Origin of the sequence: Amycolatopsis sp. NPDC051372 (genome assembly GCF_040682095.1) — a bacterium.
Classification (GTDB): Bacteria; Actinomycetota; Actinomycetes; order Mycobacteriales; family Pseudonocardiaceae; genus Amycolatopsis.
Genome location: NZ_JBFBAF010000016.1, coordinates 165,015 through 210,669, shown reverse-complemented (window position 1 = coordinate 210,669; position 45,655 = coordinate 165,015). Strand labels below are relative to the sequence as shown.

Sequence of the window (45,655 nt, the reverse complement as noted above, 5' to 3'; positions counted from 1 at the left end):
GCGGGGGGCGGGCCGCGCCGGCGGGCTGCGTCGCCGGGGGGTGCCGGGGCGCCCCGGCCGGCCGGCCCGGGCCCGGGGGCCCCCGGCCCCCCCCCCCCGCGACCCGGATCAGGCACGCGGTGTGGGGTCTGGCGGCCGTACTGACCACCGCGTCCTGCACCGGCGCGCCCGTCCACTCCCCTGGGGCGGGCGCGCCGGCGAACCCGCCCTCGGCCGCACCGGTCGTCCCGCCTTCGGCCCCCTCGGCCTACCCCTGGCACACGAACATCGTGGCGACCACGTTCTGGGTCGGCGAGATCTTCGACCCGAACGCAGAGGACGGCAGCCAAGTGGAGTCCGCCTACGACGACCGGTGGCTCGACCACTTCGGCGGCTGCGACGGAGTGGTCACGCGCGGGAAGTGCGAGACCGAACCGCGCACGGCGGCCAACGGATTCTTTCCCACGCGCATGACACCGCGGGAGAATCCGTTCTATCTCGACCTCCCTTACGACGATGTGGGAGACGAGGTGGCAAATCGCCAACGCGCCGCAGTGGTTCCGTGGGCATCTGACGAACGCTATTCCGCACGGGTTTCCGATCCAGGCTTCAGCCTCTTGAAAAATCGCTGGGTACGCATCCGCCACGCGGGCAAGGTCTGTTACGGACAGATCCAGGACGCGGGCCCGGGCCGGTACGACGACGCGAAGTACGTGTTCGGCACCGACGATGCCCGGCCGGCGAATGATCGTTTCAACGGGGCCGGAATGGACGTCTCACCTGCGTTGAACGGATGCCTCGGATTCGCCGAGCTCGACGGGGAGAACGATCGGATCGACTGGCAGTTCGTCGACGACGCAGCAGTGCCACGGGGACCCTGGAAGATCATCGTCACCACGAGCGGTGTCACGCACGAGAGCTGATTCCCGCCTATTCACCGACGCCTGGGTTATGCGCCAGTAACGTCCCCAAGATCGCGGACGACTCCCTTCGGTCGGGGAAAAGGTAAAGGCGAGGGAAAAAGCCATGGAAACCGTGCCGGAACGCCGGGCGGCCACCGGGCGCCGCAGCGAGGATCGGACCGTTCAAGCTCTGTGGGGAGTGCTGCACGATCTCGGCCACGAGATCACGACGTTGACCTACCTGGTCGAGTCGGAACTGAAAGACGTGGCCGGCGTGGAGCTGATCGGTGAGCAGGTCTCGCAGTTGCGCACGCTGGTCTCCCACGCGCTGGCAGCCGAGACGCACGAGGAGATCGTGCCGCTGCGGCCGTTGCTGACGCAGCTGGTGAAGCTGGCCGATCGGGTCAGTGAGCCTTCGGTGGTACTCGAGGACGGAGCGGCCGCTGCCGTCCGCGGGGACGGCACGGTGCTGTGGCGAATCCTGGCCAACGTGCTGGGCAACGCGGTACGCGCCGCGGGGCCCGACGGTCATGTACGCGTGGAACTCACGGCGAACTCGCCGGTCACCGTGTCGATCACGGACGACGGGCCCGGGTTCGGGCGCATCCCGCCGGGTACGGCGTCGCTCGGCCTGGTCACGGTCGCGCACCTCGCCGAGGCGTCGGGTGCGCAGGCCCTGGTCGGTCCGGGTGAACCGGAGGGCACGTGCGTGCGGATCGTCTTCCCCAGCCACCTGAGTGAAGGGGAGCACGAATGACGAGCATCGTCCTGGGTGACGACCACAAGGTTTTTCTCGAAGCACTGGCCGGGCTGCTGGAACGGCACGGGATGCGGGTGGTGGGCACCGCCCTCACGCTCGCGGAAGTGGTGGACACCGTGCGCGAGACGCGTCCGGACGTCTGCCTGCTCGACCGCAACTTCGGGGCCGGCCCTGTGGAAGACGGCGTCGCGGCGACGCTCGCGGCGAGCCCGGGCACCAAGGTCATCATGCTCACGGCCAGCCCCGGCAACGGCGCGGTCGCCGACGCCCTGCGCTCCGGCGCGGCCGGCTACGTGCACAAGACGTGCGGCGTGGAGCACCTCATCAACGCCATCGACCGCGTGATCGCCGGCGAAACCCTCGTCGACGTCCCGGTGCGCACCTCGGCGCCCACCGCGGACCGCTCGCGCGAGGTCGACCTGCGCGAACGCTTCCTCACCAGCCGCGAACGCCAGTGCCTCGCGATGCTCATCGACGGCGACACGACGCAGACGATGGCGCGCCGCCTCGGCGTGTCCACGGCGACGGTGCGCAGCCACGTGCAGGGGGTGCTGGTGAAGCTCGGGGTCCACTCGCGGCTGGAGGCCGCGGCGCTGGCGGTGCGGCACGCGCTGGTGCCGGCCGCGTCGGCGACTTCCGGGTTCGAGGCGCGGCTCGGGTAAGTCCTTTGTGGACTCAGCCGGGCAGCTGGCTCCGGAGCCGGTCGAGCCACCGGTCGACGGTGAGCTCGTACCGCCCGGGGTCGTTCGACGGCGCGGCCTCGGCGACGGCGGCGTTCACGTGGTCGCGCACCGTGTCTGCCCACTCCGGCAGCACCCACACGGTCTGGAAGTAGTCGGCGCGCATCCGCACGGCGGCGACTTCCTGGTACCCGGCGGTGACCTCGCGGTTGCGCACCCCGTAACGGGATTCGGGAATCTGCGGCGCGCCCGACGTGATGATCAAGACGGTCGGGCGCGCCTTCAGGATGACCTCGGTCGGATCGGCTCCGCGGGAGATCTGCGCGTCGTTGAGGCCGATGTAGTCGATCGCCTGCCAGCCGCTGTAGTACGGGATGGCGCCGGCGTCGCCGACGGCCAGCGTGCGCTGGCGCTCCGGCACGTCGGCCGCGCCGAGTCCCTTGCCGATCGCCACGTGCGCGCGCTGCAGGTCGGGCCCGTAGTTCGCGATCGTGCCCAGGTCGGGTGCCGTCGCGCCGGCCACGGCCGACCAGCCGACGGCGACGACCCCGGTCAGTGCCGTCAGCCACCGCCCGCCCAGCGCGGCCGCACCGAGACCCGCGCCCAGGCACAGCACGGGTACGCCGTGGTCCGCGAAGCGGTCGAGGTAGTCCATGGTCGGCCCGGACACTGCGTAGGTCACGTACGTCAGCACGACGGTGGCCACCAGTAGTCCGCCGGCTGCGCGGGTGGCGCGGCGCAGCAGCAGCGACAACGTCAGCACGAGCAGGGGGAGCAGGAGCCAGAAGGTGTGCTCCGTCCACTTCCGGCCGGACGCGAGGTCGCCGAACTTGACGTAAAAGGTGTTCGGCAGGAATTGCCCGTAGTACTGCCAGCGCCACCCGAAATACCCGGCGCCGACCACGGCAGCGCCTGCCGTCCACCACCACGTCGCCCGGCTGCGCCGCGTCGTCCACAGCCAGACGGCCACCGTCGGCAGCGCGGCCAGCACGCCGTCCGGCCGCAGCGTGCCGAGCACGAGCAGCAGCAACGGCGGTTCCCACGGGTGCACGCGCTCACCGTCGAGCGCGCGCAGGCCCAGCACCGCCGCGCGCAGGAGCACGGCCGCGAACACGGCCGTTTCGAGGCCGCTCGTGATGTGGAAGTACGTCGGCAGGAAGACCACGTACGCGCCGCCCGACACGAGAGCGCCGGCGAGTCCGCCCCGGAGGTGGCCGGTCGTCACCAGCATCAGCAGCGTGAGCACCCCGAAGACCAGCGACGTCATCTTCGTGAACAGCGGCAGCGCGAGCCCCAGCCACGAGCCGAGCCCCGACCACAGCACCCAGGAGAAGTCGGTGAAGCCCTCCACGCGCGGTCCGGTCACGTTCCACACCGGGCCGTGGCCCGCGGCGAGGTTGGCGGCGTAGCGGAAGCTGATGAACGCGTCGTCGATGGTGAAGAACCACGCCGACCAGGCGCCGGCGAGGAACAGCACGAGCAGGCCGACGCCGGTGAGCACCAGGGCGCGGCGGCGCGGTCTGGCGGTTTCGACGCCGCCGGCTGCTTCGGACGTGGATGTGATGGTCATGACGAACCCTGTGGCTGGACGAACCTGTGACCCCGACGGAGCGGCAACTTTAGCCGAGTTGTCCGGATAGTCCCACGATCAGCCCCCGTGTCGGGCTCGTCTTACCCGTCCGGATCCGTGCGGAGCCCCCGTCGTCAGCCGGCGGCTTCGGTATTCCGGATCTTACGATGATCTTTCACGCACTGCGCACAACTTGATTGCGTGCAATTAAGTTGTAGTATTCAGGGCAAGCGAAGCCCGAACTTCCCGAGGAGCAAGAAATGCGCACACGTACTCGCCTGGCCCGGATCGCCGCCGCGACCGCCGCGTTGGCCGCGGCCGCCGTGTTCGTGGCGGTGCCGTCGTCGGCGGCGCCGCAGCAGGCCGACCACCACGCGCCGGCGAAGGCGAAGCCGACGATCGTGCTCGTGCACGGTGCGTTCGCCGACACGTCGAGCTGGAACGGCGAGGTCACGCGGCTCGAGCAGCGCGGCTACAAGGTGGTCGCCGCCGCCAACCCGCTGCGCGGGGTCGCGTCCGACGGTGCCTACATCAAGGCGTTGGTCGACAGCGTCGACGGACCGGTCGTGCTGGTCGGACACTCCTACGGCGGCTCGGTGATCACCAGCGCCGCGCTGAATGACCCCAAGGTGCAGGCGCTCGTCTACATCGCGGGCTTCATCCCGGACCAGGGCGAGTCCGCGCTCGATCTGACCAACAAGTTCCCGGGCAGCACGCTCGGCGACACGCTGCAGCAGGTCACCCTCCCCGGCGGGGAGACCGACCTCTACGTGAAGCAGGACCTCTTCCCGAAGCAGTTCGCCGCCGACGTCCCGCTGTCGCAGGCCCGCCAGATGGCCGCCGGCCAGCGCCCGGTCGCCGCGTCCGCGCTGAGCGAGGCGTCGGGTGCGCCCGCGTGGAAGAACATCCCGGTGTGGGACTTGATCCCGACCGGTGACAAGAACATCCCGCCGGCCGCGCAGAAGTGGATGGCCGAGCGCGCCCACGCCCACACCGTCGTCGTGCCGAGTGCCTCGCACGCCGTGCTGGTCTCGCGCCCCGACAAGGTCACCGACATCATCGTGAGTGCCGCGAACGCGACCACCAAGTGACTCATCGCTGAAACCCTGAAAACACAGCCTCGGCCACCTCGGCCGGGGCTGTGTTCATCGTCCGATCAGCCGCTCGACAAGTGCGGTGTATTGCGCCACGATCGCGTCGCGCGTCAGGCGGCCGGCAGGGGCGAACCACTCGCGCACGCCGTTGAGCATGTCGAGCACGGCCATCGTGGTCACGGTGACGTCGTCGATCCGGAACTCGCCGGCGGCGACGCCCTCGGTGAGGACATCGCGGAAAGCGTCGTGGTACGCGGTCTGCAGCTTGATCCCCTCGGCCTGCTGGGCGGGGTCGAGCGCGTACCGGATGGGGTTGCCGACCAGCAACTCCGGGCGCCGGTCGTCGCTCAGCTCGAGGTGCAGGCGCACGACCCGCCGCACGCGTTCGCCGGGCGAAAGGGACTCGTCGCGCAGCACGGGCACGGTCGCGTCCACGAAGTCGGTCATGAACCGCGAGACGATCGCGTGCAGCACCGCCTGTTTGTTCGTGAAGTGGTGGTACATCGTCGAGGACGAGATGCCCACCGCGTCGGCCAGGTCGCGGATCGACGTGGCGCTGTAGCCGCGCTCGTGAAACAGCTCACTCGCGCGTTCGAGGATCAGGACCCGGAGATCGGGCCCCTCGTCGAGTGACTTCTTCCTGGCCAAGGCCCTCCTTCCGGTGAAGAGGTGGGGGTACGAACGTGCCGATCGTACGATCGACACGTTGACGAGGCGAACTCCACCTGATTAGCCTGGGTGTCGATCAATCGATCGACACGGGACAAGGATCTCATGACCGAACACGACTGGTCGCCCCTGCCGCGGCCGGGCAGCCGCGTGGTGGTCACCGGCGCCGCCGGCGGTCTCGGCCGGGCGCTCGTCGCCGCGTTGACGCAGGTCGACGCCCGCGTGGTCGGTATCGACCGCGTTGCCGCCGAACCCGAGCACCTCATCGCCGACCTCACCGACGAAACCGCCGCCGCGCAGGCCGTCGCCGAAGCGGTCGAACGGCTCGGCGGCCTCGACGCCGTGATCGGCGCCGCCGGGATCGTCGACACCGTCCATCGCGCGAGCAGGTTCCCGCTCGACGCGTTCCGGTCCGATGTGGACGCCAACCTCGTCGCGCAGTTCGTGCTCGCCCGCGCGGCCTACCCGGCGTTGAAGGAATCTGCCGGCTCGATCGTGTTCCTCTCGTCCGTCGCGGCGGAAGACGGCCTGCCCGGCCAAGCGGCGTACGCGGCGGCCAAGGCCGGCGTGCTCGGCCTGACGCGCTCGCTCGCCGCGGAGTGGGGCGGCGACGGCGTGCGCGTGAACGCCGTCGAGCCTGGTCTCTTCGCGACGCCCAAGGTGCTCGCGATGCCCGAATCGGCCCGTGAGCGGCTGCTCGCCGGCGTGCCGATGGGCCGCGTCGCGACGCTGGGTGAAGTCGTCGGCTCGGTCCTCTACCTACTGTCCCCGGCCGCGGGCTACACCACTGGTCAGGCGCTGCGCCTCGACGGCGGCTCCGGGCTCACCCGCGGCGGCTTCTACCGCTGAGACCCCGTCACCGCTGAGCATCCAGTACCGCTGAGCACCCAGGAGATCCCCGTGCCCGCCAGAACCTTGCCCGCCATGCTGCTCGACGTCGCCGGAAGACACGGCCCGGGCGAAGCCCTCGTCGACGGCGAGACCCGCATCTCGCACGCCGACATGGTGCGCCGCTCCGCCGTCGTCGCCACGCGGCTGCGCGAGCTCGGCGTGGAGCCCGGCGACCGCGTCGCGATCCTGCTGCCCAACGGCTGGCAGTACGCCGTGAGCTACTTCGGCGTGCAGCTCGCCGGCGCCATCGGCGTGCTCGTGAACACGCGCTTCGCCCAGCCCGAGATCGAGCACGTCCTCACCGATTCCGGCGCGAAGCTCGTGATCACCGACCGCGACCTGCCCGGCGCTGTCGACGCGGCCGTGCTCACGGCCGACACCGGCGAAACCGCCGACCCGGCCGCGCAGCCGGGTCAGCGGAGTGAGCCCGGCGACGTCGCGCACCTGCTCTACACGTCCGGCACCACCGGCCGCCCCAAAGGCGCGATGCAGACGCACGCCAACCTGATGTTCAACGCCGGCACCGTGCGCGAACGCCTCGGCGCCGGTCCCGGCGAACGCACGCTCGTGGCCGCGCCGATGTTCCACGCCACCGCGATCGTGTCGCAGTTCATCGGCTTCCTCGCCAACGGCGCGTGCTGCGTGTTCACGCCTGCGTTCAAGGCGGAGACGACGGTGGCGCTCATGGCGTCGGAGCGCATCACGTTCTTCGCGGGTGTCGCCGCCATGCTGCGGCTGATCCTGTTGAAGGCTGAAGACGCGGGCGCGGACCTGTCGTCGCTGCGGCTGTTCGTGATGGGCGGCTCGCCGGTGCCGGAGTCGTTCCCCGCGCAGGTGAAGGAGCAGCTGCCGGATCTGGTGCTGGGCAACGTCTGGGGCCTCACGGAAGGCACGTCGATCGTCACGTTCACCGCCGGCGCGGAGTACCTGAGCCACGCGTGGAGCGTCGGCCCAGTGGTCGAGGGCGTGGAGGTCGCGATCGCCCTGCCCGGCGAGCCGCCGCGCGACCTGCGCGACACGGTCGGCGAGCTGTGCGTGCGCGGACCCGTGGTGGCCGCGGGGTACTGGGGCAACCCGGAGGCCACCGCGTCGACCTTTGTGGACGGTTGGCTGCACACGGGTGACGTCGGCTCGATCGACGGCGAAGGGTTCATCCGCGTGCTCGACCGGCTCAAGGACATGATCATCCGCGGCGGCGAGAACATCTACAGCCTCGAGGTGGAGAGCGCGCTCGCGCAGCATCCCGACGTGGCCGAGGTCGCCGTGGTCGGCGTGCCCGACCCGATCTTCGACGAGCGGGTGCGGGCGGTGGTCGTGCCGCGGCCCGGGCGCACGCCGAGCGAGGAAAGCCTGCGCGAGCACGCGGTGAAGCTGCTGGCCGACTTCAAGGTGCCTGTGGAGTGGCGGTTCGTGACGGAGTTGCCGCGCAACCCGTCGGGCAAGGTCCTCAAGCGGGAGCTCTCGGATGCCGGCTGACCACGTCGATGTCGTCGTGATCGGCGCGGGCTTCAGCGGCCTCGGCATCGCGGCGCGGCTGGACAAGGCCGGGTTCCGCTCCTTCCGCGTCCTCGAAGCAGCCGACGACCTCGGTGGCACCTGGCGCGACAACACCTATCCGGGCTGTGGCTGCGACATCCCTTCGCCGCTGTACTCGTACTCGTTCGCGCAGAAATCCGACTGGAGCCGGTTGTTCGCCGGTCAGCCGGAGATCCTGGAGTACCTGCACGACGTCGCGCGCCGGCGCGGGCTGCTCGATCGGCTGTGCTTCGGGCAACGCGTCACGCGTGCCGCGTGGGACGAGGACGCCGGGCGCTGGGACGTGACCACGGCGACGGGGGAGACCTACCGCGCGCGGTTCGTGGTGTCGGCCGTCGGTCCGCTGCACCACCCGTCTTTCCCGGAACTTCCTGGTGTGGAGTCGTTCCGCGGCGAGGTGTTCCACTCCGCGCAGTGGCGCCACGATGTGGACCTGAAGGGCAAGCGCGTGGCGGTGATCGGCACGGGGGCGAGCGCGATCCAGTTCGTGCCGGCGATCGTCGACCAGGTCGCCGCGCTGACGGTATTCCAGCGGACGCCGCCCTGGATCGTGCCGAAGGCCGACCGCGCGTTCGACGCCCGGCACAAGTTCTGGGCGCGCTGGTTCCCGCCGTTCCGCTGGTACGTGCGCGACCGGCTGTACTGGATCCACGAACGCCGCGCGGTCGGGTTCGTCGCCGACCCGGCCGCGATGGAGCAGACCGCCAGTCTTGCGAAGCGGCTGCTGCGCAAGCAGGTGCCCGACGAGGATCTACGTGCGCGGCTCACACCCGACTACACCATCGGCTGCAAACGCCTGCTCATCTCCAGCACGTGGTACCCGGCGCTGACGAAGCCGCACGTCGACGTCCGCTCCGGCGGCGTCGCGTCCGTGCGGCCGGGCGCAGTGGTCGCCGCCGACGGGGTGGCGGTGCCCGCCGACGTGATCATCTACGGCACCGGGTTCGACACGCAGCAGACCATCCGGTTCGAGGTCGAGGGCCGCGACGGCCGCACGCTCGCCGACGCCTGGAGCAAGGGCAACGAGGCCTACCTCGGCACGACCGTCGCCGGGTTCCCCAACCTGTTCCTCATGGTCGGACCGAACACCGGGCTGGGCCACAACTCCCAGGTGTTCATGATCGAGGCGCAAGCGTCCTATGTGGTCGCCGCGCTGCGCCGGCTGCGCCGCGCCAAGGCGTTCGAGGTGCGAGCCGAGGTTCAGGACGCGTTCAACGACTGGCTCGACTCGCGGATGGCCGCCACCGTCTGGCAGACCGGCGGGTGCCGCAGCTGGTACCAGGACCCGAAGTCCGGCCGCAACACCGTGCTGTGGCCGGCCGGCACCGTGGAGTTCTGGCGACGGACCCGGCACTTCCGCGCGTCGGACTACGCCGTGACCTGAGCGTTGGGCCGAACGGAGCAATTCGGAACGGCGGTGGAACCTCCGCCGGCTCCTTCACGTAGGTGAACACAGTGGACACTCCCCTCAGAAGTCCGCGCGGTAGGCGGTGATCGTCTCGGCGACGGTGCTGCCACCGGCGTCGGCGGCGGTGACGCGCAAGGCCACGGCCGTTCCCCAGCGGACGTCTGCACGTGAGCGAAGGTGACATCGAGCGACTGCGGAGCAAAGTCTTCACCGCCGCGGTGATCGTGGGGGCGGCGCTCACCGCCGCCACCGGCACGGCGGGTGGCGCGACCGCTCGGGCTGCCACCGTGCACTTCGGACACCGGCTGCTTCCGCAAGGTGAACCAGCGCGGCGACGCGGCTCCGTTGCCCGGCTCGAGCTTCGGCTGGAATCTGGAGTCCACACTGGACGTGTCGGTGGTTTCGGCGGCGTGCCCGTCGTGCCGGATCCTCGTGGTGGAGGGTGACAGTCCGCTATTGCCGGATCTGGCTGCCACGGAGGATACCGCCGTGCGGCTGGGTGCGAAGATCGTGACCAACAGCTACGGCGGGCGGGAGAACGGGTACTCGCTTTCCTTCGCGAGCAGCTACCAGCACTCCGGCGTGACCACCGTCGTGTCCTCGGGTGACGACGGGTTCACCGCCGCCGGCTGTCCGGCGGTGCTGCCGGACGCGGTGGCCGTCGGTGGCACGACGCTGAGCCGTGACCCGTCCGACCGCGCCTTCGCGGAGTCGGCGTGGCTCTCCGGAGGCAGCGGCTGCTCGGCGTACGTCGCGAAACCGGCGTGGCAGCGGGATCCGCACTGCCGCAATCGGACAGTTGCCGATGTCTCGGCGGTCGCCGAGCAGTTGTCGATCTACTTCACCGATGCGGGTGGCTGGGCGACGGCGAACGGCACGAGTGGCTCCGCACCGTTTATCGCCGGTCTGATCGCGCGGGCCGGGCACGCGGGCACCACGACGGCCGCCACCCTGTACACCGGTGCGGGGCACTTTTTCGATGTCACCGACGGTTCCGACGACCAGGTCTCGGGCGGGGCCAAGTGCGGCGGTGACTACCTGTGCGTCGCCGCCGCCGGGTACGACGCGCCCACGGGCGTCGGCACGCCGGACGGGCTCGCCGGCCTGTAGCGCGAAAACGATTTGCCCAGCGGACGCCGGGGCCGGTAGCTTGCTCCCGACCGCGATTCGGCTCGAGGAGGTGGGACCCATGTTCAGTGGATCGATGTGGGTGCTCCCCCTCAGTTTCGTGGTCGGGCGGTAGATGTCGCCGGGAGCGCCGAGAGCACTTCCGAAAGGCGGCATGCCATGTACTTCACTTCCGAAACCTCGGCGGACGGTCTCGTCGAACGCGAGTTCATCGTCGGCGATGTCCCCGGCGTTCTCTGGACCCCCACGGCGGGCCCCGGCCCACTCGTGCTCCTCGGGCACGGCGGTGGTAACCACAAGAAGCACCCGGCCATGACCGGTCGGGGCGGGCTGCTCATCGCCGCCGGGTTCTCCGTCGCCGTGCTCGACGCGCCCGGGCACGGCGACCGGCCCCGCTCGGCGGAGGACGACCGCGAGGTCGACCTGATGCAGGAGGCGATGGCGACGGGCAAGCCCGTGGGCCCGATCGTCGAGCGCTACAACGGTGCCCTCGCAGCGCGTGCCGTGCCCGAATGGCAGGCGGCGCTCGACGCGTTGCAGGACGAGGTGCCCGGCCCCGTCGGCTACTGGGGCATCAACATGGGCACGGCGATCGGTGTTCCGCTGATCGCGGTCGAACCCCGCATCAAGGCCGCGGCGCTGGGCCAGTTCTGGCCGTCGACGTTGGTCGACCTGGCGAAGCGGATCACCATCCCGATCGAGTTCGCCGTGCAGTGGGACGACGAGCACATCCCGCGGGAAGACGCGCTCGCGCTGTTCGACGCCTTCGCCTCACCGGAGAAGACGTTGCACGCCAACGCGGGAAAGCACAAGCAGCTCCCACGGTTCGAGGCGGCCAGCGCCGTCCGCTTCTTCAGCCGGCACCTCGGCACGCCGTGACGAGCCACGCGCGGGAGCCGAGCCACACGCCGTCGGCGCTTTGGTGGGTGGCCATGACCTCGCGCAGCCGGTCGAGCGCACGCTCGGTCTCGGCGTCGTCGAGCTGAGCGAGCACGTCGCCGACCAGGCGCAACGGCTTCACCGCGGCGACGGCGGTGCCGGGATCCGGGCCGTACCACAGGGGTTCGGCGACGTCGGTGAGGCTCAGATCAGTGAACCCCGCCGTGGTCAGCACTTCGCTGACCACGGCGGGGTCGCCGAGCGAGAACGGGCTGTCGTCGGGCACGGGGGGATTCCCGACGGCCCGGCTGATTTCGGACAGCCACTCCTGCTGATCGCCGCGCTGCCACACGAGCTGCACCAGCCGCGCGCCCGGCCGCAGCGCGCGTCGGAGATTGGTGAACGCGGCGACCGGATCGGCGAAGAACATCGTCCCGAAGCGGCTGAACGCCAGGGTGAACTCGGTGGGCGGGAACTCGTGCACCTGCGCGTCGGCCTGTTCGAACCGCACATTGGCGACATCCCCGGCGAGCCGGCGCGCAATCTCCAGCCGAGCCGCCGAGACGTCGATGCCCAGGGCGCTTCCCCGGATCGCCAGCCGCGCTGCTTCGCACGTCGTCGTGCCGGCGCCGCACCCGATGTCGAGGACTGTGTCCTCCGGGCCCACGGCCACGGCTGCGCGCAGCCAAGGCTGGTAACGGCACAGCTCGGCGTCGTAGTCGAAAGCGGGCGCGGTCATGGCGCCCATCATGCCCGTCACCGAGATGCGGCAGCGAAAAGTCGCAGGTAGATTGCGGTTCGTGATCTTGCGGGAAGTCGCTCATGCGTGAGGACGAGGTCCTCGCCCAGCTGACCACGCCCCTGGCCGCGCCGGCTTTTCCGCGCGGGCCCTACCGGTTCACCGACCGCGAATACCTGAACATCACCTACCGGACGGATCCGGTGGCGCTACGGGCGCTGGTGCCGGAGCCGCTGGTCGTCGACGAGCCGCTGGTGCGGTTCGAGGTGATGCGCATGCCCGACGTGACCGGCCTCGGCGACTACACGGAGTCCGGCCAGGTCGCGATGGTGCGCCACGGCGACGAGGCCGGTGAGTTCACCCTCGGCATGTACGTGGACAGCCTGCCCGCCATCGCGAGCGGCCGCGAGGTCGCCGCGTACCCGAAGAAACTCGGCAAACCCAGGCTGTACACGGATTCCGACACCCTCGTCGGTTCGCTCGCCTACGGCTCGATCCAGGTCGCGCTCGCCACGATGGGGTACAAGCACCGCACACTCGACGAAGCCCAGGCACGCGCGGAGCTGACCGCACCCACGTTCATGCTCAAGATCGTGCCCGGCTACGACGGCCGGCCGCGCATCTGCGAGCTCGCGCGCAGCCGGATCAGCGACGTGACGATCAAGGGCGCGTGGACCGGCCCGGCGCGGCTGCACCTCGTGGCCCACGCGCTCGCGCCGCTGGCCGACCTGCCGGTGCTGGAGATCGTGTCGGCCAGCCACCTTCTGACCGATCTCACGCTCGGCCGGCTGGCGGTCGTGCACGACTACCTGGCTTGAGGGGAAACCATGAAGGCGACCATCGTCGGCGGCGGGGTCATCGGTGTGTCGTGGGCCGGACTGATGGCCTCGCGCGGCCTGGACGTGACGGTCAGCGACCCGGCGCCGGGCATCGAGGACACCGTGCGCGCCGGGCTGGCGGAGCTGGAGCCGGCGTTGCGGGAGCTCGGCTTGCCCGCTCGTGACTTGGCGGTGAGCTTCGAGCCGGACCTCGCGACGGCCGTCGCCGAGGCGGACGTGGTGCAGGAGAACGGCCCCGAACGGCTCGACCTGAAGCACCGGATCTTCGGCACCATCGAGGCCCACGCTCCAGCGCACGCGTTGCTGCTCACGTCCACGTCGGGCATTCCCGCCACCGACATCGCCACGGCCATGAAGCAGCCGGAACGGCTTGTGGTGGGGCACCCGTTCAACCCGCCGCACCTGATTCCGCTGGTCGAGGTCGTGGCGGGGGAGAAGACCTCGGCGGAGAACGTGGCGCGTGCCGTCGCGTTCTACAAAAGCCTGGGCAAGAAGCCGATCGTGCTGGCGAAGGAGGTGCCAGGGTTCGTCGCGAACCGGCTGCAGGCCGCGATCTTCCGCGAGTGCGTGCACCTCGTCGCCGAGGGTGTGGTGACCGAGCAGCAACTCGACGAAGTGGTCACCTCCTCGCTCGGGCAGCGGTGGGCGGTGAGCGGGCCGTTCCTGAGCTTCCACCTCGGCGGCGGGGCCGGCGGGCTGCCGCACTTCCTCGAACACCTGGGTCCGGGCCTGCGGAAACGCTGGGGCCAGCTGGGTACGCCGGACCTCGACGAACCGACCGTCGCGCTGCTGAGCGCGCAGTCGGAGGACTTCGGCGGCACGATCGACGAGCTGGCTCACGCTCGGGACGAGAAGCAGATCGCCGTGATGAGGGCGCTGGGGACCACGCCGGGACAGGAGCAGCGATGACCGTCACCGACCGGATCCGCGAAGCGCTCGCCAACCCCATTCGCTCCGAAGCGGACGACCGGTTCGACATCCACGCCGCGCTGGCCGAAGTGCTCGCCGACGCCGGACTGTCCGAAAAGGACTGTGGGGGCAGTGTCGAGTTCCTCGGCGCGGACCCGATCGTGCCGAGCGCGGTGCGGCTGGGCGCGGCGCCGGCGATCGGGCTCGTCGCCAAGTCCGTGGCGCTGGCCGCGTTGTGGCGCCACCGCGGTGGGCCGGGGCAGGACATCAGCATGGACGTGCGCACGGCGCCGCACCGGCTGTGCCCGTTCTACGACAAGAAGTGGGAGTTGATCAACGGCCTGCCGCCCGCCAACACGGCCGACCCGGGCAGCCCGTTCACGCTCAAGTTCTACCGGGCCGGCGACGGCCGCTGGGTGATGCCGCTCAACATCTACCCCAAGCTGAAGTCCGCCGCGCTCAAGCTTCTTCGCACCTACGACGACGAGACCGCCGTGGCCAACGCCGTCGCCCGCTGGAGCGCGCTCGACCTGGAGGAGGCCGGCGCCGACGCGGGGCTTGTGATGCCGATGGTGCGCAGCACGGAAGAGTTCCTCGAGACACGCCAATACCGCGACGTGCTGGCCGGTCTGCCGCTCATCGAGATCGAGAAGATCGGCGATTCCGATCCGGAGCCGCTGCCCGAAGGTGCTCGCCAGCCGCTCGACGGCGTTCGCGCGCTCGGGATGGGACACGTGATCGCCGGCGCCGCCATCGGGCGCGCGCTGGCGCAGCACGGAGCCGACGCGCTGAACCTCTGGCGCCCGACCGAGTGGGAAAACCCGGTGACGTACTCGACGGCGAACGTCGGCGTCCGATCGGCCACAGTGGACTACCTGCGCGACAAGACCGCGCTGGCGAAGGTCCACGAGCTCATGCGGGGCGCGGATGTGTTCTACGCCAACCGCCGGCCGGGTCTCGTCGCCGGGCTCGGGCTGTCCGCCCAGCGTGCCGCGCAGCTGCGACCCGGGATCATCCACACCACCGTGTCGCTGCACGGCGAACGTGGACCGTGGGCGCAGCGCGTGGGCTTCGACCAGACGGCGGGGTGCGTCGCCGGGATGATGACGCTGGAGGGCTCGCCGGACCAGCCCGTGCTGCCGCACATCGGCGTGGTCAACGACTACCTCGTGCCGTGGCTCGCCACGACCGGGATCTGCGCGGCGTTGATGCGCCGGGCGACCGAAGGCGGCAGCTACCGCGTGCACATCTCGCTGACGCGCATCGCGTTGTGGATCATCAGCCTGGGTGTGTTCGACAAGGAGTACGCGCGCACGGTCGCGGGCACCGGTGAACAGCACGCGTACATCGACCCGGAGACGTTCACGGCCGAGACGCCGCTGGGGCTCTACCAGGGCGTGACCGACCAGGTGCGCATGTCGGAGACGCCGGGTGAGTTCTCGACGATCCTCGTGCCGCGCGGGTCCGGACGCGCCGAGTGGCTGCCGCGGTTAGGGTCGTGATCATGATCCCGGACGTGGTTTCCCGCCTGCGCAAGTCTTTCGCCGCCGGTCGCACCAAGCCGCTGTCGTGGCGGCGCGAGCAGCTCGGCGCGCTGAAGCGCATGCTGCTGGAGCAGGAGGACGATTTCCTCGCCGCCCTGCACACCGACCTCGCGAAGAACGCCACCGAGGCACGCCGCACCGAGCTGATGTTCATCGTCAACGAGGTCGACGACACGCTGGAGCACCTCGACGAGTGGCTCGCGCCACAGCCCGCGGGCTTGCCGGAACGCTTGCTGCCCGCTGAGGGCCGCGTGGTGCGCGAGCCGCTGGGTGTCGCGCTGATCATCGGGCCGTGGAACTACCCGCTGCACCTCGCGCTGGCACCGTTGGTAGGGGTGCTGGCCGCGGGCAACGCCGCCGTCGTGAAGCCGAGCGAGCTTTCGCCGACGGTGTCGGCCGCCATCGCGCGCCACGTGCCGGCGTACCTCGACCCCGAGGCGGTGGCCGTGGTGGAGGGCGCCATTCCGGAGACGACGGAGCTGCTGGAGCAGCACTTCGACCACATCTTCTACACGGGCAACGGTGTCGTCGGGCGGATCGTGATGACGGCCGCGGCGAAGCACCTCACGCCCGTGGCGCTGGAGCTGGGCGGGAAGAGCCCGGTGATCGTGGACACGGACGTCGATCTTCAGGTGGTCGCGCAGCGGATCGTGGACACGAAGTTCATGAACGCCGGCCAGACGTGCGTCGCGCCCGACTACGTGCTCGCCATCGGCGACACAGCGGCCCGCCTCGAACCGCTGCTGACCGAGGCGCTGCAGGCGAAGTTCGGCGACGACCCGGCTTCGAGCCCCGACTACGGGCGCATCGTGAACACCCGGCACTTCGATCGCCTGTCTCACCTTCTGGCCAGTGGCCGCGTGGTCACCGGCGGCCGGACCGACCGCGACGCCAAGTTCATCGCGCCGACCGTGCTCGCCGAGGTCGCGCCGGACGCGCCCGTGATGGGCGAGGAGATCTTCGGGCCGATCCTGCCGGTGCTGCCCGTCTCGTCGTTGGACGACGCCATCTCCTTCATCACGGGCCGCGACAAACCGTTGGCGCTGTACGCGTTCACAGGGTCCGAAGAGGTCAAACAGCGCATCCTCACCGAAACCTCCTCGGGCGCGGTGACGTTCGGCATGCCGGTGCTGCACCTCGTCGCGCCCGAACTCCCGTTCGGCGGCGTCGGCGAGAGCGGCATGGGGCGCTACCACGGGAAGTACTCCATCGACACGTTCAGCAACCTCAAGGCGGTGCTCGACAAGCCACTGTCCTGAGCGCTCGGTGGAATCCCCTGGGTGCGGCTACGATCCTGGATCATGAGTCACCCAGGGGGTCAGCAACCGCAGGGTCATCTGCAAGGTCAGCCGGGGTATCCGGCGGGGTATCCGCAGCAGCCGGGGTATCCCGCGCCGGGTCAGCCGGGTTTTGCCGAGCAGGGGGAGCCGCAGCCGGGGTTTCCCGAGGGCGGCCAGGCGCAGCAAGGTTTCGGCCAGGCCGGTCAGCTGCAGCCGGGTTACCCGCAGCAGCAGGCCCAACCGGGATACCCGCATCCGGCGGGACAACCGGGTTACGCGCAGCCGCAAGGGCAGCCGGGTCAGCCCGGATATCCGCAACAGCAAGGGCAACCGGCTCCGTCGGGCTATCCGCAACAGGGTCAGCCGGGCCAGGCCGGGTACCCCCAACAGGCCGGTGAGACCGGGTACCCGCAGCCCGGTTACCAGCAACCCCTCCCGCAGTACGGACAGCCGCAGCAGAGGGGCGCCCCGCAGCAGCAGTTCTCCCAGCCGCCGCAGGGCTTCCCGTCGCAGCCGGGCCCAGCAGGCGGCCCGCTGACCCTGCCCGGCCTCGGCGCGATCCCGGCGGTGTTCGGTGTGGTGCTGGAGCTCGTGGCCCTTTTCGGCGTTTCGTGGATCACCTTCACCAACGGCACCCAGTCGGTGACGATGTCCTTCCTCGACCTCGTCAAGGCGGCCAGCGACAACGCGGCCTCCTCCGGCTTCGCGGCGACCTACGTGCAGTTCCTCGCCTTCATCATCACCGCCGCGACGGCCGGTTCGGTGCTGCCCTGGACTCTCGGCGCCCTCAGGGCCAAGCGCTCGGCGTTCCTGCTGTCGGGCATCCGCAGCCGCGAACTCACCCGCTCTGGCTTTTGGTGGTACCGCACGGTCTTCAGCGGCCGCGCGGCCGTCATGCTGATCCTCCACGCCGCTGGCATCGCGACCCTCTACTGGGGCAACTTCCCCTCCCTGGGCCTCGGCCCGATCCTCCTCCTGGTCGGCGCCGCCCTGGTCATCGCCGGCGCGGCCATGGGCCCGCGCCAGGCCGCGGCCATGCCCTGACCCTCCACAAGGGATCCTCGCGCAGACCAGCGCAACGGCGAATGCGCCCGGGTGATCACCGCCCCGGGCGCACTCGGCTTTGCGGGCCCTGCTTCGCGTGGCCGGAGGGCCCAACCGAGTGGCCCAACCCGCAGGATCCGCGCGGTGACCGGCCGCTTCGGGTGAGCGACCAGGCAACCACCGCGGCGCACTCACGAACCGAATTGATTCGCCGCCGCCGACGCCGTGGCGGGCGCGATCGGCGTCGTGGTGCCGGTCGCCAGCTGGCTGGTGGCCGGCGCCGTGCGCGCCGCCGCGGCAGAGACCGCGCGCTCGGTCTCCCGAGAGCGCGACGCCAGCCGTCGGCCGGTGCCGCTCAGCACGGCAAGCCGAGCCGTCAGGCCGGCGCCAGCACCAACGTCGTGTGCTGCCCGCTCAGCCCCTCGTTCATCACGAGCGCGCACGCCACCACGGTGCCCAGCCAGACAGCCGACACGGCGAGGTCCGATCGGGGGACCACCGGGTAGAGCACGGGGGTGAACGTGTTCCCGCCGTTGCCGCCCGTGGACGCGTGGACGTGGTTCATGTACCGGATCCCGGTGGTGCGGTCGAACAGCATCGGGTGCCGGAAGGCCTCGCTCACGTCGAACCCGCGGCGCTTCTTCTCCGGGCGGGTGTCGGCGAACTCGGTCACCTCGACGACGTGGCCCACCGGGATCGGCGCGGGGTAGTTCACCGCGATCGTGCGATTCACACCGGCACCCTAGCAACCACCGGCCGTTCCGCTGACGGAAAAAATGACACTCCATAGTGGACGCATCCTACGTCTGATTCCACCGATTAGTCCGGAAATCGAGTTGCGCACGTCACTGCGCCACGGCGAGTTCGGCCGAAGTTCAGCCGCTGCTCATCAACTCCTGGGCGAATGGCTCACCGCGGCAGACGAGTGTTCCCCGTGGCTCCCACCCCGAAAGGACCTCGATGACCGAGAACACCGACCAGGGCAACGGTTTCACGCGCCGACGCCTCCTGGGTTCCGCGGCCGCCGCGGGCGGTCTCGCCGCCGCCGCGATGGCGCTGCCGGCGAACGTCCGCAAGGCGATCGCTTCGCCCGCGCCGAAGAACGGCCGGATCTCCGACCTCAAGCACGTCGTCATGCTGATGCAGGAGAACCGCAGCTTCGACCACTACTACGGCACGCTGTCCGGCGTCCGCGGCTTCGGCGACCCTCACGCCGCCCGCCAGTCGGACGGCAGTTCGGTCTTCTACCAGAAGGACGCGAAGAACCCCAAGGGTTACCTGCTGCCCTACCACCTGGACACGAAGTCGACCGCCGCGCAGGCGATCCCGTCGACGAGCCACGAGTGGGCCGTGCAGCACGCGGCCTGGAACGGCGGCAAGAACGACCAGTGGCTGCCTGCTCACCGCGCCGCCGACGGCGAGACCAACGGTCAGTACACCATGGGTTACTTCACCCGTGAGGACATCCCGTTCCAGTACGCGCTGGCCGACGCGTTCACGATCCTCGACTCCTACCACTGCTCGGTGCTCGGCCCCACAGGCCCGAACCGCCACATGTGGATGGCGGGCACGATCGACGCCGCGGGCGACTTCGGTGGCCCGTCGCTGACCACGAGCGCGCCCAACGGCCAGTACTCGTTCAAGACCTACCCCGAGCGCCTCACCGAGGCCGGCGTGAGCTGGAAGATCTACCACTCGCCGGGCGGGACGACCGGGCTCGCCTCGCTCGCCCACATCGCCCAGTACTTCAACGCGAAGCCGGGCGACGACCTGTTCGAGAAGGGCATGAACCCGCAGCCGCTCGGCCAGTTCGAGTACGACGCGGCCCACGACCAGCTGCCCACCGTGAGCTGGATCCTGCCGCCCTCGGGCTTCGACGAGCACCCGGCCGGCCTGCCCGCGGCGGGCGCGACCTTCGTCGCCGGCAAGATCGACGCCATCGCGGCCAACCCCGACGTGTGGGCCAAGACGGCGTTCATCCTGTCCTACGACGAGAACGACGGCCTGTTCGACCACGTCGTGCCGCCCACCCCGAAGCCCGGCACCCCGGGTGAGTTCGTGTTCAAGAAGTCGGTGACCGGCGTCGACGGCGCCGGCCTGCCCACCGGCCTCGGCTTCCGCGTGCCGTGCATCATCGTGTCGCCGTGGACCGTGGGTGGCTGGGTGTGTTCGGAGCTGTCCGACCACACGTCGCAGCTGCGGCTGCTGGAACACGTGACCGGCGTGCGCGAAACCAACATCACCGACTGGCGCCGCCACACCGTGGGCGACCTCACCTCGGCGTTCCGCTTCCACGACGCCACCAAGCACGCGCCGACGCTGCCCGACACCACGGGCCAGTACAACCTCGCGCAGTACGAGGTCAGCCAGTTCACCCTGCCGCCCATCCCGACCACGCAGCAGAGCTTCCCCCACCAGGAGCCCGGCCACCGGCCGAAGACCTCCTGACCTCGGCATTCGTCACCCGTCCGTCCATTCACGACGGACGGGTGACGGCACCGGCGAGCGGGGTTTCAGCGGCGCGTCGACCGCGCGGCTGATAAGGTCGTGGTGCTTGTGAACGCGAGGGACCAGGGAGTTGACCACCACCATGGTGGCTGAGGACGACATCTCCGGGTGAATCCGGCGACGACAGCGGTGCGCTCGGTGCTTTTACCACCGCAGCGACACCGCATCTTGTCGTTTCCTGAAACCCTGCCCTGTCGTTCTCCGGGCGGCTCACGCACGCCCGCTCCACCCTGAGAGTCCTGCCATGTCCAAGACCTCCGTCGTCTGTTCCGGCCTGTCCTTTTCCTGGACCGACGGCACCCCCGTCTTCGAAGACCTGTCTTTCACGCTCGGGCCGGGTCGCACCGGCCTCGTCGCGCCCAACGGCGCCGGCAAGAGCACCCTGCTCAAGCTCATTGCCGGCGAGCTCCACCCGCTCGCCGGGTCGGTGACCACCGACGGCGTGCTCGGCTACCTGCCGCAGACGCTGCCGCTCGCCGGAGAACCGACCGTGGCCGAGGTCCTGGAGATCGCGCCGATCGTGCGCGCGCTCGCGGCCATCGAAGGTGGTGACGCGAGCGAAGAGCACTTCGCGAAAGTCGGCAGCGACTGGGACATCGAAGAACGCGCCCGCGCGGAGCTCGACCGGCTCGGGCTCGGCGACATCGCGCTCGACCGCCGCCTCGACACCCTCAGCGGTGGCCAGATCGTGTCGCTCGGCCTGGCCGCGCAGCTGCTCAAACAGCCCGACGTGCTGCTGCTCGACGAGCCCACCAACAACCTGGATCGCGACTCCCGCCGCCGGCTGCATACCGTGCTCGGTGACTGGAAGGGCACGCTGCTGCTGGTCAGCCACGACCGTGACCTGCTCGACCGCATGGACCGGGTCGCGGAGCTGGACCACGGTTCGCTGCGGCTGTTCGGCGGCAGCTTCACCGAGTACGAGGCCGCGAAGAAGGCCGCGCGCGAGGTCGCGGAGAAGAACGTGCGCTCGGCCGAGCAGGAGGTCAAGCGCGAGAAACGCGAGCTGCAGCAGGCCCGCGAACGCGCGGCTCGGCGGGCGTCCACCGGCGCCCGTACCGGCTCCGACATCCCGCGTATCGCGCTCGGCAACATCAAGCGCCGCGCGGAGTCGTCGGCCGGCAAGGCCAACGACATGCACTCGCAGCGCCTCGGCGTCGCCAAGGCCAGGCTCGACGAGGCCGACCGCGCCGCGCGCGAGGACGACACGATCGTGCTGGAGCTGCCCGACACCGCCGTGCCCGCCGGGCGCACGGTGTTCCACGGCGAGCGCCTGCGCGTGCGGGAGCTGTTCGCCGGCGAAGGCGCGACGCTGGCGATCCGCGGGCCGGAGCGGATCGCGTTGATCGGCGCCAACGGAGTCGGCAAGTCGACATTGATGCGGCTCGTCGCCGGCCTGCTCGAACCCGACAGTGGGCTGCTGACCAGGGCCGACGGCCGCGTCGCGTATCTCTCGCAGCGCCTCGACCTGCTCGACGACGACCGCACCGTGGCGGAGAACCTGCGCGCGGCCGCGCCGCAGCTGCCCGAGGCCGATCTGATGAACCTGCTCGCGCGCTTCCTGTTCCGCGGGCCGCGGGCGCACCTGCCGGTCCGGGTGCTCTCGGGTGGCGAACGGCTGCGGGCGACGCTGGTGTGCGTGCTGTGCGCGGAGCCGGCGCCGCAGCTGCTCCTGCTCGACGAGCCCACGAACAACCTCGACCTCGCGAGCGTGGAGCAGCTCACGGGCGCGCTCAACGCGTACCAGGGCGCGTTCGTGGTCGTGGGCCACGACGACCGCTTCCTCTCCGAGCTGGGCATCGGCCGCTGGCTCACGCTGGCCGAGGGCAAGCTGACGGAAACGGGGCCGCCGTCGGATTCCTGACAAATGTCATGGGCGGTTGATGCGCCGGCTCACTGCTGCGAGCCGGCGCACTCGCCCAGCATGAGTGGAGAACAAGGCGCGACCTCCACTCAGTCCGGAAAGGACAATCATGAACGCCAGATCCGCCGCCGTGTCCCACGAAAACCTCAACCACCCGCGCAGCCTCTCGGCCTTCCGCACCACGAGACTGCTCGTCATCGCCTACCTCACGCTCAGCGTGCTCACCGTCGGAGCGGTGGTCCTGCTGCGGAACAACTCCGCGATGGTCACCGACGCGGTTTGGGTGCGGACGGTGATCGTCGTGGCCAGCGCCCTGCTCACGCTGTCCTTCACCCTCCGGACGAGCAAGGGCTCGCGCCGCGCCTACCTGCGGCTGCGGTTTGTCACCGCGATCATGCTGGTGGCCCTGGTCGTCATTGCGGCGCTGCCCGGCGCGTTCCCGGTGTGGCTGCGAGCCGAACAAGGCGTGTGCGCGCTGCTCCTGCTGGGCGTGGTGCTGATCGTCAACGGGCGGCACGTCCGCTCGTTGTTCGCCCGGGCCTGACCACGGCCCCGGTAGCGTGCCGCACGTGGACGACAACGCCGATCGCTGGGTGCTCGGGCGGCGCCGGTTCGTGCTCGACGCCGGCATGCTCGTGTACCCGGCGGTGACCGTGGCCGGCCTGGTGCCGCGCGGCGGCACCACCGCGGTGGTGGGCTGCGTGCTCGTGGGCTTGTTCAGCTGCTGCTACGTGGTGGCCACGATCGCCGCGGACCGCGTGGCCCCGCGGGTGTTCTGGTGGTCACTGGGCGCGCAGGCGGTGCTGTTCCTCGCCCTGTTGCCCTTCGCGCAGGCCGACGCGTTCTTCCTGGCCGCGGTCGTCGTGGCGTTTCTGATGCGGCAGTTGCGCGGCAGAGCGGCGGTGGCGGTGCTCCTGGGGGCCGGGCTGGCGGCGATCGTCGTGCCGCCGGCTGTGCGGCCGTGGCACTCCGGGCCGGCGTGGGCGCAGGCCATCGCGCTCGTGTTCACCGCGTTGATGGTCTACGCCTTCTCCGAGGCGGTCCGTACCAACCGCGCGCTGGTCGAGGCTCGCGCGGAGGTCGAGCGGCTCGCGGCCGAAGCCGAGCGCACCCGCATCGCCCGCGACCTGCACGACCTGCTCGGCCACTCGCTCACCGCGATCACGGTGAAGAGCAATCTCGCCCGCCGGCTCGGGGAGACGGACGCGGAACGCGCGTTCGAGGAGATCGGCGAGGTCGAACGCCTCTCCCGGCAGGCACTCGCCGACGTGCGCGCGGCCGTCTCGGGCAGCCGCGACGTGACGCTGGCCGGGGAGCTGGCGCGCGGCCGGGAGCTGCTGCGCGCCTCCGGGGTCACGGCCGACCTGCCCACCGCGACGGACGTGGTCGACGGCGCCCACCAGGAGCTGTTCGGCTGGGTCGTGCGGGAGGGGCTGACCAACGTCGCGCGCCATGCTCGTGCGACGAGCTGCACCGTCCGGCTTTCGGCTTCGGAGGTGGAAGTGCGCGACGACGGGGTGGGCGCGGTGGTTACTCCGGGCAACGGTCTGGACGGGTTGCGCTCGCGCGTCGCCGAGGCCGGTGGCCGGATGGAGGCGGGGCCGGTGCAGCCGCGGGGGTGGCGGCTGTGCGTGTCGATGGGGGCTCGGGCATGACCATCCGACTGCTGCTGGCCGACGACCAAGCCCTGGTGCGCCAGGCGTTGTGCGCCCTGCTGGAGCTGGAAGACGACTTCGCGGTCGTCGCGTCGGTCGGCCGCGGTGACCAGGTGGTGGACGCGGCGCTGGCGGAGCAGCCGGACGTCGCGTTGCTGGACATCGAGATGCCGGGTCTCGACGGTCTGGCCGCGGCGGCCGTGCTCGCCAAGAAAGCGCCGGGCTGTCGCGTGGTCATGCTGACCACGTTCGGGCGTGCGGGCTACCTGCGGCGCGCGATGGAGGCGGGTGCCGTCGGGTTCGTGGTGAAGGACGCGCCGGCCGAGACGCTGGCCGACGCGATCCGCCGCGTGGTCGCCGGTGAGCGCGTGGTGGATCCGGCGCTTGCCGTCGCGACGCTGGCGGCGGGGGAGTCGCCGCTCACCGCGCGCGAGCGCGACGTGCTGATCGCCGCCCGGTCGGGAGTCTCGGTCGCCGAGATCGCGGCGACGCTGTACCTGTCGGAGGGCACGGTGCGCAACTACCTGTCGGCGGCGATCGCCAAGACCGGGACGCGCAACCGGATGGAAGCACTGCGGGTCGCCGACGAGCGTGGCTGGCTGTGACAGCCCGTGCCGTCCCCCTCTGTGGGTACCCACGGCGGGGCGAGGTGTCGTCCGGAAAAGAGGGACAGCCTGGAACTCGTTCGGGAAACATCCGACGAGAGAGGCAGGAACCCGATGACCGACAAGAAGATCATTGCCGTGGTGGGGGCGACCGGTTCGCAGGGTGGTGGTCTGGCCCGGGCGATCCTCGACGACCCGCAGGGACCGTTCAGCCTTCGCGCGCTGACCCGCGACGTCGAGTCCCCGGCGGCGAAGGAGCTGGCGGCGCGCGGCGCTGAGGTCGTGGCGGCAGATCTCGACGACGAGGCCGGCGTGCTGCGCGCGTTCGAAGGCGCGTATGGCGCGTACGTGGTCACGAACTTCTGGGTCCAGCGCACACCCGAGGAGGAGGCGGCGCGCACGCGGGCGCAGATGGAGCTCGACCAGGCGGAGATCGCCGCGCGCGCCGCGAAGCAGGCCGGCCTGAAGCACGTGGTCTGGTCGACGCTGGAGGACACGCGACCGCACTTCGAGCACCAGGGCCTCGAGCTGCCGACGCTGCTCGAGAAGTACACGGTGCCCCACTTCGACGCCAAGGGCGAGGGCAACCGGTTCTTCACCGAGCAGGGCGTGCCCACGACGTTCCTGGAGACGACGTTCTACTACGAGTCGTTCCTGAAGGGGCAAGGCGTGCACCGCGGCGCCGACGGCAAGCTCGTGCTGACCAACCCGATGGGCGACTCCGTGATGGCGCTGGTCGCGTCGGAGGACATCGGCCGCACCGCCTACGGCATCTTCCTCGCCGGCCCGACGTACATCGGCCGCACCGTCGGCCTCGCCGGCGCGCACTACACGGGAGTCGAGCTGGCGGAGCTGTTCACGAAGGTGCTGGGCGAGGAGGTCGTCTACCGGCCCCAGACCCACGACGAGGTCCGCGCCGGTGGCTACCCGGGCGCCGTCGAGATCGGCAACATGTACCAGTTCTACGCCGACGCCGCCAACTCGTTCGTCGAGTCCCGCGACCTCGAGCGCGTGCGCCGCATCAACCCGCGGCTGAAGCCGCTGGAGGAGTGGCTGCGGGAGCACAAGTCGGAGCTGCTGACCGACTGATTCGAGTTCCGGACCACCGGGCGACGCCGTCGGGGGACGGCGCGCGGTGGTCCGGGTTGCGTGCGGTGGCGGTGAGGCGCCGCCGTGCGGGGGAACGCTCGTCGGCGGGGCCGGTCGCGCTGCGCCGGCGGCGAGCACTTCCGGTTGTGCCGGGCGACAAGTCAGTCCCAGGTGGCGGTTTCCGGGTCGACGCCGTGGGCCGCGGCGTTCGCGCTGATCACCTCGCGCAGCCACGGCGCCAGGTCCGGCGATAAACCGCTGTAGTAACTCGCGAAACCCTCGTCCTCCGCCAGCAGCCGGCCGAGGCAGACATGGCGGGCGTGGGGGCAGTCGAAGTAGGTGGTCATGGCCGCGCGGTGGCGCTCGGCCAGCGCGTTGGCCTCGGGGGAGCCCGGCTTGACGCCGGTCTGGTGCGCGGTCGCCAGGTCGGCGTTCAGCTTTTCCACCCGGGCCGTGACTTCCCGCCAGTCCGCGGGGCTCAGTGCGGCGGCGCGCTCGGCGTACTGAGTCCACTGAGGACTGTCACCCCAGCGGGTTTCGGCTTCGCCGACCCATTCCGGGCGCCAGTCGGACCCGAAGATCTCCACCTGCTGTTCCGGCGTGAGCTGGATGCCGGTCTTCGCGGCGGCCAGCATGCGGTCGACGGCCGACACCATCGTCTCCAGGCGGGAAATCCGGTCGACGAGTTCGGTGCGCTGGCGCCGCAAGTGCTCGCGGGCGTCGACCGCCGGGTCGTCGAGGAGCCGGCCGATCTCGGCGAGCGGGAAGCCCAGCTCGCGGTACACGAGGACCCGGTGCACCCGGGCGATGTCGTCGCCCGAGTACACCCGGTACCCCGCAAACGTGCGTTCGCTCGGGCGCACGAGACCGATCGCGTCCCAGTGGTGCAGCGTCTTCACGCTGACCCCGACGAGCGCCGCCGCGCGGCCGACGGTGAGGCCTTCACTCATCAGGCCAGTGTGGCTCACCCGCGCGGAACGTCGATCCCGACGGCGCGCAGCTCGGCGGCCTGGGCGCTGTCGGGGTCGATCGGCCGGGCGGCGGTCAGTACGATCCGCACCCGTTCTGGCGTCTCCACCGTGAGCTCGACGGAGTTCCACGGCTTCACCTCCGGACCGCTCGTGCAGCCCGGCCGCAACTCCTCGCACCGCGCGGCGACCTCGTCGATCTGGGAGAGAACGCACGAGAAGCTGATGGCCAACGCGGAGCCGGGCCCGACTTGACCCGGCACGAGCAGCACGTCCTGGAACGCCCACCGCCGCAGGTGGGTGATCCGGCCGGGGATGGAGAACAGGTCGATGAACCCGAGGCCGCGCAACCAGAAGTCCTTGGACTCCTCGAGGTCGGCCGTCGGGAGCAGCGGGAACATGGGCATGCCGTAGATGCCGCGGTAGGGCTCCGGCGCGATCGCGTCGAGTGCCGGCATCGGGACGGGGCTGGTGTATTCGGTCACGCCTTCGATGCTCGACCCTCCTGCGACGTCAGGGTCAAGGGCGAAGCAACACCCGGATCGGGTCGCCGTCGTGCTCGCGCAGGCGCCGCACGCCCTCGGCGGCTTCCTCCAGCGGCAGGATCGCGCTCACGGAGCCCGACACGTCCAGCCGCCCGCGGGCGACGAGCTCCACCAGGTCGGACAGGTGCTTCATGCGGTAGCCGAGGTGCCCGACGACGGTGTGGCGCCGCCGCACGAAGTTCAGCTCGGCCCCCAATTCCAGCTGGTCGGGCGACATCCCGACGAGCACCAGCCGGCCGCGGTGGCCGAGCGCGCGGTCGGCCTGCTTGACGCTGGCACCCCGGCCGACGCAGTCGAACGCGACGTCGAGCCCGTGGCCACCGGTGATGTCCGCGAGCTTGTCCGGCGTGGCTTCGTCGAGCGGGTCGAGCGCGAAGTCGGCGCCGAGGCCGAGCGCGCGTTCACGGGCCGCCGGCAGCGGGTCGAGCGCCACGATCGGCGACGCGCCGCAGATGCGCGCGAGCTGCACCAGGTGCGTGCCCAGCCCGCCGAGACCCCAGATCCCGACGGCCTCCGCGGGGCGCAGGCCGGCCGTGTCGAGGGCGCCGTACGGGGTCGAGACCGCGTCGGCCAGCACCGCGGCCTGCTCCAGCGGCACGTGCTCCGGCACACCGACCAGCGTCGTCGCGGGCGTGACCACGTACTCGGCCCAGGCGCCGTCGTAGTCGAAGGCCATGATCTCGAGCTTTTCGCACACGTCGATCCCGCCGCCCTGGCGGCATTCGCGGCACGTGCCGCACGGCCGGCCCGCGGCCACGACCACGCGGTCGCCCGGCGACCAGAAGCCGACCTCTTCGCCGACGGCGGCGACGGTTCCGGCCGTCTCGTGCCCGGGCGTGATCACCGGCAGTTTCGGGGTGAAGTGCCCGTCGAGCTGGGTCAGGTCCGAGTGGCAGATCCCGCACGCCGCGACCTTGACCACGACCTCACCGCGCCCCGGGGTCGGCACGGGCACCGTCTCCACGCTCAGCTTCTTCGACGCCGCGTCGAACCGCGCCGCTCGCATCGTGGCCGGCAGGCCGCTCATGGGAACTCCTCTTTCGGGTCGGCTTATGCGCCGACACTAACGATCAGCGGCCGCCAAGATCAACGACCGCTGACCGTCCGTACCGGCATCCGTGCACCGGACTGTCCTGAGTGGACTATTCGAGCGCGGCGGTGAGCTCCAGGTGGATGCCGTCTGGGTCGTCGACGGACAGGATCGCGATGCCGAACGCCGGCAGCTCGCGGATCGTGCCGTGCACGACGTCCGTGGCGTCGAGGCGCTCCTGTGCCTCCCGCAGCCGGGCCATCGAGCCGAGCTGGAAGCTCAGGTGGTCGAGGCCGACGCGTTCGGACTCGAACCGGTCGGCCTTCTCGGCCACCGGACGCAGGCCGAGGATCAGGTTCTCGTTGGCGAGTACGACTCCGCCGTAGAGCGCTTCGCGGTCGGCCCGGATGGCCGGGTCGTCCGGGCTGCCCGGCGATTCGGCCGCGACACCGAAGCCGAGCACCTCGGTGTAGAAGGCGCGCGAGCGGTCGAGGTCGGTCACGGTGAGCCGCAGGTGGTGGACGCCGCCCAGGGCGCTGAGGATCGGCATGGTGGCCGCCTTCCGGTTCGGCCCGCCACCCCTCGGCGACGGTGCCTGGTTCGCACGCTAGGTCCACTTTGGTCGCCTCGGAAGTGTCGGGTCCGACGAGTTCGGCACCGTTCCCGACCTGGACCTCGCGGTGTTCGTCGTCGACGGCGTGGCCGATTTCGGCCTCACCGCGGTGCCGGAAGTGCTCCGGACGGCCAACGGACTCGCCGCTGACCTGCCGGATCCGCCGCGTCCGTTCGGCATCCGCACGGTGTCCGCCGGTGGCGCCGTCCGCTCGGCGCACGGGTACACGATCCCCGCGGAACTCGTGAAAACCGTGTTGGCCGAAGGTCCCGACCTGCTGCTGGTGCCCGCCGTCGAAATCCCGGAGCCCGAAGCGCTCGTGCGCGAGGTCAGCGGGGCGTCGGGCCGCACCGTGCTGCACGCCCTCAACGCCGCGCGCGAAGCCGGCGCCCGCGTGGCCGCGGCCTGCACGGCCGCGTTCTTCCTGGCCGAGGCCGGCGTGCTCGACGGCGTGCGCGCCACCACCAGCTGGTGGCTCGGCCTGGCGCTGCGCCGCCGCTACCCGCGCGTCGACGTCGACGAGACGCGCACGCTCTGCGTTGGCGAGGACGTGATCACCGCGGGGGCGGCGCTCGCGCACCTGGACCTGGCGTTGTCGCTGGTCGCGGCCTCCAGTCCGGCGCTGGCCGACCTCGTGAGCCGCTATCTGCTCATCGGCAACCGCACCACGCAACATACTTCGCGGCCACGGAGATCCTCGTGCGCGGCAACCCGCTGGTCGCCGCGTTCGAACGCCGCGTGCGGTCGCGGCTGGGGGAGTCGCTGCAGGTGGCGGCGCTGGCGGGCGAGCTGGGGGTGACCGAACGCAGCCTGCAACGCACCCTGCAGGCCAAGCTGGGAATGTCGCCGCGCGATCTGATCACCGAGATCCGGCTGCAGCGCGCGATCCACCTGCCGCGCACGACCGGCTTGACCGTCGACGCCGTGGCCACCCGCGTCGGTTACCTCAACGGCGGCACCCTGCGGACGTTGATCCGTCGCCCGCGTGGCCTGAGCGTCGGCGAGGTGCGTGGCTCGGGCTCGCCGTGGCTCAGTGCTCCGCTGCCGGCGCCGTCGCCGGACTGACCGGCATCATCACGGCCGGCCCGAGGGCACTCCACCCCGGCACCGGCGCGACCTGCGGTTCGAGGTGCTGCCCGAGCCCTTCGCCCGAGTGGTTCCGCAGGTACCGCAGACCCCGGCGGGAGCGGCGATAGGTGCGCGCGGCGATCAGCCCGACGAGCCCGAACACGATCCCGCCCGCGACGTTGGTGTGCGACGCGGGTCCGGTCAACACGAGGTCGGGCAGCGCGGGGAAGAAGGACATCACCGCGATCGTCAGGCACGCGATGGCGACCACGAGCACGAACACCGGTGCCTTGAACCCGGGGCTGCCGCCGGCCATCGCGGTGGTGCCGGCCCGGACGTCGGCGACGGCCTCGCCGTGGCGCTGCACGGCCACCGCGCGGTCGGCGTTGTTCTCGCCGGCGAGCTTCGGGTCCTTCCGCGCCTTCTCGGCCCGCGCGACGACGAGGTCGAGCACCTGCTGCGGGTTCGCGTGCTCCAGGTGCAGCAGCCACTGCCGACCTTCGCCGGCCACCCGCAGCACCGACTGGTCGCCGGCCTGGCCGAGCTGGGCGTAGGCGAGCTCGCTGTAGAGCAGGCCAGGGCCGTTGGCGCGAGCGTTGCCGAGCTTGCCGGTGCTGCCGTGCACGAGCCGGTCCCACTGGAGGAGCAGCCGGCCGTCGGTCAGGCGCACCACCACCTCCGTGCGGGCCCCGGCCAGGTCGAGCCCGAGCGGCCGGTTGAGCACGAGCTGCGCGAGGCGACCGCATCCGTACGCCACGACCACGGCGACCGGCGCCGCGACGAGCCCTCGCCAGCCCTCGCCGAAGCCGACTGCCATCTGGATCGCCCCGGAGGAGAGCAGCTCGAACCCGAGCAGCAGCCCGCACCACCCGAGCGCCACCGGCCACACCGTCGGGCGCCGGTGGTAGACGAGCACGAAGCCCAGCACCAGCAGCACGTACGGGCTCAAGCCCCGCAGCATCGCCGGCGCGCCCAGCCCGGGTGTCGTGCTCCACCCGAACGCCGTGAACGGCCCCAGGAGCCCCACGAGCACCAGCACTCCCGCGGCGATTCGCCGCACCGCCATTCCCGGCCCCGAGGGCAGTGATTCCACCACCGCGTCACCTTGCCACGACAGAGTCTCCCCGCGGGGGTGATCTGTCGTATGCGAACTGTCTATTGTGGACATTTCTAGCGGGTGAATCCCGGATTACCTTGTCGTAGCGGTGCAACCACGAGGCGTCACCCGGAGAAAGGCGCGGTGTGATCTGGGAAGGATGTCGGAATAGGCGAGTCCCGTTCGTCGTAGGAGTGAGGTGGCTACCGACTGAGGGAGATGCTGTGACGAACAGGCTGGAAGCCGCACCCGGCGCAGGAGTGTCCGCTGGGGGCGGACAGCTCAAGCTGGTGTTGATCCTGGGTGTCCTCGTGGCACTCGGCCCGCTGTCCATCGACATGTACCTGCCCGCGCTGCCGACCATCGCGCAGGACCTGCTCACGTCCGAGTCCACCATCCAGCTGACGCTGACCGGCACCGTGCTCGGGCTGGCGCTCGGGCAGCTGCTGGTCGGGCCGCTGTCCGACGCGTTCGGCCGGCGGATCCCGCTCATCACCGGCAGCTTGATCCACGTCGGTGCCTCGCTGCTCTGCCTGGTGGCGCCGAACGTCGAGCTGCTCACGGGCGCGCGCATCCTGCAGGGCCTCGGCGCCTCCGCGGGCGCGGTGCTGGCGCTGGCTGTGGTGCGTGACCTCTACACCGACCGCAACGCCGCGAAGCTGCTGTCGCGCCTGATCCTCGTGATGGGTGTGTCGCCGGTGCTCGCGCCGACGCTCGGCAGCGCCCTGCTGAGCTGGACCGAGTGGCGTGGCGTGTTCGTGGTGCTCGCCGTGATCGGGCTCGCGAGCGCGATCGCCGCGGCGCTGGCCCTGCCGGAGACGCTGCCGAAGCAGCGCCGCCAGCCGTGGGAGCTCAAGGCGACGGTCCGCTCGTACCGCGGGCTGCTCACCGACCGCTCGTTCATCGGCCTGGTGATCGTGGCCGGCCTCGCGATGGCCGGGCTGTTCGCGTTCATCAGCGGTGGCTCGTTCGTGTTCCAGCAGGAGTTCGGTCTCAACCAGCAGCAGTTCGGCCTGCTCTTCGGCGCCAGCGCGATCTGGCTGATCGCCGCGACGCAGGTCAACGCGCGGCTGATGAACCGCTACGAGCCGGCCCAGGTGCTGCTCGTCGCGAGCGTGGCGGCCGTCGTGGCCTCGGCGGTCCTGCTGGTCACGTCGCTCACCGGCTTCGGCGGGATGTTCGGCGTCGCGGTGCCCGTGTGGGCGGTGCTGTTCTTCGCCGGCCTGATCCTGCCCAACGCGCCCGCGGTCGCCCTGAACTCCCACGGTGACAACGCCGGCACCGCGGCGTCGCTGCTGGGTGCCGTGCAGTTCGGCATCGGCGCGGCCGTGTCGCCGGTCGTGGGCCTGATCGGCAACAACGCCGCCGCCATGGGGATCGTGATGTTCAGCGGCATCCTGCTGGCGGGCGTCGTCCTGTGGGTTGTTGCCCGGCCGTGGGAGCTCACGGTCCCGGACGAGTCGGCCGGCGACGAGCGGGTGACCGAGCCGGAACCCGCGGCCCGGCCCGAGCCGGAGGCCGTCGCCTGCGCCGACGCGGTCTGACCGCCTCAGGAGCGCGGGCATTCTGCCCGCCCTGCCAGGCAGGCTGTACCAAAGGGGCACCAACGAGTCAATAGCCCATCGCGCAAGCGATCCGCCCGTTCGGCGCTGCTAACTTGACGCGGTGAGTAATCCGCTGATCGCGCCGACGCAAGATTCGACGAAGGCGTATTCGGGTATTTCGCTGCTCGAATCCGCGAACGACCTGTCGACGGCCATCGAGTCGGGTGACTGGGCGTCGGTGGCGATGGGCGCGGTCGGGACGGCGCTGGATGCGTTGTCGATGGCGATGGATCCGTTCGGGGCGATCCTGGCGGCGGGCGTGTCGTGGTTGATGGAGCACGTCGGTCCGCTCAAGGACGCGCTCAATGGGTTGACCGGCAACGCGGATCAGATCAAGGCGCAGTCGGAGACGTGGGCGAACGTCGCCAAGGAGCTGGGCAGCGTCGCCTCCGATCTCAACGACGCGATCAACGCGGACTTGCAGTCGTGGTCGGGTTCGGCCTCGGATGCCTACCGGCAGCGGGGGCAGGACCTGGCGACGTCGTTGCAGGCGGCGCAGAAGGGCTGTGAAGGCGCTTCGTCCGGGGTGAAGACCGCGGGTGAGGTGGTGGCCGCGGTCCGCACTTTGGTGCGCGACATCATTTCCGAGCTGATTGGGCACATGATCAGCTGGGCGTTGCAGGTGGTGTTCACCCTGGGTATCGGGTTGGCCTGGGTGGTGCCGCAGGTCGTGAGCGCGGTGGCGAAGACGGCGTCGCAGATCACCGGTCTGGTCACGAAGCTGGTGAAGGCGCTCAAGGCCTTGGTGCCGTTGCTGAAGAAGGCCGGGACGCTGTTCGAGGACGCGGGGAAGGCGTTCAAGGGCCTCAAGGGCGGCAAGGTCGCCCCGCCGCCCAAGACCAAGGACCTCTCTGGCACCCCCGAGGCGCCGCCGGTGAAAACCCCCGGCGGCGACGGCGGCGGCACGCCCAAGGGCGGCGGCTACGAAGGCACCCCCAAGGACTACACGCCGCCGCCGGGTAAATCCGGTGCGGACGACTCCACGAAAAGCTCCGGCTACGAAGGCACGCCGAAGGACTACTCCCCGCCGCCCGGCAAATCCGGCGGCGACGACAGCACGTCGGCCTCGGGCTACAGCGGCGACGCCAAGGACTACACCCCGCCGCCGGCGTCGAAGGGTGGCGACGATTCCACCCACGCGTCGAGTTCCGGCGGCGGTGGCTCCTCCGGAAGTGGAGGTGGCACCCCGCCGCCGGTGAAGAGCGACCCACCCCCGCTCAAGGCTGATCCGGACCCGGTGCCGGCGGGCGCCGGTGGTGGCGGAACCCCGAAGGGCGGCACGCCCAAGAGCGCCCCGCCGTCGAACAAACCGGACAACCCGCGCGACACGTCGGTCGACAAGGACAGCCGCGTGTGCGCGTCGGACCCCGTCGACGTCGCCACCGGCGAGATGATCCTCGACCAGATCGATCTGGTGCTGCCGCTGGACCTCGAGCTCTCGCTCGAGCGCACGCACGTCTCCTCCTACCGCGCCGGGCGGTGGTTCGGCCGCTCCTGGGCGTCCACAGTGGACCAGCGCCTGGAGATCGACGACGAGGACGTCTGCTACTTCTCGCCCGACGGCATGGTGCTCGTGTACCCGCTGCCGGCACCGGGCGCCACGGGATTGCCGGTGGAGGGGCCGCGGCTGCCGCTGACCCGGCGGCTCGACGGCAGCTACGTGCTGGAAGAACCGTTGCGTGGCACCAGTCTCCGCTTCGACCCGGTGGTGGGAGAAGCTCCCGGCGTGCTGCCGCTCACGGCAGTGGCCGGGGCCGAGCAGCGCTTCGACGTCGACTACGACCGGACGGGGCGCCCGGCGCGGATCCGCCACTCCGACGGGTACGAGGTCGCCTTCACCGTGACCCGCGACCGGATCACCGCGATGTCGGTCGTGAACCCCGCCTCGGGTGAGAGCGTGTTGGTCACCCGCTACGGCTACGACCCCGACGGCCGGCTCACCCAGGTCGTGAACTCCTCGGGCCGCCCGATGCTGTTCGACTACGACACCCAGGGCCGCGTCACAGGCTGGCAGGACCGCACCGGAACCTGGTACCGCTACGTGTACGACGCGGCCGGACGCTGCGTGAAGACCTTGGGGGAAAAGGGCTTCCGCGACGGCAGCTTCACCTACGACCGCGAACGCCTCGTCACCGTCTACAGCGACTCGCTCGGCCACCGCACCGAGTACCACCTCAACGAGGCCGGCCAGGTCGTACGGGAGGTCGACGCGGCGGGCCACGCCACGGTGTCCACTTGGGACCGTTACGACCGGCTGCTCATGCGCACCGACAAGCTCGGGCGCACCACGTCCTACGAGTACGACGACGCCGGCGCGCTGAGCCGCGTGGTCCGGCCCGACGGCAGCGTCGTGCAGGTCGCGCTGCGTGGCGGGCTCGTCGCGGCCATCGCGGTCCGCGACGGCGAGCGCACCTGGACCCGCACGTACGACGAGCCGATTGACCCGTTCTCGGCGCGCCTCGGCGTGGCGGGCGAGTTCCGCCACGAGGGCGTCGGGAGCGCGGCTGTGCTGCCCGACGCGGTCGCGGAGGCCGGGCGGACCACGAAGGGTTACGTCCCCGACCTGTTCGGCCGGCCGGCGCTCGTCGACACGCCCGGCGGCCAGGTGCGGCTCGACTGGACGGTCGAGGGCCTGCGGACCGCGCGCACCGGCCCTGCCGGCGGACGCGAGCAGTGGTCGTACGACGGCGAAGGCAACGACGTCGCCCACGTCAGCGAGACGGGCGCCGTCACGCGGCGCGAGTACGGCCCGTTCGACGTGGTCGTCGCCGAGATCGATGAGGCGGGCGGGCGCACGACGTACGCGTATGACACCGAGCTGCGCCTGCTGGCGGTGACCAACCCGCTCGGCCTGACCTGGCGCTACGTCTACGACCACGCGGGCCGCGTCACCGAAGAGCGCGACTTCGACGGCCGCACGCTGCGGTTCGAGTACGACGCCGCCGGACAGCTCACCCGCGCGTTCAACGGCCTCGGTGAGCTCACCGAGCTCACCTACGACACGCTGGGCAACGTCGTCGCGCGGCGCGCGCCCCACGGGCTCACCACGTATTCCCACGACCCGGTCGGCCGGCTCCGCCGCGCGGAGAACGCCGACGCGGTCATCGAGTACAACCGCGACGACCGGGGTCACGTCATCGCCCAGACGACCAACGGCCGCACCACCACGTTCTCCTACGCGCCGGACGGCACCCGGGTCACCCGGCGCACACCGTCCGGAGTGGACAGTTCGTGGTCCTTCGGCGAGCGGGGCGCTCCGGTCGGCCTCGCCGGCGGGGGACACGTGCTCGCCTTCGACCGCGACCCGGCGGGCAAGGAGACGGGCCGTTCGCTGGACGGCACGGTCGTGCTGACCCAGGCGTACGACGCCGAGCAGCGCCTCACCGCGCAGGAGGGCCCGAGCCTGCGCCGGCGCTACGACTACCGGGCCGACGGCCACCTCGTCCGCACCTCCGACAGCCTCTCCGGCACCGCGGACTTCCGGCTCGACCCGGCCGGCCGTGTCGTCGAAGCGATCGCGGCCGATCGGCGCGAGGGCTTCCGCTACGACGTGGCGGGCAACATCGTCTTCAGCGGCGTGGCGGGACAGGCGGCGCCCGAAAGCGGCCCGCGGGCGTACGTGGGCAACACCCTCACCTCGGCGGGCGCGATCTCCTACCGCCACGACGCACAGGGCCGGGTCGTCCAGCGCCGTGTCGGCGAGCTCGTATGGAGCTACGGCTGGGACGGCCAGGACCGGCTGACCGGCGTGACCACCCCCGACGGCACGCGGTGGCGGTACCGCTACGACCCCGTCGGCCGGCGAATCGCGAAGCAGCGGTTCGGGCCGGGCGGCGAGATCGCCGAGCAGGTCGAGTTCGTGTGGGACGGCGGGAAACTCGTCGAGGAGTCGCACCGGCTCGCCGACGGAACCACCCGCGTGCGCACGTGGGACTACGACCCGGATACCGACGCGCCGGTGGCCCAGCACGAGAGCACCGGCGGCGTCCGGCTGTTCCACACGATCGTGACCGACCCCGTCGGACGGCCCGCCGAGCTGCTCGACGCCGAGGGCCGGCCGGTCTGGTCGGGCCGCACCACGGTGTGGGGCCGCGACCTGCCGGGCAGCGGCGGCGCGACGGCCACCCCGCTGCGCTTCCCCGGCCAGTACCTCGACGTGGAAACCGGGCTGCACTACAACGTCTACCGCTACTACGACCCCGCCTCGGGCCGCTACGTCAGCCAGGACCCGCTGGGCCTCGCGCCCGCGCCCAACCCGGCGGCGTACGTGAACAACCCGCTCCGCATCGCCGACCCGCTGGGCCTGGCACCGACGAGCTGCAAGTCGGGAGGCGGCACCGGCACCACGTCGAGCCGGGCGGGCAGCACGGACGAACCCGCCCACGTCGGCGACATCGGCAGCACGCCGAACCCGTCGCGCTCGCCGTCGCCGGAACCCGGGCCGTCGCACAAGTCGGGTGACGCGGACACCTCGGCCGAAGCCGGTCCGTCGAACTCCGCGGCAGATGGGAAGAAGCACCAGGACGCGCCCGACTTTTCGCACAACCCGGGACCGGACAAGACGCCGAAGTACGTCTACCACGGTTCGGGCGCGCCGCCGGAAACCATTTTCAAGGACGGCCTCACGTCCGACGCGATCAGACAGGGCGCGGGGCCGAAGGGGCCGAACTACGACATCGCCGGGCACCAGCACCGGTCGTACGGTTCCGGGAGTGGGTACGTGTCCACCTCGGGCGACGTCGAGACCGGATACCAGTTCGTGCCGCAGAAGGTCGGCGGGGAAATCACGCAGTCGACAAAGACCGGGTTCTGGGGCAAGTCCGACGACACGATGTTCTTCAAGCACGAGGGTTACATCTACGAGATCGAAACCGATCCCGGGAAAATGGTCCACCTGCCCTCGCACCCGGACCGCGTGCCCACCATGGACGGTCAGAACGAATGGGCCGCGGTCGACCACATCCCGGGCTCGCAGATCTCCGGCGCGTACAAGGTGGAGGGGTACTACAACGTCGGCGCCGGGCAGCCGGGCGCGCACCCGAACATCATCTATCCGAATGATCACAAGCTCGTGCCCCAGCTCCAATATGAGCCCAACCCAGGCTTCGTTCCGAAGCCCCAGGACCCACCACCTCCGCCCGTGCCACCCAAGGACTGAGCACGCCGAGCTAGCCTGAGCCTGACGACGGATCGGAGAAAGTTGTGGATACCACCCCGGAACCGCTGCCCGCGGAGCTGCGCGAGCGTGCGCGGCAGTCGCCGGACAGCTGGCTCTACGTGGTGGACCCGGCGATGGAAGGCGCCGAGGACGTGCCGGGCGCCGCGATCGCCGGCGCCTACCGCGTCGACGAGCACGGCGAGGTCGCGGGCGAGTTCATCCCCAACCCGGACTACCGTCCGAGCACGCTGGCGCTGGGTATTCCGCGGCCCACCAACGAGCTGGAGGCCGGGTTGCAGGCGGTCATCACCGGCAACGGCGGTAACGAGGGCGTCCACGCGGCGCTGCTCGGCGCCACGGTCTACGTGGTCGCGGAACCGGACCGCCCGGTCGTGACGATGGCGCAGGAGGACGGTGAGGTGGTTCCCGCTTACACGTCCGAGGGTTACCTGCCCGAACCACAGCCCGGCCAGGAGTTCCGCGCCGTGGCGGTGCGCGAGCTCGCGGCCGAGCTGGCGACCCGCGACTTGCTGCTCAACGAGGGCAGCGCGCTCAACGTGCGAGTGCCCGGCGCCACCTTGGCCGGCTGAGTTCGGGGGTCACAGGCCCAACAGGGCGAGCCGCGCCGGGTCGGCGAGGATGTTGATCTCGACGATCCGCCCGGAGCGGACCGTCGGGCAGAACACGGCCCGCGGCGTGCCGTCGAGGATCGCGAGCAGGCCGGGCGCACCGTTCACGAGCACGGGCCGGCTCTCGGCACCGAGCTGCTCGAACAGCACCGCCTGGCTCGCCACCCGGGCGGCACCGCGGATGAGCCGTGAGCCGCCGGTGACACCGGCGTCGGCGCGGAGCACCACGTCCGGGTCGAGCACAGCGAGCAGCGCGTCGAAGTCACCCGAGCGGGAGGCGGCCAGGAACGCGTCGAGGACCTCGCGTTGCGCGGCGACGCCGGCGTCGGGCAGCGCGGCGCCCCGGACCCGGCGGCGGGCACGGCTGGCCAGCTGCGCGGCGGTGGTGGGGGTGCGGTCGACGATCGGCGCGATCTCGGCGAAGGGCACGCCGAACAGGTCATGCAGCACGAACGCGAGCCGTTCGGCCGGCGACAACGTCTCCAGCACCACGAGCAGCGCGAGCCCGACCGAGTCGGCGAGCACCGCCTCCTCGGCGGGGTCCGGGTCGGCGACGATCGTGTCCGGCACGTGCGTCTCCAGCGGCTCCTCGCGACGGGACTTGCGCGAGCGCAGCACGTCGAGGCACACGCGGCTGACGACCGTGGTCAGCCAGCCGCCGAGGTTCGCCACGCCGCCTGTGTCGGCGCGCGAAAGCCGCAGCCAGGCCTCCTGCACAGCGTCCTCGGCCTCGGTCACCGAGCCCAGCATCCGGTAGGCGACCCCGCGAAGGTGGCCGCGGTGGGCTTCGAACTGCTCAACCAGAACTGCGTCCACTGTCAGGTTCCTCCGTCGTGGTCCGTCAGAGGGTTGACGGACCACGGACGAAAGATGTGACAGGAGAACCATGACCGACTTCCAGGCCATCGCCGACCGCGTCGAGCTCGGCGCGCTGTGCGCGGAGTTCACCGACGCCGGGATGATGCGCGACTTCGACCGCCTCGCCTCGCTCTTCGACGAGGACGGCATCTGGCGCATTCCCGAGGCCGGCATCGAGCTCGTCGGCCGGGACGGGATCCGCCGCGGGATCGAGCGCTCGCGGCAGCTGTGGGAGTACTTCCTGCAGACCGTGCACCCGGGCTCGATCCACCTCGACGGCGACACCGCCACCGGACGCGCGTACATCGTGGAGTTCGGGCGGCTGCGCGACGGCAGCTCGCACCTCAACCACTCCGTGTACCACGACAGCTACCGGCGCACGGCAGACGGCTGGAAGTTCACCGAGCGCGCGTACGAGATGCACTACGTCGACAGCACCCCGCTCGCGGGAAAGGCCTCACCCGCGCTGGGTGAGGTCATGCCCGGGAAGCTCTCAGACTGAAGTTTCGGGTTCCGAGGAGTGGGCGATCACGGCCCAGATCACGAGGACGTCGAGCACGATCACGATCAGCCCCCACGCCGGGGCGGCCGAGATGAACGCGAGCATCGCCAGCGCGTTGAACCCGGCCAGGATCACCACGACGACCTTGGCCCAGCCGGCGCCGCTGAACAGGGCGGCGCCGGCGGCGGCCGCGAGCGCGCCGACGATGAGGTGCAGCCAGCCCCAGCCGGTGAGGTTCAGCACGAGGTAGCCGCCCGGCGCGGCCACGTAGAAGTCGTTCTTGAACAGCGCCACGAGCCCGATGATGATGTTGAAGAAGCCGGCGAGCATCGCGATCGTGGCCGCGAACGCGGTCCACCCGTTCGCCGCGCGCGGTTCGGCGAAGCCCGGCCGTGCCGAGTCCATCGCCCGCGGGTCCGTCCCCTGCATCCGGATGTAGTCAGACATAGCGGTGCCTCTCGTAGGTTTCCCGTCGCCCCACGGTGGACCGGCCGCGCGCCGGAGTCCTCGCCCGTGCGGGATGAGGTGGGCGTCGCGTTGGCTAGTTTCGATCAATGTGTCAAGTGAGACTGTATTGGATGACACGATCTGACGTGTCGGAGCAGCGAGGGGAGCGGGTCATGTCCGAAGGGTGCTGCACGATCGCCCTGCCGCGGGTTCACCTCGAGCGCCTCGGCCCACGGTGGGCAGGAGACGACGTTGCTCGCGCTGTACAACTCCGTTTACCACTTCGGTGGTGTGCTCGTGCCGCCCGGTTTCAAGGGCCACGCCAAGGACGGGCGGAAACCCTTACGGCGCAAGCCACATCACGGGCGAGGACGGCTCGATCGCCGTCGACGAGCCGGCGCTGGCCGCGGCCCGCGCGCAGGGCCACCGTGTGGCGACCATGGCCGCGGCGTTGAAAACCGGCCTCGCGCAGCCTCGGCTCGCGGCAGAGGCTGCGCGGTAGGTCAGTCCGCGATAGGTCAGTCCATCGTCGAGTTCTTCGTCTCCGGCGCCCACAGCAGCGAGACGACCAGGCCGCCCACCAGCACCAGCGTGAGGATCAGCATGGTGGGGGAGAAGCCGATGCCGTCCAGCGCCAGGGGCAGCAGGAACGTGCCGATGGCCGAGCCGACGCGGCTGAGGCCGTTGAGCAGGCCGACGCCGGAGCTGCGCAGGTCGGTGGGGAACAGCTCCGGCGGGTAGACCTGGTCGAGGTTCACGGCGGCGGACATGGTGAACGTGAACACCAGGAACAGCGGGAAGACCAACGCGGTGGGCGCGTCGGGCCAGATCGCCATCGGCGCCATCGTCGCGATGAGGACCACGAACGACCAGATCGTGAGCCCGCGCCGCGACATCTTCGCCACCAGCCACAGGCCGCCGAGACTGCCGGCGAGCAGGAACAGGTTCAGCAGGCCGTCGCTGGTCGTGTCCTCCTCGCCGACCCCCATCTTCAGCAGCACCAGCGGCAGGAACGTGTAGATGGCGAAGTAGGGCACCACCTGGGCGTTGTAGAAGATCGTGCCGAACGCCGTGTTGCGCCAGTACTTCTTGCCGAACAGCTCGCGGTAGCGCACGCGCCGCGCCGCGACGTGGTTGCGCACGAGGTCTTCGAACGCCTCGACGTCGCCGCGCAGCCGCTCGACGACCGCTCGCGCCTGGTCGACGCGGCCCTGCGACAGCAACCACCGCGGCGACTCCGGCACACCGATGCGCAGCAGCACCACGGCGATCGCGGGGATGCTGCTCGACGCGAGCAGCCAGCGCCACGACTCGCCACCGAGGCTCACGACGTAGTTGCCGAGGAAGAACGCCGCGACGTAGCCGACCGTCCACAGCACGGTGAGCGAAGCCAGCAGCCCGCCGCGGTACTTGCGGGGCACGAACTCCGCGACGAGTGTCGGCCCGAGTGCGTAGTCGGCGCCGATGCCGATGCCGATCAACAGTCTGAGGATGAACAGCTGCGTCGGGCTGGTCACGAAGAACTCGGCGGCCGACGCGACGGCGATCAACAGGAAGTCCACTGTGTACAGCCGCTGGCGGCCGATCTTGTCCGCCGCCCAGCCGACGACGATGCTGCCGAGGAAAATCCCGATCAGCGCCGACGCGCCGAGCAGCCCCTCCCACACCGTGCCGAACCCGAGCTGCGCCGCGATCAACGGCAGGGCGATGCTGATGATGCCGAGCTCGTAGCCGTCGGAGTAGTTGGCGCAGAAGGTCAGCGCGGTGATGCGGAGGTGGAAGCGGTTGAGCGGGACGTCGTCGAACCCTGCAGAATTTGACGCTGCGGACCCTCCTCCCTCTTTACGCGGGGAGGAAGAGGTCTTGCTCTGCGGCATAGTCTTCGAAGCCTTCCAGTCGTTGCCGGGCCAGGGCGCCGGCCGCGTCGGCCATCGCCTCGACGAGCGCCACGGTCAGGGAGGTGACCGCGGCGTGGGAGTCGAACACGAACTCGGAGGCGACGCCCGCGTGCAGCACGTCGTCGGCGAGCGGGGTGAGCGCCGAGACGGGCCGGTCCGTGATCAGGAGGGTGCGCAGGCCCAGTGCGCGAGCCTGCTCGAGGGCCGCGGCGCTCTCCCGGGGGTAGCGGGGGAGCGCGACGAGGACGAGCGTCCGGGCGCCAAGCCGGTGGGCGTGGCGCAGGGCGTCGCCGAAGACGCTGCCGGGGTCCGTGAGCAGGCGGACGTCCGGGTGGATCTTGGTGGCGAGATAAGCGAACGACGCGGCCTGCGCGGCCGAGACGCGGTAGCCGGCGACGACGAGCGGCACCGAGTCCATGAGCGTCGCGGCGATCGCGCGCAGCCGTGTGTCGTCGGCCAGCTGCGCGCGCAGGGCGGTGAGGTTGCGCAGGTCGGCGTCGATGGCGTCCTGGAACTTGTTGCCGCCGCACTCCGGCTCGGGCTCGGCCGCGGCCTCGCGCAGGTAGCGGCGGAACCCGGCATAGCCGTCGAAGCCGAGCAACGCGACGAACCGCGTGACCGACGGCTGGCTGACCTGCGCGTACTCCGCGAGCTCGCCGCTGGTGAGCGCTGCCGCCTCCGCCGCGTGGTCGGTGAGGTAGCTGGCGATGCGCCGCTGCGCGGGGGTGAGCCGGTGGGCGGTGAGCAGCTCGTGCAGCGACCGGGACAACCCGGGCCTCCCGTCCTTGCGTTGATCGCGAATGAATAGTTTCATGTCACCATAGGAATGAATGAAAACTTGTCAAGAGGGGTGGCGATGACCGACTCCAGCCGCATCGAGATCAGCGGGTCCGGCCTCCGCTGCGCCGACGTGGTCCGCCTGGCTCGTCTCAGCGCGTGGACGGAGCTGGCGCCCGAAGCCGTGACCGGCGCCGCGGCGAGCTACGAACTGGCGGTGGAGCTGGGCGCCAAGCGCGCGGTCTACGGCCGCACGACCGGCGTCGGCGCGAACCGGCACACGGTCGTCGACCCGGAGTCGGCTGACCACCACGGGTTGCGCTTGCTGCGCAGCCACGCCGGCGGGACGGGCGAGCCGCTGGCGGACGAGGTCGTGCGCGCCGTGATGGCGGTCCGGCTCAACCAACTGGCGGCCGGGGGCAGCGGTGTGCACCCGCGGCTGCTGCGTGCTTTGGAGACGGCGTTGCGGGTCGGGGCTCTGCCTCTGGTGCACTCGCGCGGCGCCATCGGCACCGGCGACTTGACCGCGTTGGCCGAGGTCGCCCTGACACTGGCCGGTGAGCTCCCGTGGGCCGCCGGCGACCTCGACCCGCTGCCGATCAGCCCGGGCGACGCGCTCGCGTTCATCTCCAGCAACGCCGCCACTCTCGCCGAGGCCGTCCTGGCCTGGCACGACCTGCGCCGGCTGCTGTCCGCTTCCCATGTGGTGACGGCTCTGACCTTCTGCGCGCTCGGCGGCTCCGCCGAGGCCTATTCGGCGCGCGTCCACGCCGCCCGCCCCCACCCCGGCGCCGTGTTCTGCGCCGCCGAACTCCGCCGGCTGCTGTTCGAAGGCGATGAGGTCGTAGAGGGCCGCCGCCTGCAGGACCCGTTCGGCCTGCGCGCTTTCCCCCAGGTCCAGGGCCCGGCCCTCGACGCGGCGGCCTCGGTGGAGCGGGTCCTGGACATCGACATCAACGCCGCGGCCGAGAACCCGCTGATCGACGTGGAAACCCAGCAGGCCTACCACCACGGCCAATTCTCGACGGCCCACGTCGCACTGGCTTTCGACCACCTGCGCGCCGCTCTGCACCACGTCGCCGAGCTGTCCACCGCCCGCCTCGGCGACCTCGTCGAGCCGGATCTCAGCGGCTTGCCCCCATTTCTCGCCCAGGGCCCCGCCGGAAGCTCCGGAATCATGATCCTGGAATACGTCGCCCGCGACGCCCTGGGCACCCTCCGCCACGCCTCGTCCCCCGTGACGCTCGGCACCGCGGTCATCTCCCGCGGCCTCGAGGACCACGCGAGCTTCTCCACGCACGCCGTCCGCAGCACGGTCGCCGCGACCGCCGCCTACCGCACCGTCCTGGCCTGCGAACTCCTCGCCGCCGTGCGCGCCCTGCGCCTCTCCGGGGTCGCGCTGCCGAACACCCCGCTGCGCGAAGCCTTCCGCCTCGCGGAGGGCGCTCTGCCCTATATCGCGGAGGACCACCCGCTGAGCGCCGAGATCAGCCTGGCGGAACGGTTGCTGGACCGGCTCGCTGCGCTGTGATGACTTCGCCTCAAAGACGGGATTTCCCTCGCGAGTTGGCGCTGGGACCGGGTCATGCCCGAACGTCATCGCCGGTGGCGGCGTTCTTGAGATGACCTGAGGCGCTGGTTAGCCTGGCCGCACCCGAGTCACGTGGGCGGCCCGTCGGTGTTCGCGGTGCGGCGTTCTTGGGACTGGAACGTCGAGGACAAGCGCGGTACCGCGGAGGACGGGCATGGAACTGCAGCCAAGGCAACAGGCGGGCAGGCTCGTGACCGAGGAGTGCGGCTCGCGGTGAGCGGCCGAGCGGAAGGCGCCGACCAAGCAGCGACCACCGAACCGACACCCCACCCCGCGATCACCCGTCGCGAACGGCACCGCAGAACCGACCCGACCGGGCCTGGCACCTCGCGCTGGGCGCGGCAGCCCGGGCTCGGCGTGGCGGGCCTGCTGCCCGTGGTCGTGGTCGCGGTGCTGATCGCCGCCGGGGCCGGGGGTGCGGAGTCGTCGTTGCTGGTGTTGGCGCCGATCGTGACGTTCGCGTTGCCGGTGGTCTCGATGATCGCGTTCTGGTGGGAGGACTGGCCGGGCACGCGGCTCGGGCCGGACTGGGCGGGGTGGGCGGACCTGGCGCTCATCGCGGCGGGCGGGATCGCGCTCACGTTCTTCGGCGAAGCCGTGGTGGGGCACCTGTCGTTCGCCGCGATCTTCGACCCGACGCCGGAGAACCTCGAGCTGAGCACGTTCCCCGTGACGTTGCCGCTCGCGGGCGCGGCGTTCGTGGTGATGCTCGAGTTGACGCTGGTGAGCGAGCACTGGCCGCTGCGGTTGTGGCTCAAGCCCATCCCGGGCGGGATCTGCGCGGTGGTGTTGTCGTGGGCGATCTCGATCCTGCTCTACGTGCTGCTGCTCGGCGGAACCCCGTTCAAGGGCGGCGGCCACGGCCTGCTCGACCCCGGCGTGTTCGGCGCGGTGCTCACGTTCATCGGCGTGTGGCAGGTGCTGCTGTTCGTGATGTGGCGGGGCTGGCCGTTCCACCACCTGCGAACGCAGTGGGTGCGATTCGTCTGCGCGAATGTCGCGACGATCGGCGCCGGCATCCTCACGTACGTGTTCCTGCAGCGCTTGCCCGTTCCGACGTTGTCCGCGCTCGCCGGCGACTTCGTGGCCGCGGGGCTCGTGGTCGGCATGCTCTTCGAAGACGCCCTGCCGGCGCGCTGGCCCGCGTGGCTCCAACGGACGGTGTCCTTGCTGCTGACGCTGGCCCTCGCCGCGGTGCTGCACGTGGTCCTGCTGGCGCTGGCCGAAGAACTGCACTGGAACCGCGGCACGCCGATCGGCTGGGTCGGCCACGTCACCCTCAACGCCATCGGCGTGTCG

The 45,655-nt window shown here is 70.8% G+C and carries 41 protein-coding genes (1 of these 41 running past the window's edge); 28 read left to right on the top strand and 13 right to left on the bottom strand.

Translation table 11 applies throughout. The annotated features are described in order from the left end of the window. Nucleotides 1-269: 269 nt before the first annotated feature. From AB0M56_RS24885 to AB0M56_RS24875, 3 genes are all read left to right on the top strand, one after another. On the top strand, nucleotides 270-902 hold the full coding sequence (locus AB0M56_RS24885; protein WP_364180013.1) for a hypothetical protein: 633 nt from the start codon (nucleotides 270-272) through the stop codon (nucleotides 900-902). Nucleotides 903-1,005: 103 nt separating this feature from the next. Next, a complete protein-coding gene (locus tag AB0M56_RS24880; RefSeq protein ID WP_364180011.1) occupies nucleotides 1,006-1,638 on the top strand; it encodes a HAMP domain-containing sensor histidine kinase in 633 nt (210 codons plus the stop codon). Next, a complete protein-coding gene (locus tag AB0M56_RS24875; protein WP_364180009.1) occupies nucleotides 1,635-2,303 on the top strand; it encodes a response regulator transcription factor in 669 nt (222 codons plus the stop codon). The genes AB0M56_RS24880 and AB0M56_RS24875 overlap by 4 nt, the downstream gene beginning before the upstream one ends. A gap of 13 nt (nucleotides 2,304-2,316) precedes the next feature. On the opposite strand, the gene AB0M56_RS24870 is transcribed toward AB0M56_RS24875, so the two are convergent. Beyond that, nucleotides 2,317-3,891, bottom strand: coding sequence for a hypothetical protein (locus AB0M56_RS24870; RefSeq protein ID WP_364180008.1), 1,575 nt, complete (start codon nucleotides 3,889-3,891; stop codon nucleotides 2,317-2,319). A 260-nt stretch (nucleotides 3,892-4,151) separates the two neighbouring features. Here AB0M56_RS24870 and AB0M56_RS24865 point away from each other — a divergent pair, with 260 nt between their 5' ends. Next, nucleotides 4,152-4,982: an alpha/beta hydrolase gene (locus AB0M56_RS24865; RefSeq protein ID WP_364180006.1), complete on the top strand. Its 831-nt coding sequence runs from the start codon at nucleotides 4,152-4,154 to the stop codon at nucleotides 4,980-4,982. 54 nt (nucleotides 4,983-5,036) lie between these two features. Here the strand turns inward: AB0M56_RS24865 and AB0M56_RS24860 are convergent, their stop codons facing one another. After that, nucleotides 5,037-5,633 (bottom strand): TetR/AcrR family transcriptional regulator, encoded by a 597-nt coding sequence (locus AB0M56_RS24860; RefSeq protein ID WP_364180004.1) that lies wholly within the window; start codon nucleotides 5,631-5,633, stop codon nucleotides 5,037-5,039. 126 nt (nucleotides 5,634-5,759) lie between these two features. Between AB0M56_RS24860 and AB0M56_RS24855 the strand changes: the two genes are divergently transcribed. The 5 genes from AB0M56_RS24855 (at nucleotide 5,760) to AB0M56_RS24835 (ending at nucleotide 11,496) form a co-directional block, all read left to right on the top strand. Further along, nucleotides 5,760-6,503: an SDR family oxidoreductase gene (locus tag AB0M56_RS24855; RefSeq protein ID WP_364180002.1), complete on the top strand. Its 744-nt coding sequence runs from the start codon at nucleotides 5,760-5,762 to the stop codon at nucleotides 6,501-6,503. A 51-nt stretch (nucleotides 6,504-6,554) separates the two neighbouring features. Beyond that, nucleotides 6,555-8,021 (top strand): AMP-binding protein, encoded by a 1,467-nt coding sequence (locus tag AB0M56_RS24850; protein ID WP_364180000.1) that lies wholly within the window; start codon nucleotides 6,555-6,557, stop codon nucleotides 8,019-8,021. Beyond that, the gene (locus AB0M56_RS24845; RefSeq protein ID WP_364179998.1) at nucleotides 8,011-9,465 is read left to right on the top strand and encodes an NAD(P)/FAD-dependent oxidoreductase; all 1,455 of its coding nucleotides are present in this window, start codon (nucleotides 8,011-8,013) and stop codon (nucleotides 9,463-9,465) included. The genes AB0M56_RS24850 and AB0M56_RS24845 overlap by 11 nt, the downstream gene beginning before the upstream one ends. Nucleotides 9,466-9,750: 285 nt before the next feature. Next, complete coding sequence (locus AB0M56_RS24840) at nucleotides 9,751-10,599, top strand: S8 family serine peptidase (protein WP_364179996.1); 849 nt, start codon at nucleotides 9,751-9,753, stop codon at nucleotides 10,597-10,599. Nucleotides 10,600-10,776: 177 nt separating this feature from the next. After that, nucleotides 10,777-11,496 (top strand): alpha/beta hydrolase, encoded by a 720-nt coding sequence (locus AB0M56_RS24835; protein WP_364179994.1) that lies wholly within the window; start codon nucleotides 10,777-10,779, stop codon nucleotides 11,494-11,496. Here AB0M56_RS24835 and AB0M56_RS24830 read toward each other — a convergent pair. Next, a complete protein-coding gene (locus AB0M56_RS24830) occupies nucleotides 11,471-12,235 on the bottom strand; it encodes a methyltransferase domain-containing protein (protein WP_364179992.1) in 765 nt (254 codons plus the stop codon). The two genes, AB0M56_RS24835 and AB0M56_RS24830, sit on opposite strands and share 26 nt — an antisense overlap. 83 nt (nucleotides 12,236-12,318) lie before the next feature. Between AB0M56_RS24830 and AB0M56_RS24825 the strand changes: the two genes are divergently transcribed. The 5 genes from AB0M56_RS24825 to AB0M56_RS24805 are packed head-to-tail and all read left to right on the top strand — an operon-like array spanning nucleotide 12,319 to nucleotide 17,851. Beyond that, nucleotides 12,319-13,053, top strand: a complete 735-nt coding sequence (locus tag AB0M56_RS24825; protein ID WP_364179990.1) for an acetoacetate decarboxylase — start codon at nucleotides 12,319-12,321, stop codon at nucleotides 13,051-13,053. A gap of 9 nt (nucleotides 13,054-13,062) precedes the next feature. Then, nucleotides 13,063-13,983, top strand: coding sequence for a 3-hydroxyacyl-CoA dehydrogenase NAD-binding domain-containing protein (locus tag AB0M56_RS24820; protein WP_364179988.1), 921 nt, complete (start codon nucleotides 13,063-13,065; stop codon nucleotides 13,981-13,983). Beyond that, nucleotides 13,980-15,485, top strand: coding sequence for a CoA transferase (locus AB0M56_RS24815; protein WP_364179986.1), 1,506 nt, complete (start codon nucleotides 13,980-13,982; stop codon nucleotides 15,483-15,485). The genes AB0M56_RS24820 and AB0M56_RS24815 overlap by 4 nt, the downstream gene beginning before the upstream one ends. A gap of 2 nt (nucleotides 15,486-15,487) precedes the next feature. After that, nucleotides 15,488-16,786 (top strand): aldehyde dehydrogenase family protein, encoded by a 1,299-nt coding sequence (locus AB0M56_RS24810; RefSeq protein ID WP_364179984.1) that lies wholly within the window; start codon nucleotides 15,488-15,490, stop codon nucleotides 16,784-16,786. 42 nt (nucleotides 16,787-16,828) lie between these two features. Further along, a complete protein-coding gene (locus AB0M56_RS24805) occupies nucleotides 16,829-17,851 on the top strand; it encodes a hypothetical protein (RefSeq protein WP_364179982.1) in 1,023 nt (340 codons plus the stop codon). 376 nt (nucleotides 17,852-18,227) lie between these two features. On the opposite strand, the gene AB0M56_RS24800 is transcribed toward AB0M56_RS24805, so the two are convergent. Continuing rightward, nucleotides 18,228-18,584, bottom strand: a complete 357-nt coding sequence (locus tag AB0M56_RS24800; protein WP_364179981.1) for a hypothetical protein — start codon at nucleotides 18,582-18,584, stop codon at nucleotides 18,228-18,230. 227 nt (nucleotides 18,585-18,811) lie between these two features. Between AB0M56_RS24800 and AB0M56_RS24795 the strand changes: the two genes are divergently transcribed. The 6 genes from AB0M56_RS24795 to AB0M56_RS24770 all read left to right on the top strand — a co-directional run bounded on the left by AB0M56_RS24795 (nucleotide 18,812) and on the right by AB0M56_RS24770 (nucleotide 25,572). Next, entirely contained in the window at nucleotides 18,812-20,299 is a 1,488-nt protein-coding gene (locus AB0M56_RS24795) for an alkaline phosphatase family protein (RefSeq protein ID WP_364179979.1), read from the top strand. A 304-nt stretch (nucleotides 20,300-20,603) separates the two neighbouring features. Continuing rightward, nucleotides 20,604-22,223 carry an ABC-F family ATP-binding cassette domain-containing protein gene (locus tag AB0M56_RS24790; RefSeq protein ID WP_364179977.1) on the top strand — a complete coding sequence of 540 codons (1,620 nt, stop codon included), beginning with the start codon at nucleotides 20,604-20,606 and terminating at the stop codon, nucleotides 22,221-22,223. A gap of 109 nt (nucleotides 22,224-22,332) precedes the next feature. Then, nucleotides 22,333-22,767: a hypothetical protein gene (locus tag AB0M56_RS24785; RefSeq protein WP_364179975.1), complete on the top strand. Its 435-nt coding sequence runs from the start codon at nucleotides 22,333-22,335 to the stop codon at nucleotides 22,765-22,767. Between the two features lie 25 nt (nucleotides 22,768-22,792). Then, nucleotides 22,793-23,878 (top strand): sensor histidine kinase, encoded by a 1,086-nt coding sequence (locus AB0M56_RS24780; RefSeq protein ID WP_364179973.1) that lies wholly within the window; start codon nucleotides 22,793-22,795, stop codon nucleotides 23,876-23,878. Beyond that, nucleotides 23,875-24,483, top strand: coding sequence for a response regulator transcription factor (locus tag AB0M56_RS24775; protein ID WP_354881654.1), 609 nt, complete (start codon nucleotides 23,875-23,877; stop codon nucleotides 24,481-24,483). The genes AB0M56_RS24780 and AB0M56_RS24775 overlap by 4 nt, the downstream gene beginning before the upstream one ends. A gap of 114 nt (nucleotides 24,484-24,597) precedes the next feature. After that, on the top strand, nucleotides 24,598-25,572 hold the full coding sequence (locus AB0M56_RS24770) for an NmrA/HSCARG family protein (RefSeq protein ID WP_364179970.1): 975 nt from the start codon (nucleotides 24,598-24,600) through the stop codon (nucleotides 25,570-25,572). Between the two features lie 161 nt (nucleotides 25,573-25,733). Here AB0M56_RS24770 and AB0M56_RS24765 read toward each other — a convergent pair whose 3' ends face one another. From AB0M56_RS24765 to AB0M56_RS24750, 4 genes are all read right to left on the bottom strand, one after another. Next, a complete protein-coding gene (locus AB0M56_RS24765; RefSeq protein WP_364179968.1) occupies nucleotides 25,734-26,522 on the bottom strand; it encodes a MerR family transcriptional regulator in 789 nt (262 codons plus the stop codon). A 14-nt stretch (nucleotides 26,523-26,536) separates the two neighbouring features. Next, entirely contained in the window at nucleotides 26,537-27,025 is a 489-nt protein-coding gene (locus tag AB0M56_RS24760; protein ID WP_364179966.1) for a VOC family protein, read from the bottom strand. Nucleotides 27,026-27,059: 34 nt separating this feature from the next. Continuing rightward, nucleotides 27,060-28,112, bottom strand: coding sequence for a zinc-binding dehydrogenase (locus AB0M56_RS24755; protein ID WP_364179965.1), 1,053 nt, complete (start codon nucleotides 28,110-28,112; stop codon nucleotides 27,060-27,062). A 115-nt stretch (nucleotides 28,113-28,227) separates the two neighbouring features. Beyond that, a complete protein-coding gene (locus AB0M56_RS24750; RefSeq protein WP_364179963.1) occupies nucleotides 28,228-28,665 on the bottom strand; it encodes a VOC family protein in 438 nt (145 codons plus the stop codon). A 130-nt stretch (nucleotides 28,666-28,795) separates the two neighbouring features. Here AB0M56_RS24750 and AB0M56_RS24745 point away from each other — a divergent pair, with 130 nt between their 5' ends. Then, the gene (locus tag AB0M56_RS24745; protein WP_364179961.1) at nucleotides 28,796-29,527 is read left to right on the top strand and encodes a DJ-1/PfpI family protein; all 732 of its coding nucleotides are present in this window, start codon (nucleotides 28,796-28,798) and stop codon (nucleotides 29,525-29,527) included. After that, the gene (locus AB0M56_RS24740) at nucleotides 29,497-29,793 is read left to right on the top strand and encodes a helix-turn-helix domain-containing protein (RefSeq protein WP_364179959.1); all 297 of its coding nucleotides are present in this window, start codon (nucleotides 29,497-29,499) and stop codon (nucleotides 29,791-29,793) included. The genes AB0M56_RS24745 and AB0M56_RS24740 overlap by 31 nt, the downstream gene beginning before the upstream one ends. On the opposite strand, the gene AB0M56_RS24735 is transcribed toward AB0M56_RS24740, so the two are convergent. Continuing rightward, entirely contained in the window at nucleotides 29,759-30,892 is a 1,134-nt protein-coding gene (locus tag AB0M56_RS24735) for a hypothetical protein (protein WP_364179957.1), read from the bottom strand. The two genes, AB0M56_RS24740 and AB0M56_RS24735, sit on opposite strands and share 35 nt — an antisense overlap. A 224-nt stretch (nucleotides 30,893-31,116) precedes the next feature. Here AB0M56_RS24735 and AB0M56_RS24730 point away from each other — a divergent pair, with 224 nt between their 5' ends. From AB0M56_RS24730 to AB0M56_RS24720, 3 genes are all read left to right on the top strand, one after another. After that, entirely contained in the window at nucleotides 31,117-32,436 is a 1,320-nt protein-coding gene (locus tag AB0M56_RS24730) for a Bcr/CflA family multidrug efflux MFS transporter (protein WP_364179955.1), read from the top strand. A 121-nt stretch (nucleotides 32,437-32,557) separates the two neighbouring features. Beyond that, nucleotides 32,558-37,654 (top strand): RHS repeat-associated core domain-containing protein, encoded by a 5,097-nt coding sequence (locus AB0M56_RS24725; protein WP_364179953.1) that lies wholly within the window; start codon nucleotides 32,558-32,560, stop codon nucleotides 37,652-37,654. A gap of 44 nt (nucleotides 37,655-37,698) precedes the next feature. Then, nucleotides 37,699-38,244, top strand: a complete 546-nt coding sequence (locus tag AB0M56_RS24720; protein WP_364179951.1) for a type VII secretion system-associated protein — start codon at nucleotides 37,699-37,701, stop codon at nucleotides 38,242-38,244. Nucleotides 38,245-38,253: 9 nt separating this feature from the next. Here AB0M56_RS24720 and AB0M56_RS24715 read toward each other — a convergent pair whose 3' ends face one another. Beyond that, nucleotides 38,254-39,105 carry a sigma-70 family RNA polymerase sigma factor gene (locus AB0M56_RS24715; RefSeq protein WP_364180028.1) on the bottom strand — a complete coding sequence of 284 codons (852 nt, stop codon included), beginning with the start codon at nucleotides 39,103-39,105 and terminating at the stop codon, nucleotides 38,254-38,256. Between the two features lie 64 nt (nucleotides 39,106-39,169). Here AB0M56_RS24715 and AB0M56_RS24710 point away from each other — a divergent pair, with 64 nt between their 5' ends. Beyond that, nucleotides 39,170-39,643 (top strand): nuclear transport factor 2 family protein, encoded by a 474-nt coding sequence (locus tag AB0M56_RS24710; protein WP_364179949.1) that lies wholly within the window; start codon nucleotides 39,170-39,172, stop codon nucleotides 39,641-39,643. Here the strand turns inward: AB0M56_RS24710 and AB0M56_RS24705 are convergent. From AB0M56_RS24705 to AB0M56_RS24695, 3 genes are all read right to left on the bottom strand, one after another. Next, nucleotides 39,635-40,090, bottom strand: a complete 456-nt coding sequence (locus AB0M56_RS24705) for a hypothetical protein (RefSeq protein ID WP_364179947.1) — start codon at nucleotides 40,088-40,090, stop codon at nucleotides 39,635-39,637. The two genes, AB0M56_RS24710 and AB0M56_RS24705, sit on opposite strands and share 9 nt — an antisense overlap. 518 nt (nucleotides 40,091-40,608) lie before the next feature. Then, complete coding sequence (locus AB0M56_RS24700) at nucleotides 40,609-41,967, bottom strand: MFS transporter (RefSeq protein ID WP_364179945.1); 1,359 nt, start codon at nucleotides 41,965-41,967, stop codon at nucleotides 40,609-40,611. After that, nucleotides 41,933-42,802: a MurR/RpiR family transcriptional regulator gene (locus AB0M56_RS24695; protein ID WP_364179943.1), complete on the bottom strand. Its 870-nt coding sequence runs from the start codon at nucleotides 42,800-42,802 to the stop codon at nucleotides 41,933-41,935. Before AB0M56_RS24695 ends, AB0M56_RS24700 begins: the two co-directional genes overlap by 35 nt. A 42-nt stretch (nucleotides 42,803-42,844) precedes the next feature. Here AB0M56_RS24695 and AB0M56_RS24690 point away from each other — a divergent pair, with 42 nt between their 5' ends. Beyond that, nucleotides 42,845-44,296, top strand: a complete 1,452-nt coding sequence (locus AB0M56_RS24690) for an aromatic amino acid ammonia-lyase (protein WP_364179941.1) — start codon at nucleotides 42,845-42,847, stop codon at nucleotides 44,294-44,296. A gap of 273 nt (nucleotides 44,297-44,569) precedes the next feature. Further along, nucleotides 44,570-45,655: the 5' portion of a hypothetical protein gene (locus AB0M56_RS24685; RefSeq protein ID WP_364179939.1), read on the top strand. It continues 54 nt past the right edge of the window; only the first 1,086 of its 1,140 coding nucleotides appear in the window; the start codon lies at nucleotides 44,570-44,572; the stop codon falls past the right edge of the window.

Coding starts and splice junctions, on each gene's coding strand:
- AB0M56_RS24830 (WP_364179992.1), bottom strand. CDS start 12,235: ATGACCGCGCCCGCTTTCGACTACGACGCCGAGCTGTGCCGTTACCAG.
- AB0M56_RS24755 (WP_364179965.1), bottom strand. CDS start 28,112: ATGAGCGGCCTGCCGGCCACGATGCGAGCGGCGCGGTTCGACGCGGCG.
- AB0M56_RS24805 (WP_364179982.1), top strand. CDS start 16,829: ATGAGTCACCCAGGGGGTCAGCAACCGCAGGGTCATCTGCAAGGTCAG.
- AB0M56_RS24700 (WP_364179945.1), bottom strand. CDS start 41,967: ATGCCGCAGAGCAAGACCTCTTCCTCCCCGCGTAAAGAGGGAGGAGGG.
- AB0M56_RS24710 (WP_364179949.1), top strand. CDS start 39,170: ATGACCGACTTCCAGGCCATCGCCGACCGCGTCGAGCTCGGCGCGCTG.
- AB0M56_RS24880 (WP_364180011.1), top strand. CDS start 1,006: ATGGAAACCGTGCCGGAACGCCGGGCGGCCACCGGGCGCCGCAGCGAG.
- AB0M56_RS24865 (WP_364180006.1), top strand. CDS start 4,152: ATGCGCACACGTACTCGCCTGGCCCGGATCGCCGCCGCGACCGCCGCG.
- AB0M56_RS24705 (WP_364179947.1), bottom strand. CDS start 40,090: ATGTCTGACTACATCCGGATGCAGGGGACGGACCCGCGGGCGATGGAC.
- AB0M56_RS24825 (WP_364179990.1), top strand. CDS start 12,319: ATGCGTGAGGACGAGGTCCTCGCCCAGCTGACCACGCCCCTGGCCGCG.
- AB0M56_RS24785 (WP_364179975.1), top strand. CDS start 22,333: ATGAACGCCAGATCCGCCGCCGTGTCCCACGAAAACCTCAACCACCCG.
- AB0M56_RS24765 (WP_364179968.1), bottom strand. CDS start 26,522: ATGAGTGAAGGCCTCACCGTCGGCCGCGCGGCGGCGCTCGTCGGGGTC.
- AB0M56_RS24795 (WP_364179979.1), top strand. CDS start 18,812: ATGACCGAGAACACCGACCAGGGCAACGGTTTCACGCGCCGACGCCTC.
- AB0M56_RS24690 (WP_364179941.1), top strand. CDS start 42,845: ATGACCGACTCCAGCCGCATCGAGATCAGCGGGTCCGGCCTCCGCTGC.
- AB0M56_RS24750 (WP_364179963.1), bottom strand. CDS start 28,665: ATGCCGATCCTCAGCGCCCTGGGCGGCGTCCACCACCTGCGGCTCACC.
- AB0M56_RS24820 (WP_364179988.1), top strand. CDS start 13,063: ATGAAGGCGACCATCGTCGGCGGCGGGGTCATCGGTGTGTCGTGGGCC.
- AB0M56_RS24770 (WP_364179970.1), top strand. CDS start 24,598: ATGACCGACAAGAAGATCATTGCCGTGGTGGGGGCGACCGGTTCGCAG.
- AB0M56_RS24815 (WP_364179986.1), top strand. CDS start 13,980: ATGACCGTCACCGACCGGATCCGCGAAGCGCTCGCCAACCCCATTCGC.
- AB0M56_RS24875 (WP_364180009.1), top strand. CDS start 1,635: ATGACGAGCATCGTCCTGGGTGACGACCACAAGGTTTTTCTCGAAGCA.
- AB0M56_RS24695 (WP_364179943.1), bottom strand. CDS start 42,802: ATGAAACTATTCATTCGCGATCAACGCAAGGACGGGAGGCCCGGGTTG.
- AB0M56_RS24855 (WP_364180002.1), top strand. CDS start 5,760: ATGACCGAACACGACTGGTCGCCCCTGCCGCGGCCGGGCAGCCGCGTG.
- AB0M56_RS24790 (WP_364179977.1), top strand. CDS start 20,604: ATGTCCAAGACCTCCGTCGTCTGTTCCGGCCTGTCCTTTTCCTGGACC.
- AB0M56_RS24775 (WP_354881654.1), top strand. CDS start 23,875: ATGACCATCCGACTGCTGCTGGCCGACGACCAAGCCCTGGTGCGCCAG.
- AB0M56_RS24835 (WP_364179994.1), top strand. CDS start 10,777: ATGTACTTCACTTCCGAAACCTCGGCGGACGGTCTCGTCGAACGCGAG.
- AB0M56_RS24845 (WP_364179998.1), top strand. CDS start 8,011: ATGCCGGCTGACCACGTCGATGTCGTCGTGATCGGCGCGGGCTTCAGC.
- AB0M56_RS24870 (WP_364180008.1), bottom strand. CDS start 3,891: ATGACCATCACATCCACGTCCGAAGCAGCCGGCGGCGTCGAAACCGCC.
- AB0M56_RS24810 (WP_364179984.1), top strand. CDS start 15,488: ATGATCCCGGACGTGGTTTCCCGCCTGCGCAAGTCTTTCGCCGCCGGT.